The following is a 56,825-nucleotide window of genomic DNA, read 5'->3' on the forward strand; positions in this document are numbered from 1 at the left end:
AATGGTCGTGCTTTGCGGAAAACTGTTAAAGATCTTTTTTGGTTTATCGAACCGCCAGGTTCACTTCAATGAGGACCGAATGAAACAGGACCTCCACTGTCTTCAACAGGCAGCGTAACCTATATTTCTTACCCATAAGATGACACGGAGAAGCTGGCGCAAAGTGAGACAACAGACTACGAGTCTATACGGGAGAATAAAGCCGGCCTCTGCCTTATGATGAGACCAAACGAAGGAATGTAGGCGCACGACGCCAAGAGACATGGGAGGGTATGTCCTCATAAGAAAGCAGGGATCCAAGGTGCATCGATTTATACAAAAAGGATGACCTAATAAAGTTAGGAAACGCAACGCGTCTCCTTGTTTTCCTTAAAATTGAAGAAAAGGAATAAACCGATAGATAATTGTAGGCAAAAATTTTTTTGAAAGATAAAAGACAAGTTACAACCCTTGATGTATCAACATTTCCGGAGGGAGTCTCACCGTTCCCCCGCCACCTTATCGTTATTTTGACGAACGAACCCTACGTAGTGAGAAGATATCTTCCACATTTACTACATGAAAAGGCCCAATGATTCAGGGAATAAGCTCTCTTTGTAGCTGTTACGATGGTTGAATGATTATGCCTATCAATGTTTCCGTTTTTCTTATAAACGCAAGGAGGTCCGGGAAATTGCGAGACTCCAATGGGAGGATAGTACAGGGTGAGATCCCGCAAGGCGAAGCCTGAGGAAGCTCACCGTACGCCCATGGAAAGCGAGTGATTTCCCGGACCTCCAAACGCTCATCATTTTAACGGAAACAGTTTCTCTCGAAACTGAGTCTTCAAGTATTGGGAGCTTAAATGTAAAACCAACACGGAGATTTAACAGAGTTTATCAAAAATATCGCGGTTTACCCAGGAGGTTATAGATATGGAAGCAACTACGGAGTTTTGGTTATTAATAAAATACATATTTTTAGGTCTGTTCCAAGGATTCACAGAGCCCATTCCCATTTCATCCAGCGGCCACTTATCTCTATTGCAATCCGTTTTCGGAATGAACTTAGAAGGGCTTCAGCTCGAAGTGCTGCTCAATTTCGGATCATTGATCGCTGTATTGATCGTTTACCGGAAAGACATCATCCGCCTGGCGCAAAATGGGATAAGCTATGCCGTCCATAAAGATGAAAAAAATAAATCGGAATTCATGTTTATTGTCTACTTGATTATCGGAACGATTCCTGCCGGGGTCCTTGGACTGCTATTCGAGGACTGGATAGGAGAAACCTTCAAAGCGCCTCAATTAGTCGGGGTTACTTTGATCATTACAGGTATCGCGCTATGGATCATCCGCAATATCCGTGGAACAAAAGGGGAAGGCGGCCTTAATTGGAAAGATGCTTTAATTGTCGGACTTGCACAGTCCGTGGCATTGATACCAGGGATCAGCCGCTCCGGAGCGACCATAGTGGCAGCGATGCTGCTCGGCATGAAGCAGGAAACTGCCCTGCGCTTTTCTTTCTTATTATATGTACCGATCAGTCTCGGAACGATGGTCATGTCTGTTGGTGATTTGCTCGAAGAAAACATATCACAGATGTGGGTTCTCTGGACACTCGCTGTCATTGCCTCAGTCATTGCCACTTATTTTGCCCTGTTATGGTTCATGAACATCATGGCAAAAGGAAATTTAAAATATTTCGCCTTTTATTGCTTCGTCGTGGGTGCGATAGCAATTATGATTTTATAATGGTGTGATAAAAGTCACAACGTCATATAAGAAAACCCTATAAGCTAAAAGAGGATGGTGAAAACCATCCTCTTTCTTTCTATCATATCTTGACGTACCTGAGGATATGATTTTAAATGAGTAGTAACAACTTGCTAAATATAACCAGCATGCCAGACATGAATAGATAAAGGTGGGATTGTGCGTATGGTAAAGCAATTGAGCAAACATTCCATATCGGAAGACTTGAAAGAATTGCTTTCGTCCGTGGATCATGTACAAAAAATCGAAAAGAACCGGTTCTTATTCCAGGAAGGCGAGGATGCCGACCAGATGTTCATTATCCAATCTGGAAGAATCCAAATCAGTAAAATTTCTCCCGATGGTAGGGAACTCTCCCTCCGTATCTGCCAAAAAGGCGACATCATCGGGGAACTCACGCTGTTTACTGATGACGCGACTTACCTTTTGAACGCGAAAGTGATGGAGGATGCCGAAGTTGCCGTTATAAAAAAAGATTACTTAGAGCGGGAATTACTGACGAATACGGAACTCGCTTTTGAATTCATGAAGTGGATGAGTGAGCGTTTCCGTAAGACACAAACGAAGTTCCGCGACCTCGTTTTGCATGGCAAAAAAGGCGCATTGTATTCTACGCTGATCCGTCTCACCAACAGCTATGGCGTTAAACGTCCCGATAATATTCTTATTGATATCGTATTGACCAATCAGGAATTGGCCAATTTCTGCGGAACCTCAAGAGAGAGCGTCAATCGGATGCTCAGTGATTTGAAACGAAAAGAAGTCCTTGAGATGGAAAAAAACAAAATCGTTGTCAAGGACCTCCAGTATTTAAAAGATGAAATCAATTGTGAAAATTGTCCGATTGTCTTATGCAGTATTGATTAAAAGAAACCGACGGATAAAATAACAAAGAAAAACAAGGAATTTCCGATTTCCAGGATACCGATCTGCATCGGCTTCAATTGCCTTCCGTATAAATAGATGGCCCGGGCAAGGCTTGGAATGAAAGCGAGCGTTACCATCCATGCTCCTGTAGCAACAAACAATCCGACCACAATCACATGATAGCCCCACGATATCCAGCGGAATGCTGGATTTTTCTTTTCCCTGATCATCGTTTTGACAAAAAAAGCACTGCCATAGAAAAACAAAATCGCCAACACGAACACCGACCAGGCAAGTTCGTCAATAAACCCTGCTCCCAAATAATAAGAAGCTAGGCCGCTGATACCAAAAGCAGTAATCGCTGCAAAATCATTCATGAGCGAACGGTCTTTGTTTCTCTTCCCAAACCACAAATTGATGATGAAAAATGGTACCATCATCAATGCAATCAACAGTAAGAAAGGTTCGACAATCAAAACTGGTAAAGCAAAAATCACTGCGACGATAAAATAGCGGAAAAACCAAATCATGTGAAATCGGATTTTCTTTTTTTTCACCGCCAATATTAATGGATATGTCGCTAAATATAAAGCCACCCATCCAATCAGCAAGGGCAGCTGCAGCCAGTCGAACCCGCCCGCTACCATTCCTAAAAGAAACGGCACTGTCAACATCGCCCAAGCCCCATGCTGTTTAGGGAGAAATAATTTCATACCCGTCACCTCGTTCTAATTGGTATAAACTTTATCTGACATCAAACTGTGCCAGCTTTCTTTTTCCCGCGCAGTGCTTTCGGAATATAGACGCAATATGGTTCACTTTCCATGTAGTCCCCTGTCATCGCATAAGCACGTGACCTTGACCCGCCACATACATGACGGAATTCACATACTCCGCATTTCCCTTTATAAGCATCCGGATTACGGAGATTTTTGAATACTTCAGACTCCCGATAAATCGTTGCGAGTGGTGTTTCTTTCACATTCCCCGCTTTGATTGGAAGCAGCCCGCTTGGATAGACATCACCGATATGAGAAATGAAAACAAAGCCATTGCCATCATTCACCCCTTTTGGCGCCCGTCCAAGTCCATCAATCTGCCCTGTCGTTCCATTCATCAACGCATCCTGATAGTTGATTTCCTTACTGGCTGTCGTTTTACTGCTTTCCCTCATCTTGTTCTGGATGACAACTCTCCGGTAATGCTGTGCCGCTGTCGTTTTAATATCGAATGGAACACGCTTAGAAAGTTCATATAACCACTTGAATGTTTTTTCGTGCTCAACCGGTGTGATCATATCTATTTCCTGGCCTCGTCCTGTCGGTACCAGGAAAAACACACTCCACAATACACAGTCCAATTCCTCGATCAATGCGGCCATTTCATCCAGGTGGTCGTAGTTATAACGGGAAATTACGGTATTGATCTGGATTGGCATTTGAAGTTCATGAAGATATTTGATTGCATTCATTGTCAGATCAAACGATCCTGAAGTTCCCCGGAAATGATCATGAACTGCGGCATTCGGTCCATCCAGGCTGAATGCCCAGCGAGACAATCCAACCTCCTTGGCTTTTTCCATCGCTTCTTTCGTAACATTCGGTGTAGCAGAAGGCGTCATAGAAACACGGACTCCCTTTTTGACTGCGTATTCGGCAATATCGAAAACATCCGGACGCATCAATGGGTCTCCTCCTGTGAAAACCAGCATCGGGTTTTCCATTTCATATATATCATCAATCAGCTTTTTACCATCCTCAAACGATAACTCACGAGGATCCCGCCTATACTGAGCTTCTGCCCGACAGTGGAGACATTTCAATTCACACGCTCTTGTTAGTTCCCAAATCACAATAAAAGGATTTTCATTATAGTCACGGTTGAACATGACGTTCCCTCCTTCGTGCTACCATAGCTTTGGTTAACACTATTTTCATGGTTTAATTGTAGCGAAGAATGTGACGGTAAGTTGTGATATACATCACAAGAATTAAATACTTCTCTTCTTAGTCAAAAAGTTTTCATAAAATAGGCAGATAACAGAGCAAAGGAAGAACATCTTTTTATTAGGGAGGATTCAGGCGTGTCAGGCAAGAAGATCGTGGCCTTAGGGCAGAGACTTCACCTTATGTCGGATCATCCAGCAGGAAGGACCGAGCCTTTCTTTAAAAAAAGCTGCGACATGAAAGGTTCATGCCGCAGTCTCTGTTATTATTTTTTAGAAATTGCTACTCGCCATTGCTCTGGACCTTCTTCGAGATACTCCCATTCAAACTGATTTTCCCGCTCCACCATGAACTGGTATCGCAATGGACGAGGATCGTGGTCGTTGGTCAACTCCATTACTTGCCCACTATCCATTTCATCAAATGTTTCCAGTATCCTTGGATGACGTATCTTTGGTTCAATCTCCGGAGCATAAATTTTAGCAGCGAATTCTTGGTTTTTCATAAAAATCTCCTCCTAATAAATGATGATTAATCTTCTTCTACCTCGTCGATTGGCAATGGTTCTCCTTCTTTATGTGTAGCGGGACGCAGATGGAACATGGATTTCACTGCGAAGACCGCTAAAATCACAACACCGATGATGAAAATCACATCTGGAATTACACGGATCGTCAATAGATCCTGGATGATATCCTGCTGCAGGAAGGATGAATCCCGGGATGCCCAGTAACCACTGTTGAACGCTTCCTTCAATTGCAGGAACCCGACTGGTAATAAGGAAATCAGAATCATTCCCGCAAGCCCGATGTTCAATGTCCAACAAGAAATTTTCAGCCACTTGTCATTCCATTTATCCGGTCGGACGATATTACGCAGGGAGTACAGCAACACGGCAATCGCGAACATTCCGTAAACCCCCATCATCGCTCCGTGCCCATGAGCTGGTGTCAAGAATTGACCATGCTCGAAGTAGCTGACGGCTGGCAGATTGATCAGGAATCCTAACACACCAGCTCCGACCAGGTTCCAAATCGCTGTTGAAATAAGGAACCAGAATGTGGCTTTGTAAGGGAAATCGACTCCCCCATCACGCATCATTTTGTATTGGTCATATGCTTCCAGTACCAGCAATGTCAATGGAATAACTTCCAATGCACTGAAGACGGATCCAAGTGCGATCCAGGCTTCAGCTGAACCATTATAGTAATAGTGGTGACCGATACCGATAACGCCGCTTCCGAGCAATATAATCAACTGGAAGTATAGTGCTTTGACTGTTGAGCTCTTGGTAACCAATTTCATCCGTACTAACAAGAAACCGATAACAACAACCGCGAATACTTCAAAAATACCTTCTACCCATAGATGGATGATCCACCAGCGCCAGTAGTCAGACATCGTGAAGTTGGCACCTGGGTTGATAAAGAATGCAAAGATATAAAAAGCTGGAACCGCAATCGATGCGTAGAACAATAAGTGGACGAGTCCACCTTTATCCCGTTCTTTTTTCAAGCCATTGCGAATACCCCGGTAGACGATGAACAACCAGATCAGCATTCCGACCACGAGAATCACTTGCCAAATCCGTCCGAGCTCTAAGTATTCCCAGCCCTGGTGGCCAAGCAGGAACCACAGGTTGCCAAGATAGCCGTTGACTCCGAGCCATTGACCGATCATTGAGCCACCTACTAAGACTACTAATGCCCAGAATAAAATATCGACAAGCAGCCCCTGACGTTTCGGCTCATGGCCACCGACAATCGGTGCGACAAAGATCCCCATCCCCAGCCATGCGGTTGCTATCCAGAAGATTGCAAGCTGCAGATGATAGCCTTTGGCGATGCCAAATGGTAATAGTTCAAAGATCCAATCCATTCCGAAGAACGAATCCGGTTCGACGTAATAATGGGCCATCAAGGCGCCGAACATGACCTGTACCAGGAATAATAAGGCTACAACCAGGAAGTACTTGGCTGATTTCACCTGGGAGGAAGTGAGACTCTGCCTGGCAAGATTGAAGGTTGGATAGTTATCCTTCGTGTATGCCTCCTGCATGCCAAGGTGATAACGGTAGAATACGAACAAAATCAGACCAACGAACAGGATCAAGACGGTGACACTGGCACCACTCCACCAGACCGCCGAGAAAGCCATCGTATTTCCGGCATCCTCAAAGTAAGGCCAGTTGTTTGTATAGGTAATATCATCATCTGGCCGTTCTGTACTGGAAAGCCATGCAGTCCAGAAGAAGAAATGGGAAATCTGCGTGATCTGGTCGCTGTCTGCAACGTATAAACGCTCCCCTTCCCCCGGCACGTGGGATTCCTGGATCAAGCCGGCTTTTAATCCCCAGCCATCTCCATTTTTAAATACATCTTCGTAATATGCTTCGACCCGCTCCAGTCCGAATACCTGGGCATCGGTCAGCGGAAGTTCATTGGTTTCTTCATTAAACCGGTTGACCCGCATTTCTGTAATGACTTTTTCTTTGATCAACGTCTGCTGCTCTTGAGACAAGTCAGCATAGGCTTGATCGTGTTCTTGCATAGCATAATAATCCTGCATCCCGACGGTGTAGACCTTGAGGGCTTCCGCCGTATAGTCAGGACCCATATAGGATCCGTGTCCTAGGACTGTTCCATAATCCATCAATCCATATTTTTGGAACACAGCCTGACCGCCTATGATGGAATCCTGTGTCATGACGACTTCACCGTCTGAGCTGGTCGCTTCCATCGGACGAGGGGCCATATTTTCGAATATCCAAAATCCCCCTACGATTAAAACTGTGAAGCTTGCTAATAAAGTAACAATTAAAATAGATTTAAGTAGACCGTTTTTGGTGGTTGGTTTGGCTTCTTTCTGCTGCCATTCCTCTAGCTTTTTAACCCCCATCACGTTCACATCCTTTCGTTGGTATGCCTTCATGTTACTCCTGCTTTTTCAAAAGGGGTGTGAGTAGAAGCAACAGGCACCTATGATTTTCATCACAGCCAACGTATAAAGATAGTTATAAATTGTTCAAAAAGTAGTATCAAAAATACCGCTTTTAAATGCTACACTATATAGTAGAAATTGGATATGAAAGGATGTTTGATGTGAAATTCCATTCCACCCAGCAATTGTTACAGAATGTTCCTATATTCAAAGATTTGACAGATATAGAGATGGAACCAGTTCTTGAACTGGCTAAATCCCGCCGATACCGGCCCGGTACTCATGTATTCATGCAAGGGGATCCCTTGCAGAATGTCTACTTCATCAATAAAGGGAGGGTGAAGATTTATAAAACTGACTTTCATGGTAAAGAACAGATTGTCAACGTGCTTCAGCCTGGCGACATGTTCCCTCACCAGGGGTTCTTCCGGAAAGATGAATGCCCCGCGCATGCGGAAATATTAGATGAAGCAATGCTCGTCCATATTCCGATCCCTTCCTTTGAGCAGACGTTGATTAATCATCCGGAGATTTCCGTCAAGCTGTTCAAAGTACTCGGAGATAAAATCGTCGATCTGCAAAACCGGCTGGAAGAACAGATTCTTCATAACACCTATGAGCAGATTATCATGCTGTTGATCCGGCTCGGCAAGTTGTACGGCAAAGAAGAAAAAGAAGGCTGGGTAAAACTCCAGTCCCATTTCACCAACCGGGAACTCGCCAATATGATCGGATCAAGCCGGGAAACCGTCAGCCGGACACTGACACAGCTGAAGAAAAATAATCTCGTCTACACGGACTTTGATGGCTATTTCAAATTACACCCAGAATCATTAGAGGAAGAACTCTTCTGACCCTGTGACGTGCATCACTTCCTGTTTAATTGAAAATGATTATCATAGGGGTATAAACCGATGATGAGGTGATGAAAATGGCAAAACAAGCCGCTATCGTAGAGTTGGATGTCAGGGAAGATTTGAAACTGAAGAATGATCCTTTCCATAAAATCATGGATGCCGTAAAAAGTTTGAAGGATGGCGAAGCACTCCTGCTGCACGCACCGTTCAAACCGATACCTCTGTTGAAGGTGTTGGACAAAAAAGGGTTTGACCACCATTTAGAGCATGTGGAGCCAAAACACTGGCAGGTCACTTTTTATAAACGGGACGGGGGATTGCAATGATACTTGATAACCGTGGGTTAGAACCGCCACAGCCGATGATGCGGACCCTGACGGAACTTGAGGAGTTGACCGATAAGGAAGCTCTTGTCATCATCAATGACCGGCGCCCGATGTTTTTGTTCGCTGAACTTGATGAGCTTGGCCATCATTATGAAACGGAGGAACAAGAAGACGGGAGCTTCCGGATAACGATAACGAAATCTGGTGATTAAAATGATACCGCAAATGCAGACCAAAACAGAAACCAATATCAAACTGCCACTCGCCTTCATCCTATTTGGCCTGGTATCGTTTGTCGCTGCCCAGTCGCTGTTATGGATGAACACTTCTGCTTTAAGCAACGGGATCTTCCGAATGCCGGACTTATGGATGGCCGCCCATTTCCTCTTATTGGGCTGGGCGGTGATGGTCGTCATGGGAGCCATGTACCAGCTTGTTCCTGTCGCTTTTTTGACACCGATTTGGAATGAAAGGTTCGGCTTCATTCAATTTTTTATAACAGCTGTCGGGATCGCAGGTTTATCGATTGCGCTGTCCTTGAAACCTGATGCCGCGATCATTGCCGGGAGCCTGACAGTCCTCGGTATTTTAATGTTCTTGTTCCAAATCGGTATGACTTTGCTGAAGCAGGAAAAAGCAAATATCATGAGCTGGTTTGTCGGTGGGGCACTGGTATTCTTCTTGCTGACAATTCTTGCCGGACTTTTTTTGACTTGGAACCTGGCATTCGGAACGATTAGCCATTATGATTCCTTGTTCAAATCTCATTTGATTTTCGGACTAACCGGCTGGTTTACACTTTTGATTTTCGGATTTTCCTATAAAATGGTACCGATGTTCAGCCTCTCGCATGGCTTTTCAATGAGATGGGCAAAACCTGCTTTTATCAGTTATATCGTGGGACTCTTTTTATTAATTACTGCTGTGTGGAGTAATACTTCCTGGCTGCTGACACTCGGATGGTGCTTCCTTTGGATAGGATTTACCGGCTATGGTGTCGACATGAGAGAAATAGTCACGAAGCGAATCAAGAAAAAGCTCGATCAGCCGTTCGTTTTCTCGTTAGTCGCCATTGTCTTCGGTTGGTTAATCCATACTTCCGCCCTGGTAATGAGTTTGTTTAACGTCAAGGATGTTACCATCTGGAGCTGGATGATCTATCTTTACATCATGATGTGGATCATTTTCAGCATCATGGGTTACCTTTACAAAATTGTTCCATTTTTATGGTGGACCCATAAGTATTCCGGCAGTGTCGGTAAAAAGAATGTACCGACCTTGAAGGAAATGATCCAGGAAAAATGGGGTACCTTCCTTTTCGCGGCTATGAGTGCCGGTGTGGTGATGCTGGCTGTTACCGCCATGCTGGAAATGACGTGGTTAGTTTTTGCAGCCCAGGGACTTTTAACGATTGCTTCCCTGTTGTACGTAAGCTCAATCGTCCGTGTTTTAACCAGATAACCAAGGAGTGATTTATCATGGATTTGACTAAACAAGTCGAAGAAGCACTATACCAAGTGATTGATCCGGAACTCGGCATCAATATCGTAGATCTCGGCCTCGTCTATAAAATAGATGTCAACGACACGAATGATGTCCATGTGCAAATGACGTTGACCACCCCCGGCTGCCCACTCCATGACAGCATCGTCAGTGGCGCAGAAGCGATGATCTATGGGGTCGATGAAGTTAATGATGTCCATGTCGAGCTCGTCTGGCACCCTGCCTGGTCGCCGGAAAAAATGAGCAGCCGCGCCAAAGAAATGTTGATGTAGTGAAAATGCTCAGCACCCTCCTATGGGTGCTGAGCATTTTTGTACGTCGGTAGCCTCTAATACGACTACACCTGTCCCTCTTATTCGCAGTTGTCTCTCATCCGTATCAGCTACCAGAATGTCTCGATTCAATCAACCAATCAGCCACCGCTTACCGGCGGGATAAAGGCAATCGTATCTCCTTCTTTCACGACAAAGTCACCATTGGCATACTCTTCGTTAACCGCTGCCATTGACGTATCGATTTCCTCCATCTCATAGTTTTCTTTCAGCATGGATTTTATTTCTGCAATGCTTTTATTGACGGCATTGAGCTCTACTTCCGCCTGACCTGCCTTCTCCTGCAGTCCAGCAAATAACAGAATTTTATTCATGTCAGGTCCTCCTTATCAGGTTGTCCTTGCGGGTAAGCTTTCTGTTCTTTTTGGTCACCAATCCACTCTTCACCATTTTCCCAGTGTTCCTTTTTCCAAATAGGAACGATTTCTTTAATACGCTCGATGGCATATCGGCTAGCATCATAGGAATCGGCCCGGTGTGGCGTGGATACAGCGATGACAACCGCTATATCGGTAATATCCAAGTGTCCGATCCGGTGGGCGATCGCCGTGTCGGCGTCTGGCCATTTTTCGTTAATTTCTTCGCCGATTTGGGCAAGCTTTTTTTCAGCCATCGGTACATAAGATTGATATTCTAAATAAAGTGTCCGTTTTCCCTTCGTGAACTCACGAACTGTTCCAATAAACGTATTGATGGCTCCTGCTTCTCTTCTGGTCACGAGATCGACGACTTCCTGTATATTCAATGGCTGTTCAGAAATCCAAAATTTTTCGCTCATAGCTTACACCTCTTTACACAAATATATCAATTCCGCTAAATGGTCATCAATATGTTCCAGCTCAAATACCGGAATATCTTCGGATGGATTCTCCAGTTGAGCGTCCCATCGGATGATCGCTTTAATATTAGAGACAGTGGTAATCAAATCGAGATCCGCTTCTTTCCGAATCATGACAATTTTGGGATGTACCTCTTGTTTATACCCTTCCACCACCAGCAATCCTGGAGAAAAGCTTTCATAAATTTTAATCAGCTGATCGAGGGAAACGTCGATATCCTCACCGAATTCCAGCTGCAATGCCCCGCCGCCTTCTACTCCCGTCAGAAAAGCACCTGACTCTTTATGTGTATAACTGTCTGTACCCGCGTGGATCGGTGTCAAACTATCCTGGTGGCCATGGTGCTTCAGCGAAGCGGTTTTAATGTTATGTTCCGAAGCGTAGCGAATCAGACGGTTCACCATCGTTGTTTTCCCACTGTTTTTATACCCGATCACTTGAATAATCGGAAAAGAACTGGCTTTCGGCATTCGCACTCCCCCTTTTAGTCTCTATGTACAGTTTAAAGCTATCCTTCAAAAAATGCTGTGACAATACCCGCAACTATTCCAGATAATCAAAAGGCTCTGCCGCTGCCGGCAGAGCCTCTCTTTGAAATCAATCTGGAATCCCTAGCGCGATTTTCGCATAGCGACTCATCTTGTCCTTTGTCCAAGGTGGGTTCCATACAATATTCACGACTACTTCGTCTACTTCTGGAATGTCAGCAAGCGCACGTTTCACATCCTGCTCAATCACACCCGCTAGCGGGCACCCCATTGCAGTCAAGGTCATTGTCACCGTGCATGTGTTGTTTTCATCCACATCTACACCATAAACAAGTCCCAAGTTTACGATATCTATCCCAAGTTCAGGGTCAATGACGTTTTCAAGTGCGCCCATAAGATTTTCTTCCAATGCTTTATCTTCCACGAATCGTTCCCCCTTCCTGAATGTTCATCCTTATTATAAACAAAATTCTTCCGTGATTAAAATGATTCCTATCACTTAATCGGTATTAAATTGATTATCCATCCATTCGACCATCTCCAGAATTGCGAATCGAGTCACTTTATGGTCTTTTCCGATTTCCCGCAGGAACCGGATATTTTCAGGATTTTTATAATGGTGGATCGCTTCATTATAAAAGTCATAGGAATGCTCGAACGGTACGACAGGATCCGCATCCCCATGCCAGAAGAAGATAGGACGGCCATGGAGCTTTTCCACCTGGCGGGACAGGTCGATTTCAGACAAAGCTTTCATCAATGCGTCCATTTTCTCTTCGGTTATCGGCATTTCCACACCCATATTTTGCACATCAGCAATCATCTTTTGCGCAAATTCCACTGGTTTAGGGGAGCCCATCATGACTGCGGCACCATCAATCCACGGATATTGCGTAAGAGCCGCGGATGTGGTGACTCCTCCCATACTGGTTCCGGCCACTATAAACCGCTGTCCTTTGGTCCAGCCCTTATCATCAATTGCCGTCTTAATTTTTTTCAGCTCTTCTAAATTGGCCAGGACAATGTCCCAGAACTTGAACTGCAGTTCTTCCTGTGTCTGGTCCACTTCCCTTTCCCCGTGATCCATGCTGTCCGGCAGTAATACCCGGAAGCCTTTACGGGCTAAAAGGTAGGCCTGTGCCAGATTATGTTCCTTTGCTGAGGTGAACCCATGAAAATATGTAACGACAGGGAGCGGCTGATCATATTTTTCTGCTTCTACGATTACTAATACCGGGATTCCTTCGATAAATTCGCGATTGACCGTTACCATAATTGCTATTTCCCTTCTTTGCAAAAACTTTACTTGCTGTTTAATTCATCCTAATATTGACAGTATATAATCAAATCGTAACATGGGTATATAGATAATTAAAACAGAATTACTTTGCAAATAGCTATAAAACCGCTACACTATAGAGCAACGAGGTGAAAAATATGAGCAGACAACAACATTTGATCGCATTGGACTTAGATGGCACATTATTGACAGATGAAAAGACCATCAGCGAACGCACAAAACAAACGGTATTGAAAGCGAAAGAGGAAGGACACATAGTCGTCATTGCTACCGGCCGTCCTCACCGGGCCAGCATTGATTTTTACCATGAACTCGGACTTGATACTCCTATGGTGAATTTCAACGGTGCCTTGATTCATCACCCGACAGATCATAAATGGGATGCGCTTCATTCTCCGCTTCCGATCCGGACAGCTAAAAGTATCATTCATGACTGCTACGAGATGGAGGTAAAGAACCTGTTGGCCGAAATTAAGGATGATGTCTTCCTCGATCAGCATGACGAGGAAGTCATGGAACTTTTTCATGCAACCGGGGATACGAACCCAGTGACTGTAGGAAACTTGAAACATCAACTGAAAGAAGATCCTACTTCGTTACTTATTTATCCCCACGAGCATCAAATTCCATCCCTAAGACAAGGTTTGGAAGAGAATCATGCTGAACTCATTGAGCATCGCAAATGGGGAGCACCTTATCATGTTATTGAAATTGTCCGTAAAGGCTTGAATAAAGCCGTTGGATTAGATAAAATTTCCCGTTATTATCATATTCCTAAAGACCGGATCATCGCATTCGGTGATGAAGATAATGACTTGGAAATGATCGAATACGCAGGTGTCGGCGTCGCAATGAAAAACGGTATCGATGAACTGAAAGGGATCGCTAAGCATATCACGCAATCAAATATGGAGGATGGTATCGGAAGCTTCCTTGAGGACTACCTGAAATTGAATACAAAAGCCATTTAACCCATATTTTGATAACGAATAAGAAGACTCTCATGAGTAATAATAAGCTTGAGCGTTTTGAAAAAAACGTTCAGGCTTTTTTATTTCGGGAGGGTCTTGTTATGGCAAAGAACAACAAATCCAAACGTTTTGTACAACAGGGTTCAGACGCAGTCAAAAAGCATGATGAACGGTTCCCCTACCGGGAGCGCTTTTCAGACGTCGAACGGAAACGTGAAGAAGCTGACCGTCATACTGTAGGAGGTTTTTAGGATGGACAACCAACGAAACAGTAATAACAATAACGCTATGCAAAATGGCATGAATGCTGCCAATCAAGGTGGCAACAACCTAATGCAGACTGCCAGAAATGCCGTCAACCGTATCACCAACGCAGGTCGTGGGCAGTTCAACGAACAGGAAAAACAAGCGGCTCAACAGGCCATTCAGTCCGCTTATGCCAATAGCTCTCCTGAAGAAAAGCAGCAGCTACAGCAGCTTGAACAGCAATTAAAGCGCCATAACGAGCTGTAAATTATCACTCGCAAAAAAAGACTGGTTCAGATTAACCTGAACCAGTCTTTGTCTGTCTTAATTCCATTTATTACTCTAATGATTTCAATGCGTCTTCAATTTGCGTATCGCCTTCTACCATTTCGAATGTTTTTCGATAGGCATTTGGTTCTTCAAGTGCAGCAATCATTGTCTTTGCAACATCTGCACGGGATACAGAACCGCGATCCACCGATTTACCTACCTTGATTTTACTTGTACTTTCCTCGTGAGTCAGCGCTCCTGGACGTACAATGGTATAATCAAGCTCCGTCTTTCGAAGGTAATCATCAGCTTCGCCTTTCATTTCTAAATAGTATTTTAGTTTTTCCGGACCTTCTTCCGGGTTATCTGCTTTCATTGCACTCAACATGATAAATTTAGGCGCTCTTCCCAGCTTTTCTGTCTCTTTTATCAAATTGATGGCGCCGTCTCTGTCGACACTCTTTGTTTTTTCTGGTGGTGTTTTGGATCCGGAACCAGCTGCAAAAATGACTGCATCCATGCCTTTCACCGCATGACCGACGTCGCTTTCCAGATCAGCAAGTACCGGAATGCCTCCTAAGCCTTCCATGGCCTCTTTTTGCTCTTCTTTTCGCACCATGGCATAAGCTTCATGACCTGCGGCATCCAGATTTTGTACTAACAATCGACCTGTGTGACCGTTTGCTCCAGCTACTAGTACTTTCATTATATCCGCTCCTTAACAACAAGATTATATCCATAATTCTTGTAACCTGAACCGGGCTGGTTCAAACCTGTATTTTAACTCATGCGATAAGTGAGCTTCATCACCACTGCGTATAACCCATGCCCTGCGGACCAGATTGCGATGGCTGCAATATTATCGATGGCAGGTGTCTCCTTGATAGCCAAAGCGGTAAGTGGAAAGTAAGTCAGACCTGCAAGTGTTGCTAGTGTTAAAGCTAGCGACCATTGATGGATTGGTGCATCACTTACCGAATGGTGCAATAAAAAGACATAAATCACGCCTATTCCCCAGGAAATAATCATATGGAAGAACCACTCCATATAAACAGGCCAAACGATCTGTCCTACCCAGGGAATAAAATCTACATTCATTAATAGCGTATAAACTTTAATCCCAGTTATCGCTTCAGCGGCCCAAAGAACTATTCCCAGCGCCAGGCCGGCAATCGTACCTACCAATAAACCAGTCCGGTACATGTAACCTCTTCCTTTCCTACTCACTTAGATATGTAAATCATTTTACCATCGAAATAATACTGTAAACCTGCAGAAAAAGTAATCTTTTGTGAAACCGTGAATTTTTGATAGAATGAAAACAGATGTATGGAGGAGGTTTTAAAAAATGAGTGTAAAAGTAGAAGCGACACCAAACCCGAATGCAATGAAATTCACTACGGATTCCATGATTTTCAGCGGTGACGGAAGTGTTTCAGTCATGGCAGGTCAGACTAGTGAACATGAAATATTGAACGATTTGATGGCAGTGGATGGCGTGGATAATGTTTTCGGTTTCCAGAATTTCATCACCGTCAACAAAAAATTCGATGCTGAGTGGGACAGCCTGACACCTAAGATTGAAGAAGTATTCGAAAAGCACAACTATTAAAGTCATTCATGCCGTTAAGTTAAAACAATAATAGTATCCAGGTAAATTGATGACAAAACAAAAAATCGAGTATAAAATCGTTAAGGTTTTATACTCGATTTTTTTGCGAACATTGCCGGGCTGCTAACCTGTGACGTTTATCCCTGAAATTGTTCTAAAGGAATATAATTCACGTTGGCCGGGTTGCCGGTTTTCGGATCGATTTCGAACATGGTCAATGTCAATGAGCCAAACTGTGGAAGTTCCTTTTGACTGATTTCGATTTCAAGTTTGAACGATGACCAGGAAGGTGCACCCTCTTCTACTTGATGGGTGGTGTTTTCAACCAGAATATTATGTCCGTCCTCTACATTATAAACAAAGGAACCTTCAAATACTCTTGCTTCCCCTGTAACAACATAGGAACCGTTTTCTCCAGAAACCTCCAGGTTACGAAAAGCTTCTCCTTCCGCGACTGAATCGTCAGAACCGCCATGCTGTTCTTCAGTGGTTTGCTCCCCTTCCACTGTAAACGCTTTGGTCACTTTGAATGGCTTCGCTTCCAGGGATTGCTCATTAATTGAATTCACTTCAATGGAGATGGCCGCATCGTATTCGCCTGGCTTAACGCCTTCGGACCACACTTCTTCAAAGCTGATACTCTCTCCTGGTTCAAGGGTTTTTGTTTCTAACGCCTGCGTGAACATTTGTCCTTCTGAATATCGGTATACTTCCTCGCCCTCGTCATTCTTCACAACGATTTCATATTTTTGGCCGGAAGAAAACCCTAGATCATACGCCTTGTCCCCCTGATTCTCCATAGAGAAGCTGAATTTGACTTTATCACCTTCAGGCGTAATCGTAGCATCTACGGCCAACTGACTAACTGCCTCTTGCAAAGCATTTTGACCATCGTTACTGCTTGTCTCTTCGTCTTTCATTACATCTTCTGCCCCTTCATCTCCAGAGTCCCCTTGACTTTCCTCGGCTCCGCAGGCTGCGACAAGTAGTAGTACCATCAGCCCAATCAGGAGCATCCATCCCCTTTTCATTGTCCGTCACTTCCTTCTTTTTATGTGGGTTCATTAATATAGACGTATGAAATTACCAAAGGTTACATTATTTGTCGTCTTTTCGGAAAAATCCGAAAATCCCTGTCGTTTGTACGATATTTGTGAACGCCTGTGGATCCACTTCATTGATGATTCCCTGCAGATCATAAAGTTCATACCGGGTAATGACCATGACGAGCATATTTTTATCCTGCTGGGTAAAAGCACCTCGTGCGGGTAAGGTAGTGATACCGCGTACCATTTTGGAATGGATGGCCTTTTCCAGCTCTGCTGCCTTGGTGGTGATGATCATAGCAGTCAGTTTCTCGTGACGGGTATGGATAGCGTCAATGACACGCGTGGTCACATATAACGTCAATAATGTGTATAATGCGTTTTCCGGTTCATACAAAATACCAGCCAAGGCGATGATAATGCTGTTTAAGATAAGAAAATAAATCCCGATCGGACGGTCTTTCATCCGGGATAATACCATCGCTACGATATCAAGACCCCCGGTGGAAGCACCCCATTTCAGTGTTAACCCGACACCGGCTCCACCGAGCACCCCGCCGAATACAGCATTCAGGATAATATCCTCGGAAAGCTGTTTGACAGGTACAATTCCAAGAGCAACGGTAGTGAATGCAACAGACAAAGCGCTGTAGATGGTAAATCCTTTTCCTACTTTATACCAGCCTAGAATAGCGACGGGTATATTCAATACGAATAGCAAAATACCGGTATTGATTCCAGGTATGCCTAAGAAATCTCTTAACACACTGGCTGTCAACTGGGCGACACCTGTGAATCCGCTTGCGTATACATTCGCTTCGATTAAGAACAGGTTCAGGGCAAACGCATTTAAAATAGCGCCGAATATGACAACGACAATTCGTTTGGCTTCAAATGAAAACATAGCTGCCTCCTTTAAAAAAACTTATAATAGCGAAAAACACTATTCTTTTTTATCACCCCAGTGAACGAAAATCAAGCATCAATTCCCCATTCCCCTCCCTAGGAAAAAATAATCACCCATTCCCTTCGTTAAGCGTGAAATGTTTTGACAGTTTCCTTATATAGGCATAAACTTGAATAAAACAAGTATGATTAATTTCTTACTAATAAGAAGGTGAACGTGATGGAAATTAAAATCATTTGTGACTCGGCAAGCGATTTATCCCAAGAACATTTCGATCGCCATAACATCGAAATGGTGCCCTTGAAAGTCACACTGAATGAAGAAGAGTATCTGGACGGCAAGACTATCACACCGAAAAAGGTTTACGATGCGATGCGCGAGGGAGCTGCTCCAAAAACCTCCCAAGTATCTCCGCAGGCGTTCAAAGAAGCCTTTACCCGTTATGCAGAAGCCGGACAACCCTGCATTTATTTTGCCCTCTCTTCCGAATTATCCGGTACATATCAGACAGCAAAAATGATGGAAGATGAAGTGAAAACAGAGCATCCTGATTTTGACCTGCATGTAGTCGATACCAAGTGCGCATCGTTAGGCTATGGACTTGTCGTCCTGCGGGCAGCAGAATTGGCTGCTGACGGCGCATCAGTCCAGGAAATACTTGATATCGGTACCTATCATGCAGAGCATATGGAACACATTTTCACTGTCGATGACCTGGAATACTTATACCGCGGTGGCCGTGTCAGTAAAACAGCGGCATTCGTTGGTACCTTATTAAAGATCAAGCCACTCTTACATGTCGAAGATGGCAAGCTGATTCCGTTGGAAAAAGTCCGCGGCGCCAAAAAAGTTTTGAAACGCATGCTGGATATAATGAAGGAACGGGGCGAAGACCTTTCCAATCAGCCAATTGCCATCAGCCATGCGGACGACTTAGAAAACGCGGAACAGCTTGCGAGTATGATCAAGGAAGAATTCGGCACCGAGCAGATCCATATTGAAATGGTCGGCTCCGCTATCGGGGCACATGCCGGCCCGGGTACCATTGCACTTTTCTTCCTGAATCAGCCATATAAATAATGTCCATGGTGTCAGGTTGTGAGCGAAATTCCTGTTTTTTAAGACCAAAAATTATGATTTGTGATTAATAGGCTGCCTTTTCTCCTAAGAGAGGCGGCTTTTTTCATCTTTTCTTAGTCATGCCCAAGTTCTTCAATATTACCGAAAACCTTCCAATGTTCACCCATTCACAAATTTGTAACATAAACTGCTTGTTTACCTGTTGTAATTACCCCCTCCCCGTTATATCATACGGTTAGGGGTATTAATACAATGGTTAGGGAGGAAAACAAAATGTCTAAAAAGATTGTGATTGTTGGAGGAGTTGCTGGTGGTGCTACAGCCGCTGCCAGGTTGAGAAGGTTAGATGAAGAAAGCCAAATCATTTTGATTGAACGAGGAGAATATATTTCATTCGCAAACTGCGGATTGCCATACTATATCGGAGGTACTATTGAAGAACGCAGCAAGCTGCTTGTTCAGACCGTCGATCGTATGGAAGCCCGCTTCAATATGGATATCCGTACTTCTGCGGAAGTCATGAAGATCAACCGGGATGACAAACAAATCGAAATCAAAGATTTGAAGACCGGGGAAGTTTACCACCAAAGCTATGATCATTTGATTTTATCTCCAGGAGCAAAACCTATCGTACCTCCGCTTCCTGGATTGAAAGAAAGCACATATTTTACTTTAAGAAATATTCCTGATACAGACAGGATCAAAGCTTATGTTGATGAAAAGCAACCGAAGCACATAACAGTCATCGGCGGAGGATTCATCGGTCTGGAAATGGCTGAGAACCTAGCTGATCGCGGTGCTAAAGTAACTGTCGTGGAAAAAGGACCACAAGTCATGGCGCCGATTGACCCTGAAATGGCAGCGATCGTCCACGAACATCTTCGGGAAAAAGGCGTCGAACTGATTCTTGGCGATGGCATCGCTTCCGTAAACGAAGGTGACATCGTAGCTCTGGAAAGCGGTAAAATGCTGGATACTGATATGATCGTCCTTTCCATCGGAGTACAGCCTGAAAGCACACTGGCACATGAAGCAGGATTAGAACTTGGTGCCCGCAGGGGTATTGTCGTCAATGAATACATGCAAACAAATGATCCATCTATCTACGCAATTGGTGATGCCATTGAGGTCCAGGACTATATTACAAAAGAACCTGTCATGGTACCGCTCGCTTGGCCTGCCAACCGTCAAGGCCGGATCGTTGCGAACAACATCTATGGAAAGAACGAAGCTTACCCTGGAACATTGGGTACTTCCATTGTAAAGGTATTCGATTATACCGTTGCTGCTACAGGCGTCAACGAGAAACGCATGAAGAATCTTGGCTGGAAGTATGAAGCGATTCACATCCATCCTGCTTCCCATGCCGGCTACTATCCTGGAGCTGAATCATTAGCAATGAAAATGCTGTTCAATCCGGAAAACGGAAAAATCTACGGCGCTCAAATCGTAGGAAAAGATGGCGTGGACAAACGGATTGACGTACTTGCCACAGCTATCAAAGGCGGTCTGACTGTCCATGACCTGCCAGATTTGGAACTTGCTTATGCTCCACCGTTCTCTTCTGCAAAAGACCCGGTTAACATGCTTGGCTATGTCGCAGAAAACATAATCGATGGTGCCATTGAAATCACCCACTGGGATGAAATCGACGAAAAAGTAAGCCAGGGCGATCTCATAGTTGACGTACGTGATGCAAAAGAATTAGAACAGGGCTATATCCCTGGAGCAATCAACATTCCGCTTCATGACCTGCGTCATCGCATGGAAGAACTCCCGAAAGATAAACCGATCCACGTGAATTGCCAGGTAGGACTGCGCGGCTATCTTGCAACTAAGCTGCTCCGTCTCAATGGCTATGATGCGCGTAATCTGGATGGCGGCTGGAAAACTTATTCCGTTGCCAACGGTGTTAAAAAACCTCAAATGGTTTAACAAAAGCGCAAACGCCCTGAAGCATAAGCAAAACGGGCAGGTTATGTCGCGAGTGGCTAAGCGTTGAAGCTAGCCAATACTCAACAGGTACTACCAAAATTTTATACTTTCTTATTTATTAAGAATAATGCCGCAGGCTTTCTGAAAAGAGAGGCTGCGGTTTTTTGTAACATTTTTGTTACATAGAACGACTAACTTATTAGAAGGGGGTCGTAAAGATGAAAAAGATGATTGGTTTAACCCTGCTGCTTTCTCTTCTTTTGTTAGGAGCCTGCAGCAGTAATGATGAAGCTGGCGAATCCAGCGAAAGTATGGACATGGCGACTGAACAGGAAATGTCTGAACCCAACATGGCACAGGATGGTGACAGTCTTTCTGAAGAAAAGGCGAGTCCGAATTCGGGGAATATGATTGACAACGTTCAAAATCAAATGATGATTTACAATGCGGATATTTCCCTGCGCACAAAAGATTATGATACCTTTTACCAGCAGCTGGAGCAGCATATGGATAAACAAAAAGCCTACATCGTCGAGGCAAACGTCAACCGACAGGAACATGGACAGCGAAACGCCCATATCCGCCTTCGGGTGCCGCAGGAAAATTTCCAGCCCTTCATCGATGAGCTTGGCAGTTACAGCGATAACATTGATTCAAGGAACATTTCAGGGCGAGACGTGACCGAGGAATACGTCGATTTAGAATCTCGCCTGGCCGCTAAAGAAAAAATCGAAGAACGGCTGCTGGCATTCATGGATGACGCAGAAAAGACAGAGGATTTGATTAAGATTTCTCAAGACCTTGAACGGGTTCAGGAAGAAATCGAAGTGATTCAAGGGAAAATGAAATACTTAGAAAATCAAAGTGACTTTTCTACGATAACCTTGAATATTACTGAGACTAAGGTAAACGTACCTGGCTTGAATGAAGAAGAACTGAATACATGGGAAAAAACGAAGCAGGCATTTGTGCAATCGTTGAACGGGTTGACTCAGTTTGCCTCGTGGATTATGGTTGTTCTGCTCGGTTACTCTCCAGTTATTCTTTTGATTGCTATTCCTGTGGTTTGGTTACTGATCCGCCAGAGAAGCAAACGTAAACGCGAAAACAACTAAACCAAACAGGTGCAGCCTCCTAAGGACTGTGCCTGTTTCTATGTTGCCAGGCTAAGTTAAACGTTCTTGTTAATCTTTTATAATACTCCACTATACCAGCTAATAGAAGGTCAATAGGTAAGGCTAAAAAAGATTAAAAAGACGTGATACAATAAAAACGAACATGCTAAATAAACTTCAAGCTTACCATCTTGAAGTATTTTCCATAAAAGTTTTTTAATGGTTTCGCTTAAACTACAAAGGCCTTTCTACTCTTTAATATTGCATAGATCCAGTGGATAAGCTTGTTTGCGCAAGCAATCTTCGCCACTTTATGCGGTTTGCCTTCTCCAAGCTTTTTGTCGTAATACGCTCTTAATTTTGGATTGCGGTTCTTAGTTATCCCGCATTGTACAGCCGTATAAATTGTCTGTCGAAGGCTGGACGATCCTCTTTTCGTAATTTTGTTTATTGTTGCTTTAAATTGACCGGATTCATGAACACGTGGATCTATTCCAGCGTAGGCAACCAATTTCTTTGGATGATTGAACTGATCAATTTTCCCAATCTCGGAAATGATTGTTGCCGCAATCTTTCCACCAATACCGGGGATTGATCGGATAATTTCATATTCTTCAAATTCTTCAGCCAAGGCATCTATCTCTTCAAGTAGCTTCGATAGGTGCCTTTGGTATTGAAGAAGAAGTTGAATGAACATCGTTAAATTCACCACATGACTCGTATATAAATTACGTTTGAAGGGATCTCGATCAGCTGCTTCTTTTAATTGATGAGCTTTCTTTAATGCCCATGCATAAGAACGTTTGGCTCCTTGCTTAAGAATTACATCAGCTATCTGCTCCGGCTTTTCATCTTTAACACCTTGAGGTGTTTGGAAGTGGAGTAACGTTCGTAAAGAGGTCGGGGAATAGAGTGTTCCAAAGACAGTCTTATATTCCGGAAAGACCTGATCCAATACGGTTTGGAATTGGAGTTTAATTTGTACATAAGTTCCTGTTAGGGCATCGTGTTGACGCGTTAGATTCCTCAAGTTCATGAATTTGACAGTTTTCTTTTTGAAAGGTTGAAGATCATCATATTGGTAATAAAGCTCCCCTAAACGAAACGCATCAATGGCATCGGTCTTTACTTTCCTTAAGCTCATCTTCTTGGCTTCATGGGAAAGAACAGGATTTATCAAATAATAGACGATTTGATGGTCCTCTAAGAACTGTAAAACTGGTTCATGGTAATGACCAGTAGATTCAAAGACGACGACCGGAGCTCGTCCTGTGATTTCTTCCACCTCTAACCAAAATCGGTGAAAATCATGTAGACCTAAAGTGTTATGCTCAAATACAAAGCTCTTCTTGTAAGGATCTTTTTTCTGTAAAAAGGCTTGTACTTGGCTTTTTCCCTTCGCAATATCCAGGCCAATGACTGGATCCATTCATTGTCACGTCTCCTTTTGTTTATTTGCCGGCAGCCCCTAACCTATCTTGCAGTGTCATAGCTTCGCTTGTTATACGGGATCGAGGTCCCAACCAGCCTCAAACACGTTTCTACAAGTAGGGGGAGGACAGTATAGTGGACGGGATCAAGTCCCAATGGCCGAAACGTCCTTCCCCGGCTACCTAAATAATAACCTATAAAAAATAGGTCAACCAGAAATGACTGGCTGACCTTATAATACGATAGGGCCGAATTATGGAAGACTCAGTTTCAAAATAGAAGAGGTTCTTTACCAAAAAAGTGCCAGGGGTGGCTTGGAAACTACTCGCTTTCCTGCGGGGAAACTGGCAAGCCTCCTCAGTCGTTACACGACCTGTGGGGTCTTGCCTAGCTCCTTCTCCCGCGGGAGTCTCGCAGTTTCCCAACCACCCCATCCTCCGAAGGATGAGAGAAACGAACCCCTGCCCTAGATGAAGATGTCTTCCACAAGTAACATGGAAATATGGTGTACGTTATAAGCACGTTTTTATGTTTTTATGAGTAGCTCTTCCTATGTTTGAGGACTGCATAACGATGTTTTCGTTTGCCTCACCAACGCAAGGAGGTCCGGGAAATTGCGAGACTCCTCGAAAATGCTACGCATTTCCTTCGTGCGGTGTCTATTCAAGAAGCTTTTTCAAAGTCCTATGGGAGAATAGTACATGGTGAGATCCCGCAGGGCATTAGCCCGAGGAAGCTCACCGTACACCCATGGAAAGCGAGTGATTTCCCGGACCTCCAGAGGCTTTCAACCTTAACGGAAACAGTTTCTCTCGAAGCTGAGTCTTCATGTATAGGGAGGTTATCTGTAAAATCATCCAATGAGATTTTACAGAGACTATTGCTGAAGGGATTTTTGATAATAACCGGTCGATTTCGTTGCTATAAACCCAAGCTTCCGGTACAACTGATAAGCCCGCTCGTTTTTACTATCCACTTCAAGCGTAACTTTTTGATTGGACTGGCGTTTTGCTTCCTTAATCAGATGCAGCATCATTTCTTTACCATAGCCAAAACCCTGATGTTCCGGTAACATGCATACGCCATAAATAGAGGACGCCTCTTCATCAACGGCAATCGCTCCCATGCCAACTGGGCTTCCCTGGTAAAAGGAAAGATACATATGATGATGGGATTTTTTTAAAGCAGCGGAAATGAAGGTACGTGCATCTTCTCCTGGAAGGCCGAATGCCCGCTCCTGAATGTTTGCCAAAGTGTCCACCTGATCTTCTTTTGCCTTCACAATTTCTAATTTGCCTATGTCTTCCCGATCGTTTTGTCCGCGGAGCTCCATCTGGTATTCGGTATATTGATAGGATGCTCCCCTTCTATGTGCTACTGCCTTGCCAGTCTCAGAATCTTCATTAAGTACGTAAAGCAAAGACGGGATTTTGTGTTTCTCCCACGCTTCACATAACCGATTTTCCAACATAGAAAAATATCCTTTTCGCCGGTAGTCCGGATGGGTGACGGCCATCAATTCTACTTCTTTTTTTGAAGGTATGAAGGCCACAACAGCAGCAATCAACTCATTATCCTTATGCATTGTGAACACCCACGGTAAATTGGTATCAAAATTCAAATTGTCGGCGATGTACATCTCACTGTCGATGCCGTCATGGGCTTTCAGTTTACTCTCTAACGCACGTATTTCCTTTGCTAATTGTGGTTCTACTTGGGTATGGGACGTAATTTTCAACGGGCACTCCTCCACCTTATATGATTCTTTCTTATTATAACTGATAGAAGTACTGGAAGGCCGCCCGGAGAAAAATTATTTTTCCTGGTTGATTGCTTTTTCCATATTCTGTTCCCGCCTACCGAATTGGGTAGTCAGTATGACGCCGGCTATTACAGCCAGAGCACCTGAAATTTGCATGACGGTTATTGATTCTCCCAACCAAAAATAGGCCCCGATCATCGTCACGACCGGAAGGAAATTCAAGAACACCGAAGCTTTAGACGCACTGGTCAGTTCGACTGCCCGATTGTACATGCTCAATGCGATGAAAGAAGGAAAAACTCCTAAATAGAGTAACCCACTCATGTTGGATAGATTCAAAGATGGCACCCCAACGATGATCCATTCTGTTGCTACGATCGGAAGCAGTACGACAACGGAAATGCCAGTCATGACTAGCAGCGTGCCATATGTAGGGAATAGATGCATGTACTGCTTTACCATGATCGAGTAGACTGCCCAGGTCAGGATCGCCCCGATCATGATCGCATCTCCGATATTCCATTCCATAGCAGCCAATTGCAGTATTTTTCCATCCATGACTACCCAAAGTGCTCCAATAAGGGAAAGCACGATTCCTGTCCATTGAATACTGGCCAGCCTTTCTTTTAAAACAAACGCACTCATGATCACAGTCGCCACTGGAATCACTGTCTCAAACACGGAGACGTTGGTGGATGTTGTGAATTGCAGTGCGCCATAAATGAATGTATTAAAGAATGTGATACCGGTCAGCGTGATGATCAAAAATGGTTTTTTATGCTGTAAGTAACTGTTGCGATACTGCCAGGCTCCTCGTAAGCCGACCGGAAGGATTACAAAGAATGCGATTACCAGTCGGAAAAAAGCAATGGTGAATGGCGGCAGCTCATTGATTGCCTTACCAACGAGGATATTTCCTGAAAAGAATAAGATAACGAATACTAGTAAGATATAAGGATAAATAAGTATCCCCCCTTGCTCCAACAATCCTATCACAATAGGAAAACAGGTTTCTATTATGAGATACAAAAAAGCCATTCCATCTGTGGAACAGCCTTTTTGCTTTTACCGTTTATATAGTGATATTCCCTTCAGCTGGCAGCTGTTTTTCTTCACCATTGATAAAAATTGCGAAGTCACCACCTTCTTCCTGTGTGATCACGACTCGCTGATGGTCAACGCTTACTTTGATCAAGTGGCCGCGGAAGTTAATTTTAAAGGAATAATCTTCCCAGGCTTTTGGAATGAATGGTTTGAAGTGTAATTCCCCTTTTTCTACCCGCATTCCAGCGAAGCCATGAACGATAGACAGCCAGGATCCAGCCATACTTGTGATATGGAGTCCGTCTTCCGTATCGTTATTATAATTGTCGAGATCGAGTCTTGCTGTCCGCAGGTACATTTCATATGCTTTTTCTTCGTAACCGATTTCTGCTGCAATGATCGAGTGCACACAAGGTGATAACGATGATTCATGAACAGTCATTGGCTCATAAAAGTCAAAGTTGTTCTTTTTCTCCTCTAACGTGAAACGGTGGTTCAAGAAATACATGCTTTGCAAAACATCCGCCTGTTTGATGAAGCAGGAACGCAGGATTCGGTCCCACGACCAGTTCTGGTTGAGCGGCAAATGTTTTTCATCAAGATCTGCGACACGGATCAAATCCTTATCGAGCAAACCGTCCTGCTGCAAATAGACACCAAGCTGTTCATCAACTGGGTAGTACATGTGTTCAATGATGTCTTTCCAGTGGTCGAAGTCGTCCTCATTCAAGCCCAATTGGCTTTTTAATTCTACGAATCTTTTCTGATGGTTACGTTCCAGGTACAAAGCGACAGACAAGGTGTACTCCAATGTCCAGGCGGCCATCCGGTTGGTGTGCCAGTTGTTGTTGACATTGTTTTCGTATTCATTTGGTCCCGTGACACCAAGGATCATATATTTTCCTTTACGGGGATTGTAATTAACCCGGCTTGCCCAGTACCTGCTGATTTCTGCCAGCACTTCAAAGCCATATTCCGGCAGGTAAGATGTATCACCGGTATAGTTGACGTAATTCCAAATCGCATGTGCAATGGCACCGTTCCGGTGAATTTCTTCAAATGTAATTTCCCATTCGTTATGCGATTCCTCCCCATTCATCGTCACCATTGGATAGAGCGCACCATCCATGCCTAGCTTCGCTGCATTTTCTTTTGCTTTTGCTAAATGTCGATAACGGTAGATTAATAGATTGCGGGCGATCGATGAATCAGCTGTACCAAGGTAAAAAGGCAGGCAGTAAGCTTCCGTATCCCAGTAAGTGCTTCCCCCATACTTCTCTCCAGTAAAGCCTTTCGGACCGATATTCAAAAGCGCGTCCTCACCTGTATACGTGTTATACAGCTGGAAAATATTATAGCGGATCCCCTGCTGGGCGGACGTATCTCCCCCGATAGTCACATCAGCATGGTTCCAGCGGCGCTCCCAAGCTTCCATATGCTGCTTGAACAAGGAAGTGAATCCACTGTCAGCTGCTTTTCTCACCTGCTTTTTAGCTTCGTCCGCAAGCTCGTTTTTATGGAAATGCCTGCTTGTCGTAACAGCTACATATTTATAAAAACTTACCTTTCCACCAGGTATGATGCTGGCTGTATGCTTTTGATCCACATATTCTTCTTCGTTCGCAACATCTTCTACTTTCGTCTCCTGACCGATAAGCTGATTTTTCATCGCGGCAGAAACATCGAATTCCGTCTTGCGGGTGCGCATCGTCAAAACGGCCTGTTCCTTGTCAGCTTCATGATGGACAGGCATCCAGAAGTCTTCATCATAATTGGCATCTTCATTCCTGACGTCGCCATCCATATAGGGCTGGAAGGTGATCTTTCCTTCAAAGTCTTCGGACGTAACCTCATACTTGATAGCAATAATCGAAGCATCGACAATGGAAAAGAAACGGGTGACCTTTCCCTTGATATGTTTGCCTTCTGGGCTTGTTACATCAAATTCACGGTAGAGGTATCCGTGTTTCATATTCAATTCCCGCTTGAATTCGTGTACTTTCCATGTATGAAGGTCAAGTTCTTCGTCACCCGCAACCACCCGGACGCCGGTTACATTCGGAGCATTCAAAACTTTAGCGAAGTATTCCGGGTAACCGTTTTTCCACCAGCCGACCCTGGTCTTATCTGGATAATAGATGCCCCCTACATAGGTGCCTTGATGGGTATCTCCGGAATAGGTCTCTTCAAAGTTGCCACGCATCCCCATCTGGCCGTTGCCGATACTCATTAAGCTTTCTGCAAGGCGGTTATCTTCTGGATGCAGCTTGTCTTCGATGACTTTCCATTCATCCATTCTGCAAATCTGTTTCATCTTTATCACCTCTCATTTAGATTAGGCAAACGTTTGCATTTCTGTGGGAAAAAGAGAGAACCGAATCAGGCTCTCTTACTTGTTTCCCTTTTCCACTGTTGTGTAGACATGCGGTGTTTAATTTCAAACGGCACGATGATCCGCTTGGCTGGTTCATTTTTATTCTGTATTTTTTCAACCAGACACTTGCATGCCTGGGCGCCAAGATCATAAATATTGATGTCGACGGTTGTCAGCGGGGGTCGGGTGACCTCCGCCATATAAACATTGTTGAAGCTGACGATCGACACGTCTTCTGGTACGTACAGACCGAACTCCTCCAGCATATTGATGACCCCGATGCTCATCAGATCATCAGAAATTACCAGGCCGGTCGGCGGTTCCTCTAAAGAAAATAATTCATGGACGGCTTTTCTTCCACCGGATTTCAAAAATTCGGTGTGGACCTTGTATTCTTTTTTGACTGGCAGTCCTGCCTGATTAAGGGCCTGTTCGTAGCCAGTAATACGGTCGACGGTGACAGCCAGATCTTTGGAACCCCCGATAAAACCGATGCAGCGATGCCCCAGCTCGATCAGGTGCTCTGTGATCTCTTTGGATGCCCGGATGTTGTCGTTATCGACATGACTGATTGTATCGATGTTTTCATTGGGCTTCCCTACAATGACAAACGGAAAGTTCTGTTCATGAAGAAATTCCATGACTTTGTCCTTTAACCGGGAATACAACAGAATGACTCCATCCACACGATTGCCATGGACCATCCGCTGGACTCCTTCTAATATTTCCTCTTCCGTTTCTCCCGTCGAAAGCAGCAAAGAATATTCGAGGTCATGGGCTACCGCACTGATTCCACGCAGTACCTCAGGGAAAAATGGATTTTGCAAGGCCTTATCTGCACTTGAAGGCATGACGACTCCAATCGCTTGTGTCGAACTTCTTACCAGGCTTCTCGCATTTACATTCGGGTGGTAGCCAAGTTCTTTCATCGCTTTCCTTACCCGTTTCTTCGTGGCGGGACTGATCCTCGGATTATCCGCTATGACGCGGGATACCGTGGAAGGCGCCACCCCTGCCGCTTTGGCAACTTCTTTAATGGTAACTCCCATGACACTCACCTTCTATTCCTTCTGATTTCATTGGCAGTTCTTTACTAATGAAAGGTTGCTGCTAACTCTTTCTCTCTATTATTGTAACTCATTTCAGATGGCTGGATGTCTAGTTTTTCCTGCTTTTTCTACTTAAAATGATGACCGCAACGACAAAAGCAGCAAAGATACCTCCGACAAATAACAGGAAGGACCAGTTCAGACCAGTGTTCTCTTCGACCAAGTATACTTCTGACTGTTCTCGTTCCATGGCGATTTTGTAGGTACCTTCCTCCACTTCCCTGGCGATATCATCGGTCAGCATCCCGCGCAGCTGATTGTCTGGGGGAAGGTTTTCCAACTCCATGGTTCGTGTTTCCACATCATTGTTGAGCACAACTACTAACGTCTGGTCTTCATACGTACGTTTATACGCTGCAAGCCCGCCTTCGTTGTAAAGTTCTTCATAATCCCCTTTTGTAAGCGCCGGAAATTCTTTTCGCATCGATGTCAGCTGTTCAATCCTTTGTTTCAACTCTTCATCAGCGGCTTTGAAGTTCATCATCCGGCGATTATCCGGATCTTCTCCGCCATCAAGCGGCACCTCTGTCCCATAATATGTAATCGGGATTTCAGGCATCGTGAATTGATAGGTCAACGCCAGTTTCCACCGGGTCACCGGGTTTTGTTTATTCTCGATCGCTTTTCTGGTAAACCGGACATTATCATGATTATCAATGAAGGAGCTTAACATACCAGGCTCTTCATATAATTGTTCATTCGCTTTCCAAACACTCATTGGACCATTCAAAGAATTGCCCGCCTTCTGAAACGACTCATTGATCGCATTGAATAATGGATAATCGACGAATGAATCGATACCTGTTTCTTCATATGCAGCTATCTCACGCGGGCTATCGTGCCACACTTCCCCAAGCAGGAAGAAATCTGGATCAATGCTTTTCACATGATCATTGAAGTCTTTCCAGAAGTCTTTCGGCACATGCTTGACGGTATCCAAACGAAAACCATCCACTCCCGTTTCCTCAATCCAAAATTCGGCTGCATCAAATAAGTACTGTTTCACTTCCGGATTTTCGGTATTCAAATCTGGCAGTCCTGCGAGCCAGGCATTTTCTAATACGGATTGGCTTTCACCCATCATTCGTTTTTCTTCATGGAACCAGTCTTCTTTATTCGGATCCTCCAGCCATGCATGTTGGTAACCAGTATGATTGACGACAAAATCGAACAACACTTTCATGTCACGTTTATGAGCCTCTTCTACAAGGCGCTTGGCATCTTCCATGGTACCAAAATGTTCTTCCACTTCCATGAAATCTTCAATCCAGTAGCCGTGATAGCCTTTCGGTTCGTTTTTCATAATTGGTGTCATCCAGATCGCTGTGTAGCCAAGGCTCTTAATATAATCCAGTTGCTGGATGATCCCTTCTATGTCTCCTCCGTGGTACGCCTTCGGATCATCTGTATCCACTTCATAGTCGTTGTCGTAATTCCCATTAAAAAAACGATCGACCATGATGAAATAAATCATTTCATCGTTCCAGTCATTTTCTTCTTTTTCATCAGCTCCTAAAGCAGTCATAGGAAAAGAACAAAAAAGAAGAAACGGAATGATGCACAAAGATAACCGTGCTTTTGTTCTCATTTCCGCTCCCCCTTGTCATTAAAATTAAGTTTCCATTTCCTATTATCCTTTGGTAGCTCCAGATGTCAATCCTGAAATCAAATAACGCTGCAGTAATAAGAATACAAGTGCAATCGGCACAGCGATCAAAATGGCTCCCGCAGAGAAACGTGTAAAGTTATTAGAAAATTGGTCATTGATGAAATTGAATAATCCTAGAGCCAGTGTATATTTCTCCGGACTGGTCAACACGATTCGCGGCAGCAGGAAGTCCATGAACGGAGCCATGAAGTTGAAAAGCGCTACTACTGCAAGAATCGGCTTAGCCAAAGGCAGCATGATCGTCCAGAAAATTTTCAAGTGTCCGGCTCCATCCATTTTGGCGGCTTCGTCCAATTCTTTCGGGATGGTATCAAAGTAACCTTTTACCAGCCAGGCGTTAAATGGAATCTGACCGCCAAGGTAAATCAATGTCAAACCGACTAAGGAATCGATCAATCCGATTGTACTTAGCAGGATGTATAATGCAACCATCCCCATCAAAGCCGGGAACATTTGCAGTAACAGAAACATATACAGACCATACTTTTTCCCAATAAACTTGTAACGGGAAAACGCATAAGCGACTAATGAAGTCAAAATAACGGAACCAATCGCATTGGCGAATGCGACCAACAGACTGTTCTTATACCAGATGACATAGTCACTTCTTGGATCAGTGAATAACCATTTATAATGCTCCAATGTCGGGTTTTCCGGCAGCATCTTCGTCACCAGCATATTCGTACCAGGGTTGATACTCATCATCACCGTCCATAGTAACGGATAAGCAATCAACACGAACATCACTGCTAAAAATAAATAAATGAACGTTACTTCAATTTTGGACTTTGTTTTTCTATTCATCGCCATCAGTAACGTCCCTCCTCTTTAAATGCAGCCGTTTTGCGGAATTGATAGAATGCGAAGATCGATATTACCAATCCCATGATGATCGTAATAGCTGCAGCCATATTATAGTTATTGGTTTCGAAAGTCAGTTTGTATACCCAGGAAATCAGGATATCTGTCCCGCCGGCAGACTGGCCTCGGACAGCAGGATTCCCTTCGTTGAATAGATAGATAATATTGAAGTTATTGAAATTCTGGGCATATTGCATGATCAGAAGCGGTGCCGTGGCAAACAGGATGTGTGGCAGGGTGATAAAACGGAACTTCTGGAATCGTGTTCCTCCATCAACATCGGCAGCTTCGTACATATCCGCCGGCACACTTTGCAAAACACCTGTGAATAATGCAAATACGAATGGAAAGCCCAGCCATGTCTGAATCATGATTAGAGCGATCTTAGCCCAAAACGGGTCTGACAGCCAGGGAATCATCATCCCGAATTGGCTGAGGATATCACGGTTGATCGCACCGAACGTCGGGTTGAATAATGCTGAGAAAATCAAAATTGATACAAAAGCCGGTACCGCCCATGGCAAAATAAGTACGGTACGGATCGTCCGCTTGAACTTGATACGCTTGTCATTGACGAGCAATGCTAGGAACAGACCGAGAACAATCTGCAACGTTGTCGCCACTACTGTCCAAACAATCGTCCAAGTGAATACATTCAAGAATGTATCCTGCCAAATATCCACATTCACCAGGTTGACGAAATTCTCAAAACCGACCCAGTCCAACAGTTTTCGTGGTGGTGAATTATACTGGTTGTAGTTGGTGAAGGCCAGCGAGACCATGAACGCAAGCGGCAGTACTACTACAAAAATCAACATGATAAAGCCAGGCAGGATCATGAAATATGGAAATCCGCGATCGTAGAAATCCTGCATTGCTTTGAAAAATGTCGGGTTCGGTCTTCCGGCTTCTCTAGCAATTGCATCATTACGAGCATCTTTAACATTGTAAATATAAATAGCGATTCCAAAGAAAAGTACCACTACCGATATAAAGCCTTGAATCAATAACTGGATGGAATGATGTTCCCGGGGAATCGTACCTAACGTAAATAGCCCCCAGACGCCAATATCGATATAATCCCAAAATGCTATTAAAAAAGAAACAGCAATTATAAATAAAAGTATGCCTTTAAAAAATCGGCGGTTATACAGTTGTCCCAGACCTGGAACGAAAACAGATAATAAAGTAGCAATATTGCGGGGTTGTTTGATGTCGAATGCTGCTTTTTTATCATCCTTTGCCATAATAATGTCCTCCCCGGTGGTGATAGAAAAACTTGGCTTGTCGCCAAGTACTTATGGCGAAAGCCTTAGTTTTTTATACTTTAATCATTTAACAAAGTTAAACTTTCTAAAGTATAAAATGGCAGATGGAAGGCTGTCCGCCTTCCATCCTCCAACTCGCTCTTAATTACCAGAGCTTTTTCCTTTATTTATTGTCCAGCACCTGAAGCCGCAATATTGTCTTTGATGATTTGAACTGCTTCATCAAGTACTTCGTCTACAGGCTCACCTTTTGAAATAAACGAAAGTGCATTGTTGATTGGCTCCCAAACTTGTTGCATTGCCGGGATACCAGGCATTGGCTCACCATAAGTAGCCTGTTCAGCGAAAGCAGACATGATTTCATCATCCGCGATTGCCGGATCTTCGATGGAATCTTTGCGTGCAGGCATTTCGCCAGCCATGTCATAGTAAGTCATTGCATTTTCACTGTTTGTGATGAATGCCATCAATTCTTCTGCCCACTCTTTGTTTTCAGAGTAATAGGAAAGCATGTAGGATTTTACACCTACGAAAGATTTAGGGTTTTCACCATTTTCAAGCAATGGAAGTGGAGCAGCTGCCAGGTCGTCACCAAGAGCATCCTGGTATTCACGTACCATCCAAGGTCCATTGATAACCGTAGATACTTTTCCTTCTTTGACCAGTCCGTTCATAATGTCCGGAGTCAAGTCCTGCGGAATATATCCGTTTTCAAACCAGGACTGGATCAACTTGCCGCCTTTGACAGCGCCTTCGTTGTTCAACCCGATGTCATCAATGTTATAAGAACCATTTTCGTTAGCGAAAACATAAGCACCATTCCCGGAGAAGAACGGGTATGTGAAGTAGAAGTTAGCACCTTCCATCAGGAAACCATACTTATCTTCACCTTTTTTGGTATCTCTTTCAGCAATCGCCATCAAATCTTCCATAGTTTCAGGAGCTTCTTCTACTAATGACTTGTTGTAGAATAAAGCATAGGTTTCTGTAACTGCCGGGTAGCCCCATACGTCGCCTTCATAAGTGACAGCATCGACAGCAGTTTCTGTGTATTCGTCCTTTTTCTCTCCAAGATTTACAGGGTCTACAAGACCTTTAAGTACGAGGTCACCGATCCGGTCATGCGGTTGGAAAATGATGTCTGGACCATTTCCAGCAGGTCCTTCTACGTCCAGCTTTTCAATTTGATCCAACATAGAGATAGGAATGATTTCAACCTCGATGTCATTTTCTTCTGTGAATTTATCAGTGATAGTCTTCAACGCTTCTTCTTGTTTCTCTTCTGCGTTCATCCAGACAGTAAGTTTTTCAGGCTTTTCAGGCATTTCACCTTCTGTATTGCCCTCTGTTTCTGTTGATTCTCCGCCTTCTGTGTTTCCTTCCGATTCTTGTCCACTTTCATCAGGACCACAGGCAGCAAGTGCGCCGATCATTAATAGTGCGGCAAACAACATACCTAACCATTTCTTCATTGTATTGACCTCCCAAAGGTATATTAATTACAAGATGTATGTAACCGATTTCAAATATTTTCGTGAAAACGATTGCACATATCTTGATTTCTATTATACAAAAGCTAAAATAATTTGCAAGACAAATTTACTACTTTTAACAAATCACCCCTATTTCTTTTATTCAGGCAAAGGTAACGCTTACATAAACAGCGTATTAATCCTGTAGGTTTCCATTGACTTTCTGATTACTTTTGTCTACTTTTAGTCTATAATAAATATTTATAGCGCACTTTTTGTGCAAACGATTGTGCTGAAAGGATGAGATACTTGCTAAAAGAAGCGATTTACCATCGTCCCAAAAACAATTTCGCTTACGCTTATGATGACGAAACACTGCATATCATGCTTCAAACCAAGAAAGATGATCTCACATCCGTTTCCCTCATTCACGGAGACCCTTATCATTGGGAAAAGGAACAATGGATAACCGAAACACTTCCAATGGAGAAAACAGGTTCTTCTGAACTTCACGATTACTGGAAAGCTGCTATCAAGCCTCCTTACCGACGTCTGCGTTACGGATTTGAAGTTTCGGATGGGTCAGAAACAAGTATTTATACAGAGCGGGGATTCTATGATAAAGCGCCTGGGGACACAGCCGATTATTTCGCTTTTCCATTCCTTAATCCCGCAGATGTGTTTACTGCGCCTGATTGGGTCCGGCAGACAACCTGGTATCAGATTTTTCCAGAGCGGTACGGGAACGGCGACCCATCCTTGAACCCGGAAGGCACTTTAGCATGGGGAAGTGCCGACCCGACGCCGACCAACTTTTTCGGAGGCGATTTCCAGGGGGTGATCGATCACCTGGATTATCTTGTTGAACTCGGCATCAACGGCATTTACTTTACGCCGATTTTCAAGGCGTATTCGAATCATAAATATGACACCATCGACTACATGGAAATCGATCCGCAATTCGGAGATAAAGAGACATTTCGCAAGTTAGTAGAGGAATGCCATGAGCGGGGTATTAAAGTGATGCTCGATGCTGTCTTCAATCACAGCGGTTACTACTTCCCTCCCTTCCAGGATGTCTTAGCAAAAGAACAAGCGTCCAAGTATCGCGATTGGTTCCATTTACGTGAGTTACCGATAAAAACAGAGCCAGTGCCGAATTATGATACATTCGCATTCGTCCATACGATGCCGAAGCTGAATACGGAGCACCCGGAAGTGAAACGATATCTTCTCGATGTCGCCCGTTACTGGATAGAAGAGTTCGATATTGACGGATGGCGCCTCGACGTAGCCAACGAAATCGACCATGCCTTCTGGAGGGAGTTCCGCCGTGTGGTAAAATCCGCAAAACCCGACGCTTATATTCTTGGTGAAATATGGCACGATTCCATGCCGTGGCTGCAAGGCGATCAGTTTGATGCTGTCATGAACTACCCCTTCACCAACGGAGCCGTGGAATTTTTCGCAAAAGATTCCATGAAGGCCGGAGAATTTGCTGATACGATCACGAAGGTGCTTCATATGTATCCTGACAATGTGAATGAAGTGGCGTTTAACCTCCTCGACAGCCATGATACACCAAGAATCCTGACGCTCGCGGGCGAGGAAAAAGCGCGTGTCAAGCTATTATATTTATTCCAATTATCGTTTATCGGAACGCCGTGCATTTATTATGGCGATGAAATCGGAATGAGTGGCGGCCAGGATCCAGGCTGCCGGGAATGTATGATATGGGAGGAAGAAGAACAGGACCATGATCTATTTTCCTTTGTCCAGCAACTGCTCAAATACAGAGGTGCTATACCTGCCTTCGGCAACGATGGTTCCTTCCGTTTTCTTGAAACGAACAATGACACAGGTGTCATTGTCTATGAAAAATTCAATGAAGAAAACAGGCTGATTTTTGTCGTTAATAATGGTGATCAAAAACAATCGTTCACCGTGGATGCTTTAGCAGACAAACAAGCGACAGCATTATTTACCGAAGAAAGCATAAACTTTAATCATGAAGCAAAAGTGACACTTCCTGCTTTCGGCTTTCAAATTTTCCAACTGAATCATTAGAATCGTGCTAGATAGTCAAGTCGCTCTTTAGAAATGGGCGGCTTGATTTATTTGAATTTGCTTGAAGGAGTCTGGGTGCCGTGGCCTTAAAATCTACTAAAAATATGTCGTTACTCGCATTGACTTGGCCTATTTTCATAGAAATATTTCTACATATGCTAATGGGAAATGCCGATACACTGATGCTCAGTCAATATTCCGATAATGCGGTTGCTGCTGTCGGTGTTTCCAATCAAATTCTTGCTGTTGTGATTGTCATGTTCGGCTTTGTCGCTACCGGTTCTGCCATCCTTGTCGCCCAGAACCTTGGTGCCGAGCAGGAAAAAGAAGCAGGAGCAATTGCTGTAACTTCACTCAGTATCAATCTTTGGTTTTCAATAGTATTAAGTTTTCTATTATTCTTGTTCAGTGAGAATATTCTCGCGCTTATGGACTTGCCGGCAGAATTGATGGGAGAAGCTCAGTTATATATGAATGTGGTCGGCGGCCTGATTTTCATCCAGGCTCTGATCATGACGACCGGAGCGATTCTTCGCAGCTATGGCTTCACAAAAGATACGATGTACGTGACGATCGGAATGAATATAATAAATGTAATTGCGAACTATTTCGTCATTTTCGGACCGTTCGGATTCCCTGTCTTTGGCGTCGAGGGCGTTGCTTTTGCTACGGCGGGCAGCCGATTGATCGGGTTTATCGTGCTGCTTGGACTTTTATTCAAACGTAGCGAGGGATTGCTTCCGAAAGCTTCCTTTTTCAAATATCGTAAAATCCATGTCAAAAATCTGCTCAGCATAGGCATTCCCTCTGCGGGCGAGCATCTTTCCTACAATACGAGTCAGATGGCTATTACCTATTTCATTGCGCAGATGGGAACGGTTGCGATTACAACGAAAGTGTATACACAAAATATCATGATGTTCATATTCTTGTTCTCGATTGCAATCGGACAGGGAACCCAGATCCTTATCGGTCATTACATAGGAGCAAAAGAAACCGAACGAGCTTACCACCGTTGCCTGAAAAGCTTGAAACTGGCGATTGCCATTTCACTTGCTGTTGCCGTTGTCGTATATAGCTCCAGCAACGTTCTGCTCGGCATATTTACCGATAATGCCACCATTATAGCTCAAGGCTCGATGTTATTACTGCTGACGGTAGTGCTCGAGCCAGGCCGTGCTTTCAACCTTGTCGTCATCAATTCGCTGCGGGCCGCTGGAGATGTCAGGTTCCCCGTGTACATCGGTATTTTGTCCATGTGGGGAATTGCCGTTACGTTAGCCTGGTTTCTCGGACTCTATCTGGGGCTTGGTCTTGTCGGTGTCTGGATCGCCTTCACGGTCGATGAGTGGCTGCGTGGAATCTTAATGCTGTACCGATGGCGTTCGCGCGTGTGGGTATCGAAGGCCTTTGTAAAAGACCCCAGTTAGCAGCGTGCGATTTTCCTTTTTTATGGAGGGCTCAGGGGTGTGATAATCAGGATCGGAAAGTTCTCTACGTATTCCCATACCAAAAGGACCGTTTCCCCGGTCCTTTCCTGGTTAGCTATATAAAAGAGTCTCATAGACTTCAGGTTGTTCATTTTATCGAAACTTGATAGTGTTCGAGCCAATAGTTGATCTGGCAAAGATGGGCAAGTAACTGCGGCCCTGTCATCAGCTGGCCAAACCAAGGAGCATCAATTGCCTGCCCTTTCGTATCAGAGAGCTTACGCAGCTCGTTCCGGTCAAACAAATCGAAAATCGGCGCCTGCTTATCAGCGAGAATTTCATTCATCCAGGCTACTACCGCATTGGTATAAACCGGGTTATGGGTTTTCGGATAAGGATTTTTCTTCCGGTACAACACCTCATCTGGCAGAATCCCTTCCAATGCCTTCCGAAGCAATCCTTTTTCTTTCCCGTCCAAGTGCTTCATCTCCCATGGAACATTCCAGACATACTCGACAAGATGATGATCACTGAATGGCACACGCACCTCAAGACTCGCTCCCATAGTCATTCGGTCTTTACGATCAAGCAGCGTCTGCATAAACCAGTGCATATTCAAGTAAAACATCTGCCTACGCTTTTCCTCTACCGCCGACTCGCCGGCGAGCTTCGGCATTTCATTGACTGTGTCCTGATAGCGGGCCAGCATATACCCTTTCACATCCAGCTTTTGCTGCCACTCCTGAGTCAGCAACCCATTTCTCAGATTCAGTGAACGAATCCATGGAAAGCCTTCCCTTTGCAACTCCTCTTGTCTGTAAAACCACGGATATCCACCGAAAATTTCATCGGCGCATTCTCCAGATAAACCAACGGTCACTTTTTTCTTCACTTCTTCGCTGAACCAAAGCAGTGACGAATCAACATCCGCCATTCCGGGCAGGTCCCGTAATTCCGTCGCTTTTTTCAGCAGGCGTACTAATTCTTCATTATCGGCGATACAGCTTTGATGATTCGTGCCATGCTCTTTTTGAATTAAGGCAATAAAGGCTTTATCGCTTGTCGGTTGAAAGGCATTTGCTTTGAAATGTTTATCGTTACCTTCAAAATCGATCGAAAATGTATCAAGCGATCCTTTTCCCTGTTTGCGATATTGCTCTGCTGCAATTGCGGTGATAGCGCTGGAATCGACCCCGCCGGATAAAAATGTTCCAAGCGGTACATCAGAAACCAATTGACGATCGACCGCATCAAGAAAAAGCGCTCGAACCTTTTCCACTGTCACATCGAGGCTGTCTTCATGAGGTTTACTTTCCACATTCCAGTACCGTTTTATTTTCAGCCCTTGTTCCCTGGTAAAAGTAGCGGAATGACCTGCCCGTAAATCATGAACGCCCCGGAATACACCGCATCCGGGTGTCCGGGACGGTCCTAATGCCAACAGTTCATGGAGTCCAGTGGTATCCACTTCCGCAGTTACATTCGGATGGGCGAGCAGCGCTTTGATTTCGGAGGCGAATAGCAATCCGCCATCTGATTCCATATAGAACAACGGTTTGACCCCAAGCCGGTCCCGTGCCAGAAATAACTTTTGTTCCGCATCATCCCAAACAGCAAATGCGAATATTCCATTCAAATGATTGACGCATTTCTCGCCCCATTCCATATAGCTGGTCAATAAAACTTCCGTGTCGGAATGTGAGCGGAACGTCCATCCTTTTTGATGCAATTCCATTCTCAAATCTTCTGTATTATATAATTCTCCGTTATAGCATAACGTAAAGCACTTCTCCCCGACTTTTCGCGTCATAGGCTGACGCCCTCCGGCAGGGTCAATGACAATCAGCCGTTGATGCCCGAACGCTGTGTGCCGGCCCAGCCATTGGGTCCCTTCATCAGGACCACGGTGCTCCAATGTCGCTGCCATGGCCGCAATCGTATCATAAGCACAACTCAAGTCTTTCCGGAAATCCGTCCATCCGACAATTCCGCACATATATCGAGCCACTCCTTTTTTGTAGCTGAAAAAGATAACCTAATATATGTGGGGTGGATTGTCCCTATGCGGATTTTTTAATGGTAAGCCTCTTCCTCTAAACACAAAAATCATGACATAAAAAAAAGCCCGGCAAATTTCGCCAGGCAACTTTCTCACTTATGCTGGAAGAATTCCTAATGGTAAAAACCCAAACCCTAGAATCAATGCCAAGGCGAATGCAATCAGCAGCTGTGTCCACCAGCTGGAAGCAGGCTGGGCCTTGGAAACCTTGATTGCCACCATTTCAATCGCTGCAATCGCCCAAAGACCGACCAGCATTTTAACAATGACTAATATACCGATGTCAGCATAGGAAGCGAACAGACTGCCACCAGAGTATAAAATAAGTAAATAGAGCAACCGCATAATCATTTGTGTGATTTTAGCAGCTTTCGCATTCCCTGCGCGGGAGAAGGTCAATACTAGAATCAATAATGCTAACGTGATCACCCATGAGGTGATATGTAAGTGTTCCACCAAACTTCCTCCTTTTGCTATTAATCTACCGTTATAGTACCATGTTTACACAAATTTATCCTAATAAAACCTTTCATGAGGAATTTTTAGACTAGAGAGAAAATTAGCCTGAAACCTGTTATAATGGATGAAGATTTTCGAATTGATATGGAGGGATAGAATGACAAGAACTAGTCAAGAAATCATTGACCAAACGCAGGAATTCGGCGCAAAAAACTATCACCCGCTTCCGATTGTAGTGGAAAAAGCAGAGGGTGTTTGGGTAGAAGATCCTGAAGGTAACCGCTACATGGATATGCTCAGCGCTTACTCTGCCGTCAACCAGGGCCATCGCCATCCACGAATCATTGAAGCATTAAAAAACCAAGCAGACCGTGTGACCCTGACGTCACGCGCCTTCCACAATGATCAACTCGGACCATGGTATGAAAAGATTTGTAAACTCACCAATAAAGAAATGGCCCTTCCGATGAATACCGGTGCTGAAGCAGTCGAAACAGCCATCAAAGCAGCACGACGCTGGGCTTATGATGTCAAAGGAGTGGCCGATAACCAGGCAGAAATCATCGCCTGCACCGGAAACTTTCATGGACGTACAATGACTGCCGTTTCCCTTTCTTCCGAAGAAGAATATCAGCGTGGCTTTGGTCCAATGCTGCCAGGAATCAAGTTAGTTCCATACGGTGATATCGATGCGCTCAAAGAGGCGATAACTGAGAATACAGCCGGATTTTTAATTGAACCGATCCAGGGAGAGGCTGGAATTGTCATCCCTCCAGAAGGTTTCCTGAAAGAAGCATCCGAAGTTTGTAAAGAAAACAATGTGCTGTTCATCGCTGATGAAATCCAGGCAGGCCTTGCCCGGACCGGGAAAATGTTCGCCTGCGACTGGGAAGACGTAACACCTGACATGTTGATTTTAGGTAAAGCCCTTGGCGGCGGTGTGTTCCCGATTTCCACTGTAGTAGCCAACCGTGAAATCCTGGGTGTCTTCAACCCTGGGTCCCATGGCTCCACATTCGGAGGAAACCCACTGGCTTGCGCAGTATCTCTCGCTTCCCTGGAAGTACTGGAAGATGAAAAACTGGCAGACCGCTCTCTGGAGTTAGGCAACTTGATGATGGGCGAATTGAAAAAAATCAATAATCCGATCATCAAGGAAGTACGCGGAAAAGGGTTATTCATCGGAGTCGAACTTACTGAGCCTGCACGTAGCTATTGTGAACAACTGAAGGAGAAAGGCCTCCTTTGTAAGGAAACCCATGAAAACGTCATCCGCTTCGCCCCTCCACTGATTATTAATCGTAACGATTTAGAATGGGCGATCGACCAAATCAAAGAAGTATTATCTTAATTAAAATGAGCCTGGCGATATTCGCCAGGCTCATTTTCGCTTATAAGTAACTTATTCAATAATATGGCCGAAAAGTCGAAGACTTGATTTCGAGATATTGTAAGAGGGGGAAGGGGCGTAGGGGAACGAGTCGCTTTCCACGGGAGTTCGCTGAGCCTCCTCGAGCTGACGCTCTGTGGGGTCTCACCTGGAACTCTTTTCCCGTAGGAGTCTCCCCGTTCCCCTACGCCCCTTGCCACAAAAGATTATCGAAATCGCCCTTGCATGTCCTTATCTAATTATCGAGTGAAAGCCTATCACAATCACGGATTGACCGTACTTTTCTGGTTCAAAAGCACACTATTCTTGATAGGAGTTTCGAGATTCTTACAATCGCATGGTGGTTGGGAAAACGGTGAGACTCCTGTGGGATGAACATGATCGGTGAGATCCCACAAGGCGCAGCCTGAGGAAGCTCACCACATGCCCACGGAAAGCGATCCGTTTCCCCAGCCACCATAACCTCAACCTAAAGTCTCGAAACTGAGTCTTCATGTAAAGGGAGCTTTAACTGCAAAATCAATCCTGAGATTTAATGAGAGTGCATTAAAAAAGGAGTGTATCTTAGACAGATAAACTCCCTTCGACTCGACTTATTAAAATGTCAAAGGCCCTCGCAAAATGAATTTATTCCCGAAACATAGCAAAAAGTTTCCCAAAAATCCCTTGAGGTTTCTGCTGTACGGTTTGTTCTAACCGTTTATTAAAATCATTTTGCATCTGCCATTCTTTCTTCTGCTCTTCACGCATGTTTTGCAATTCCTGCTGCAACATTTCACTTCTTTGTCTCTCTTGCTCCAGCAAGGTTTCATAATGGTTCTCTTGCTGTTCCTTCAATTTTTCCAGTTTAGCTTGTGTCTTCTGTGCGGAATTTCCAACTCCTGAACTTATCACGTGGTGATCTTGCTGGAGGCGGGAAACCGTGGTTTTAAGCTGAGCCATATCATTAGATAGCTGGACGTTCATTTCTCTGGCAGCTGCGAGTTCACTGGCTAAAGCTCTCATAAAATCCTTCAACTGATTAGGATCCTGGAGTGAATTGTCATATGTACCGGGTGCTGCCACCTCTGTTTCAGGAGGGGCTTCTAACCGTTCTTTCTGCAACTGTACCAGTTCTTTTGTTATTTCGTTCAGAGGTTTGTCCGTATCGCGTATCGCTATAAGTGCATCAACATCCGTCTTCACGAAAATACGCCGATCGCCATCCTTGAAAAACTCATATCCGTACCGTTCTAACATTTGACCATACTTTCGGACAGTCGGGGTAGCAATTCCTACTTCTTCGGCTACTTCTTTAGTTGTATAAGCTCGCTCGTTCGGTTGTATATCGTGTCGCATATCGGCCCTCCTTATCTAATTAATAATATGAAGGTTTTTTGTCGAATTTGCAAGACAAATTATTAAACGATATGACTAGTAAGAAAATTGAGTCTATTAGATTATTATTTACTTGCAAAGCTTTCCAACTGTCCTCAACCTTTTACCTATCCACCACTTTCATATCGCTTAATCTAATAAACGATATACCAGCGTATCGCTCAATGTTTATATCGCCAGCCAATACGATGATATTGCATGTATCTGTTGATCCTGCAATGAAAATAAAATCAAACCATAAAAAACGAGTATAAAACCATTACGATTTCATACTCGTGTTTCTCCACGTTATTTGGACTACTTCTTTTGTGCGAAAATTCTTTTACGTGGAACGTTACTGTTCCCTGGAGGAGTTGCTTGCCTGGCCATCATACAAAAGATACTATATATTTTCTGCTAAATCTGTTATATAGCTATAAGCTATATAAATGATCATACAGACAGCAGTCAACAAAAATCCCCAACCGAGAGTAATCTGGTCGATCAGCAGGTAATTATTACACAATTGGTTCGGCGACCAAATGTACAGCCATCCCATCGCAATGAATAATAATGTAAATAAAATAATCAGTCCGTTCTTCATACTGGCACTAACTTTCTTCCAACTGTCCCTCAGTGGCACGCCAGCGAGAAACGGCAGGGAAATGAACTTGAACAGTTCGATATACCAAAGGTTGAGCGCTTCGTCCATCGATCGTGGCAGTGTCCAGTAAAAAATGACGATAACAAACAGCAGGATGCCGGGGATACCGTTCGGATTCCATTCTTCAAAAAAGCGAGGAAACTTTTTTTGCAGCACAGGCGCGAGTAGAAACCCGATGATGACAAACAGCGTCATTTGCATATGCATATGAATGATCATGACCGACTCCATCAGGTTGGCGACGGGAGGCAGCATAAGAAAGATGTAAAGCGCGATCACATAATAGATGCCCTTCATTTCTTTCCGCCTCCTTCTAAAATATCCATCACAGTTGCAGCTGCTTCCCCAGTCTCTTTATAATCCATCACTTCGACCAGCCTGCCTTCCGGGTTGACAAGATAAAACGCCGAGTTGTGTGCGAAGTTGCCGTATTCATCAGGAATGACAATCACCCCGAAACGATCGAGCAGCTCATCCAGTTCCTTCTGGTCCGGAATACGAGCCATCCGCCACGTCTCTCCATCACTTTCGAGCCACTCCCGGTACGTGTCAAGCACCTCCGGGGTGTCACGTTTCGGGTCGAAGCTGATACTTAAGAACTGAATGTCTTCTTCAACCACGTCCTCCGGCAGCATCTCATAGACTTCAGCCATATTTTTCTCAAGCTCCGGGCAAACAGTTCCACACATCGTATAAAAGAATGTAATGAATACATACTTTCCTTCAAACTCGGAAAAAGGATAAACCCGTTCGGCGTGGTCCTCCAAAGTTACCTCAGGAAACATGGGTGTTTCTTCCTTGAGCTGGTTGACCCGTGCTGCTTCTGATGTATAGGCGGTGAATCCATCGGTACCGAAGTAAAACAGGACAAGGCCGAAAGCAGCGACCAGAATATAGGATAGAAGTTTTTTGTTGACCATTAGGATCACTTCCTAGTTTTCTAGTTAGAAAAACTTGGCTTATCGCCAATTACTTATGGCGAAAGCCTTAGATTTTCTTATACTTTAATCCTTTAACAAAGTTAAACATTCTTAAAGTGTAAAAAGAAAGAGAGCTGCTTGCTAAAGCCGGCTCTCTTCTCTTGTCATTTACCAGGTTTTGAATGGCGGCGAACCTGGAGGCGCGTTGACGATGAAGTCGACTAACGGAATGACATACGCCATGCTCACTAATGCAAGCATCAGGACAATCCAGAGTCCCCAGCGTTCGGTCCACATCGGTGTAGGCGTTGCATCTTCTTCTACATCTGCCACCGGAAACTCGGTTTCTCCTTTTGGAGCAAAGAACATCATATTAAACACGGCATACACTTGCAGCAGCACACCGATCATCAAAAGTGTTCCGCCAATCGCAAGGAAGAAAAGGTACGGATCCCAGCTTAGTGCCGTTGCGTTGTCAAAATAAGTGGAATAAGACGTACGGCGCGGTGATCCCAATAAACCAACCCAGTGCATCGCACCGGACATGAGCACCATTCCGACTGTCCAGACGATCGTCTGAATGATACCAAGTTTATTCATTTCTTTCGTCAGTACTCTTCCTGAAATATATGGAACGAGCCAGTAGCTGACACCGAAGAACGTCATGACGACTGTCATACCAAGCGTCAAGTGGAAGTGGCCGACGACCCACATCGAGTTATGGACAACCTGGTTCAACTGGTTCGTGCTTTGGACAATTCCGCCCGCACCGGCTGGAATGAAAGCAGCCATTGCAATGAACGGTGCAAGGAAACGAACATCCCCCCAAGGCATTTTTTTATACCAGCCGACAAGCCCCCTGCCGCCCTTTTTCCGAGCAGTCTTTTCAAACACAGCGAACATCGCATAAGCGGTCATCAATGACGGGAATCCGATGGCAAGACTCATGAATACGTGCATGTATTTGACGGATTCAGAAATACCCGGGTCAATGATCTGATGGTGGAACCCGCCGGTGATATTCATGACAACAAGGGCGATGACGACTACCCGAGTCAACAAGTCGCTCCAGCGTCTGCCGTCAATAATCTTTGGAACGAATACATACCATGCAGAAATAGCAGTCATATACCAGATATTAACGAGCGTGTGTCCGAAAGCCCAGAACAGCGTACGGGACACCATGACATTGATTGTTTCTATCCATCCAAACGCCCATGGAATGATGTAGAAAACCTCAATAGCGACCGGAAGACTTCCAAAGAACAAGAGAACGAAAACACCTGTGGCAAAAAAGGAGATGATTGGGATGTGCTGTCCCTTATGATTTTTTCTCCAATTCGCTACATTGATGAACGCACCGAAGGCAAGCATCCAGACACCTAAGACGATGAAAACGAGGCCGATGTAAAACATCGGGGCAGCGGCCATCGGTGGATAGAAGGTATACATGACAGAGGCGTCGCCCTGCAAAATAGGGATAACGGCGAGTACGAAGCCGAAGATTTTCATCCAGAAACCGATCCAGGCCATCTTCCTAACTTTCGGAAGCAGCCCGCCTAACGAGTGAGATAAACCAGCATAAAAGTAACCAATCGTGAAAAAGGCCGATAACACAACGACTAACAATAAACCATGAGCAGTCAATACTTTATAATAGTTCGCCCACACCGGCAGCTCGAGGATGCCGGCTCTGTTCATTCCTTGTAATAGTCCGAGAAAACCACCAACTAAAATGGCGATGAATGCGACGGATAGATATGATTTCGTGATTCTGGCATCTTCCGGACTGATTCCGAGCGCTTTGTTCGCTTTATCTTTCCAATACTCTTTTTTTATCGCTTCCATGTTATTCCCCCCTTTATTTGACTGTAATGGTCGTACCCATCATCTGATGGCCTGCCCCGCAATATTCATTACAAAGGACAAGATACTCACCAGGCTTATCGAATGTCTGGGTAATCTTTGAGATGTAGCCGGGCATCACCATCGCGTTAATATTTGTATCTGCGACCTGGAAACCGTGCGTGACATCCTTCGAGGTCATCGTGAAGTGGACAGTCGATCCGGCCGGAACTTCAATTTCATCCGGAGTAAAGCTGAATACCTGCAGTGTCATGACAACTTCATACTCATTTTCTCCGATCTGGGTGATACCAGGGTTATCGAACGGAGCCGTTTCATCTACTTTTTGCGGATCAATCCGTTCCCCGTAGCTCGGCGGCCCCATATCTTTTGCGAACGCCTGGTAGCCTGTGATAAGCATGAACCCGATAATCATTCCAAAACTCAACGTCAGCCAAACTTTTTCTGCTTTATGCATGTTCTTCCCCTCCTATATTCTCGCCATATACAATCCGTAAATCAGCAGATACGTCAGAAAAATGACAACCCCCACCACTGTCACCGAAAAAATCGTACCCTTGATTGATGATTTCTCTTCCACCACTTCTTCAGTCTCTGTTACGTTTGACTCCGCCATTTAGAATCCCCCCTAACTTTTGTTAACTCTATAATAATTGAGAATGGTTATTAACTAAGTGAACTAAATCACACCAACTGGGATTATTTATTAAAAATGTTATTACTGTAACAAAGTTGTCAAACTTATCAAGCTGCCACCATCTTTTTGTACACGTAAAAAAAGCCTGGATTTTTATTAATCCAGACTGCAAAGATTATTGTGTACTTATGAATATCACTCAAAATATTCTTTGCTAACTAATACCTGAGTGATGGACAACGATCACCTATGTGTATATCAATCAATAAGGCGTTCCGGCAATTTATTTTCAAGGTCTACGGTTCCATGGTTCCAGCACACCTACAATATGTTCAACCTTTTCATGTTTAATTGCTTCAATGACCCCGCCGGCAATTTCATTATGTGTCAGCCATCTTGAATCATTATTTTCAATTACAAAACCCAATTGGATGATATGTAATGTACAATGCTCCGGTACGGCGATGTTTTGTCTAAATACTTCCCGATTGGTGCTGCTTCCTAGAATTATGTATAAATCGAATGGCAGGAAGGTCTTTGAAACTTCCTGGATGATTATATCTCTGGTCTTTTCAGCATCGGAATGAATCCATGCCACTACAATACTGGGAGTACCATATTGCTCAAAATTTTCCCTTAACCTTTGCTTCAATGTTTCAAGATTATGGTAATCGACAAGTATCGGAGTCAAGTGTTCCCTATGACGGGATTGCTCCAATAGCTTATCTGTCTTCCGTCGATTACGTGCAAGTACCGATGCATGATAGCCATTGCCCGCCAGCCAAATCGTTGTTTCAGCTAACATTCCCGTACCACCAATTACCAGCGCATGCTTCATCAAAAACACTCCCTCACTCAATAAAATTATATTTACTCTGGGTTTCAGATATTTTCCTATACAATTACACTATTAATCTCTTCTGGAGAATCGTATGTTACGTAGGTTCCAGCAATAAAATCATGAATGGCTCGCTTATCCTCTCTCATTCCCACCATGAAGGCACTTACAATGAGTCCAATTCCTAACGTAAGCGCGTATACAAATGTGGCTACGATTTCCCTTAGCAGCATATTCCCCACGCCCACATGGTTACCATCCATTCGTATGATTCTATTCCCTGCGACTTTTCTCCCCACAGTATATCCGAACCACATTACAGGCAATAGGATGCCGTAAACAAAGCCCAAAAGATCAACTGGAGTATAACCTTCATAAAAGAAGCTGCCGTAGCTAACAAGTGATATCAGGCCCATGACGGCAGTCATCAGGATACTATCAACAATTCTGGCACCTAGCCTATTTAGAAACCCAGCTGGATTTTGTATCTCCATCGTGCACCTCCTAACATGGACTGGCTTCTGTTAATAATCTTCTACTCAAGACTTACAATCTTTTTCTGCCCCCAGGGTGCAACAACAACTTCAACTACCATATCGTCTCGTTGCTGCTCATATTGCTCACCTGTATTCTCTTCGACATAATAACGGTTGATGCCGTAGGTCACCTGATGGACAGACTGGCCTTGGTTATGCCATTGGTACTTCCCTTTCAAGCGGACTTGATCCGCGTTTTTTTCCATTTTATCGCTGGAAGCCTCCACTACTTGAAAGAAACCACTCTCTGATTCTTCCAAAAGCACATAGACGGTTTCCCCATATTCCGGGATTTCATCTGACCATTTCTCTTCTTCTATCATTTCGATTTCATAGTTCAGAATGACATAGTCACCATAAAAAATATCCCTTGGATCAACAGGAGCTGTTTCCAGCTTGATTGTCTGTCCAAATGCATCCATAGCGTAATAAGATACTGACATGCCTGCCAAAAACAGAACCTGAAGCAGCACGACTCCATAAAAGGCGAAACGCTTCATACTGTCCGCCCCCTTTTCGATAGATTACGGCGTTTCCTTTCGAGGAAGAAGCTTAACAGGAACAACAAAATGCCTCCGGTGAAGAAAAATAATGATTTATCCATGAAATCCCAGGCAAGCTGTGTATAAGCAACAATAGTACTGATAACAAACGCTACCGTGCCTTTGGTGACTATATCCGGTTTCTCGGTCTGATAACCGCGAAGCAGCCATCCAAGTGAATAAATGAACAGGAAGATTAATGCCAGCATGGATCCTGCTTCTACGTAAAACACTGGCAGGAATAAAACCAGGTTAAGCAGTAAAATTAAATGATCTTTTTTCCATAACAGAAACAGCGTACTCAACGATAACCCCAGCCAGATAATCAGGAAGACAAACTCCGCACCAAGCGATTCCGTAAAGAACTCAACCTCTAAAAAGAATACTTGCCAGACAACCAATACAAACATGGCGGCCACACTTAACTTTGTAAAAGGAGTCCTGAGTGCTTGTTTAGGTACGACGAGGCCGAGAAGATATAAGATCAGGAAGTACACAAGCAGCCAGTGGTAGGATTGATGTTCTACGAAGGCCAGTATGACGGTCTGCAGTAAATAACTGAGTGAAAACAGTGTCGCATACAGCCAGTCAGCACGGTGGTAGACATAATGGCTGAAACCGAGCACAAATAATAAACCAAGCAACAGGTTGAACTCCGAAAAATTACCGGCACTATAGACTTGACCGATGGTGGTAATTACAATCGCTATTACGAATAAAGAACGCTCATCATAAATTGCAAAAACCAGCAAAGCAGCCAGCGCCCATACAAAAAACGGAAATGCGCTGAATGAGGTGTAATTATACATCTGCCCTGTCAGGAAAATGCCAGAGCCGAAAATCAACACGGCGATGATTAATAGACTAAGCCCGACCGTTTCTGAACGTGTACGGTACACCTTATCCCCTGCAACGTAAAAGCCGATCATAGCCAAAATGATGATAGCCATGCGGGCGATATCCGGAATCGCTCCCCAATTGGAAGCGATGAAGCTTAAAAACCCAAGTCCGATGAAAATTGCTGCCAAAGTCAACAAAATCGGTTTTTGGCTTCGCTTCGGATACAAATCCATGATTTCATCTAATTGATGAGGTTCAATAATCCCTCTTTCCACCCACTTGTTCCCTTCATTTTTAAGTTGGTGACGGTTCATCTTTATCCCTCCTGCCTTCTCCGTATTGGCTGCTTTTTACCATAGGTCAATGTCCGCCACAGCCATTCTAACGGACCGAACCGGTATGTTTTCAGCCACCATTTACTGATGACGATTTGTACACTGTAAAATAAAACCACAATGATTACGCTCCAAAGCGGGGGCACTTGCCCATACAGCCCGAAACCTACCGAATAAAATAGCAAGAATGAAAACAGCGATTGCAGAATGTAGTTGGAAAGGGACAATCTGCCGACATAACTCAGTCCATGCAGCGCCCGTTTACCTAAGGAACGTTGATAAAGCAGCGTCACACTAACGACATAGAAGATAGCTGAAGCGCTTCCCCCGATATTGTCCTGCATCATTTGGAACCAGGCCGGGTTGTTAAAGAAATACGGTCCCGCCTTGAACCCTAAAAATAAGAGTAAGGTAACGACCCAAAGCAAAAATAAAGCAGTCTGGTGTGCCGCCGGTTGATGGAGCCACTTTTTCCGGGCGACATACATGCCGAACAAAAACATAGGCAATAGGCTCATGATCAGAAATGGCCAATTCATCGGCGCATTGGTGTAATACCAGTCATTCCAGTTCTGTGACCAAATATCCAAAAGCGTCCCACTGCCATAGTTTGCTTTCGCCTGTTCGATCGCAGGCTCATTAATCCAGCCACCGTAGTCAGGTCCCAGACTATATAAGCTGAAAGAAAAAAAGCTGGTGAAGAATAAAAGCAAGGTAACCCCCCAGGCCAGCAATGCTTTACTACTTCTATTTAAGAAGAATAATAACAATAACCCAATCAGCCCATATGATAGTAATATATCACCGTGCCAAATAAGGAAAGCATGAATGAGACCGAAGCCGATCAATATCATCAGCCGGCGCCCGATCACTTGTTTTTCATTAAACCCTTTAGCTGTCAGACGCTCTCTCATCATTTCTATTCCAAATCCAAATAAAAATGAAAATAAGGTATAGAAGCTCGCCTGAAAAAATATATCAATGATCGCCTGGATGGTATAACTTGTAGTGGATGGCCAATAAACCTCTTCACCGCCGTATAGAAAATAAGGCGCATTGAAAGCGGGGACGTTGACCATGAAAATGCCTAAAATCGCTAATCCGCGCGCGGCATCTATCCATTCCAAGCGCTCAGCTTCCCGTAATGGTGTACCGGTATCCTTCATTTGTCCCCCTCCTTTATCTTTATTTTACTTGTTTGGATAAAAAGTTGATAGATGATAATGGAATAAATTATGTACATACAAAAAAAGGAGGAAAACCATGCCAGCTCAAGTTGGAGCCGTAAAAGTAATTTCCATCTCGTCATCCAGCATTTTCAATATTGGTGATGTATTCACCATCGCTCCCACCAGCTCGGCAAAAACGTTTGCCGGTGGAGGGTCATTCAATTCAGGCGACGGCATCCGTATCGATTTAGGCCGTTCGGTCACTTACGTCAATGACAGAGATGTCACAGACCAGTCCAAGTAACAACTAGGAGGAAATAGTTATGAGCATTACTATTCATCAATCCATTTGTATCAACATGCTTAAAATTGAAGCTGTCACCAACTCTTCCGTCGTTCAAATCGGAAGTGCCGGATCGATTCAGTCTCGCTCTGAATTATACAATACCGGGGGATTTACGGAGCCTGCCCCACTTGCTGAACCCTTCGAAGGGGAGATAACCACTATCGGCAAAGGCGGGGGACCGCTGGTGCCATTGTCTGCGCCTGGCTGATCGAATTATCTGATCATTAAGCACGCCTATGGGCTTTTTGCATAAAGTAGTGATATAGCCTAATTTCAACGGGGGTGAGAGGGATGAATTATTATGGTTCCTGGCAGCAATACATGGAGCAGATGATGAAGCAGCTACAGGCACAACAACAGGAGATCAAAGCTCTTCATCAAAAACTGGAAACACTGGAACAAAACCATTCCGATCAACCCAGGACAGTGATTGAAAAAATAGAATATAATTTCGACCAATTGAAAATAGAGACCTTGGAAGGCACGCTTCACATCGGCTTGACGCCGCAGGAATTAAGTCAAATCGATGATGCTTCTCTGTGGGGACAGCAGCAGCCTGTGCCTCCATCCGCTCCAAAGCCTGCCAACCAACAGATTTTAGAGGAGCTCGATCACTATTTGATGGATCAGGGCGGAGCTATTATCCGAAGTCTGGCAGCTAATAATCAGATAGCAATGGATCAACAAAAAGAACAGAGCATCATCCAGGATATCCGAAATCAATTGCCTTCCCGTATTGCCCATCATGAAAAGCAGGATCCAAAGCCGGACCCGGAAAAGATTGTGCACCAAATTAAGGCAGAAGTCGAACATTCCATCGCCCAATTCCTTAACCAATCTAAAGGAGAAGATGCCTGATGGCCTTTATCGTTCATAACTGGGGACTAAACGTCGGCAATGTAGAAATCGCCGGCATAACCTCCTCGTCTGTATTTTTAATCGGAGACAACGAACAAATTCGCTTGAACTCGTACTTTGACACTCCCGCTGAATCACTGATTATTGGTCCGTTCGTCCCTTTAGGTAGTGGCGTGTCAGGTGACACCACGTCGCCTACTGTGGAGACGGTCGAGGATGAATAAACGGCTCGTCACCTTGAATGACATCAAAGTTACCGATGTTGTTTATGGGTCGAGCTTTGTGATTGGAGACAGCTGGCGTGCCACGCCTTTCGCCCGGGTTTTAGCCGTTCAAAAAGAGGGGGCATGGTTCGAGGAAGGACGCTTCAATTATGAAGACTACCCGATCTTCACGAAACAATTCAAACGTCTTCCTCCTACTGATACTGTGGCGGATAGTCATTACCATCATAACCCGACGATCAACGTGGAAAGTGTCCGAATCAACGGGGTTTCCACTTCTTCTATGATTCAAATCGGCAGCCTTGGTATCCTGGAAGCAGAATCTCGGGTCAAGCATTTCCGTCTCCTCCAAGACGAACAAGATGAAGATTTCAGCATAGACTAAATGAAAGCCTATCGAAGGAGGGGTAAGATGCCATCCATTGTCGGCCCCATTAAAATAAACAGTGTTGGCGGTGGGGTCATTAATTTCGGTGATGCCTTTTACTTGGCTCCGAAAAGCTCAGCCAAAACGAATGCCGGTTCCGGTGCCCTTAATACCGGAGACTTCATCAATACGAACAACGGATTCAGTTCAACCAATCCGTTCGACCCTGACGTCAACGATCAGAACGTCGCTGGTAATGCATAAAGAAAGACGCTGCGAGTGCTAACTGCAGCGTCTTTTCCTATGTTTGGCTTTTTACACGGTATGGCTTAAGAGCGGGTGAAATTTACGATCATTGCAGGAAAGTACCCTATTCTTCTCACCTATTCCGCTTCCGGTTCGATTTCCTTGTTGCGATTTTCTTTTGCGGGTCCTGCCTTTTCACCCACCGGAGGTATCGTGCCATATCCGGATGGTCTGCCAACCGCTCCACTGTATGATAAAATCCAGCCAGCTCCTCATTAGTAAAAAGGGCATGAATCTGGCGGTGGCAGGCACTGCACAATTGTGCCGTCGGACCCTCGGCTCCTCCATATTCTTTTGGGATCAGATGGTGCACGGTTGTCAAAACCGGAGACCGCCAGCACAAATCACACGTCTCGGCATTAATTCGTTCCTTCATCCTTCATCCAACTCCGTGGTTAGCAGCAATGGACCATCAAAAAAGTAGAGGCATTTTTTTACGACTGGTTCTTTCCATATCTTTTCCAGCGCGGTCTGGTACAAGCGAAGCTGTACCTCATACCGGCTTGCAAGCTTCTGTTTCAGCTCTTCCGTAACTTCATCGTTAATGGTATCCGTTTTGTAATCGAGAATCAGCCACCCGTCCTCATAGGGTACAACACAGTCGATAACCCCTTGGACGAATACCTGTTCTTCGGTTTCGCCTTCCCAATTGCGGTACACCTGGTGGGCCGGAAGCGTTAAACTGAACGGTACTTCTTTTTCCAATTGATCGGCCTGAAGGACGAACTCGCCGATACTGGTCTCGAAAAAGGCCGCAACTGCTGCTGTATCGATGACCTCTGCTTCTTCCTCTCGCAGCACTTCCCTATCGACTAAAGCAAGCACAAATTCCCGGACTTCCGCTTCGGTATATTTTCGGGTAAACGGCAAATGCTGCATGACGGTATGCATTGCTGTTCCGCGCTCAGCAGCTGTCAGCCGCTGCTCTTCCTGCATGAAGCGGGGACGCTTGATGATCGGTGCTTTGAACGGAAGCACGATATCATTACTGCTGTATTCATCCAGCTCTTCCCGCTGCCGCTTCAGTTCGGTAACCGACTGCTTAGCCCGTGAATTTGCTGCCTGACGATAGGCATATTGAAAATTCAATCGCTTGTCGACCTTTTCAGCTTCTTCGTTGCCATCGACTTGTTTCCAGACATAAACCGCCTCTTGCAGCCGTTCATCACGATTTTTCTCCAATTCATCCAGCTGGTTATAGGCACTGCCATGCTTAATTTCCACCCGCCATTCCGAAGCATCCTGCCAGATTTCTTCTGACGTTTTGACTTCGACATCAGGGTTACGCAATGGTTCGGTTTTATGATGACGGATCAGGGCAGGACCGACCCAGTCTAAATAACTTTTCGATTCAAGCCGGTAATGCGGTGGAAGTACCCAGCTCGGATGCTCGAGGAACTCCAGCCACTTTTCCTGTTTCTTCTCAAATGACGCCACATTGCCGACCATGACAAGCTTCTCTTTCGCTCTTGTCAATGCTACATATAAGACGCGCATTTCTTCTGCCAGCAGCTCGCGCAATTTCTCCCGCTTCAACGCATGATAGGCAAGCGTCGGGTACATGATTCGCTTCTCGGGATTAATGTACCGCGTGCCAAAGCCATAGTCTTTATGCAGCAAATACTTTGAACGGAGATCCTGCTGATTGAATTGTTTATCCATACCGCCAAGAATGACGACAGGAAACTCGAGTCCTTTACTTTTGTGAATCGTCATGATCCGGACGACATCCTCCTGTTCCCCGAGGGCACGGGCCGCACCGAGATCATCGCCCCGTTCTTCGATCCGCTCAATGAACCGTAAGAAACGGAACAAACCTCGGAAAGAGGTAGCTTCATAGGAACGGGCCCGATCATACAACGCCCGCAAGTTGGCCTGCCTCTGTCGTCCACCCGGAATCCCGCCGACGAAGTCGTAGTAACCCGTTTCCCGGTAAATTTCCCAAATCAGTTCGGATAACGCACCCTGCCGCGCACGGACCCGCCAGGAATGCAGCTGTTCTAAGAAACTATCAATCTTCTCTTGTATATCCGGATCGCCGCTGAATACCTTCATCGCTTCATAATAGGTCGACCGCTGTTTTGCGAGCCTGATCTGTGCCAGCTGCTCTTCATTCAGCCCGACAATCGGCGAATGGAGAACGGAAGCAAGAGGAATGTCCTGCTGAGGATTGTCAATCACTTTTAATAGACTGAGCATGATTTTAATTTCAATCGCTTCAAAATAGCCGGAGGAAAGTTCGGCATATACCGGAATCCCCTGCTGCTTCAATTCATCGACAATGGTAGGTGC

The 56,825-nt window shown here is 44.5% G+C and carries 60 protein-coding genes (1 of these 60 running past the window's edge); 23 read left to right on the forward strand and 37 right to left on the reverse strand.

From position 1 onward, the window contains the following. Window positions 1–914: 914 nt before the first annotated feature. On the forward strand, window positions 915–1,733 hold the full coding sequence (locus tag ACGTN9_RS13365) for an undecaprenyl-diphosphate phosphatase (RefSeq protein ID WP_499593554.1): 819 nt from the start codon (window positions 915–917) through the stop codon (window positions 1,731–1,733). Window positions 1,734–1,919: 186 nt separating this feature from the next. Next, entirely contained in the window at window positions 1,920–2,621 is a 702-nt protein-coding gene (locus ACGTN9_RS13370; RefSeq protein ID WP_499593556.1) for a Crp/Fnr family transcriptional regulator, read from the forward strand. Here ACGTN9_RS13370 and ACGTN9_RS13375 read toward each other — a convergent pair. The 4 genes from ACGTN9_RS13375 to ACGTN9_RS13390 form a co-directional block, all read right to left on the reverse strand. Further along, window positions 2,618–3,334, reverse strand: coding sequence for a YwiC-like family protein (locus ACGTN9_RS13375; protein ID WP_499593558.1), 717 nt, complete (start codon window positions 3,332–3,334; stop codon window positions 2,618–2,620). The genes ACGTN9_RS13370 and ACGTN9_RS13375 overlap by 4 nt on opposite strands. 41 nt (window positions 3,335–3,375) lie before the next feature. After that, window positions 3,376–4,509 carry a TIGR04053 family radical SAM/SPASM domain-containing protein gene (locus ACGTN9_RS13380; RefSeq protein WP_499593560.1) on the reverse strand — a complete coding sequence of 378 codons (1,134 nt, stop codon included), beginning with the start codon at window positions 4,507–4,509 and terminating at the stop codon, window positions 3,376–3,378. 323 nt (window positions 4,510–4,832) lie between these two features. Beyond that, the gene (locus tag ACGTN9_RS13385) at window positions 4,833–5,072 is read right to left on the reverse strand and encodes a DUF2249 domain-containing protein (protein ID WP_499593562.1); all 240 of its coding nucleotides are present in this window, start codon (window positions 5,070–5,072) and stop codon (window positions 4,833–4,835) included. A 26-nt stretch (window positions 5,073–5,098) separates the two neighbouring features. After that, window positions 5,099–7,465 carry a nitric-oxide reductase large subunit gene (locus ACGTN9_RS13390; RefSeq protein ID WP_499593760.1) on the reverse strand — a complete coding sequence of 789 codons (2,367 nt, stop codon included), beginning with the start codon at window positions 7,463–7,465 and terminating at the stop codon, window positions 5,099–5,101. 203 nt (window positions 7,466–7,668) lie between these two features. On the opposite strand from ACGTN9_RS13390, the gene ACGTN9_RS13395 reads away from it, so the two are divergent. From ACGTN9_RS13395 to ACGTN9_RS13415, 5 genes are all read left to right on the forward strand, one after another. Next, window positions 7,669–8,361: a Crp/Fnr family transcriptional regulator gene (locus ACGTN9_RS13395; RefSeq protein ID WP_499593762.1), complete on the forward strand. Its 693-nt coding sequence runs from the start codon at window positions 7,669–7,671 to the stop codon at window positions 8,359–8,361. Between the two features lie 77 nt (window positions 8,362–8,438). Continuing rightward, the gene (locus ACGTN9_RS13400; RefSeq protein WP_499593564.1) at window positions 8,439–8,690 is read left to right on the forward strand and encodes a DUF2249 domain-containing protein; all 252 of its coding nucleotides are present in this window, start codon (window positions 8,439–8,441) and stop codon (window positions 8,688–8,690) included. Next, window positions 8,687–8,902, forward strand: coding sequence for a DUF2249 domain-containing protein (locus ACGTN9_RS13405; RefSeq protein ID WP_499593566.1), 216 nt, complete (start codon window positions 8,687–8,689; stop codon window positions 8,900–8,902). Before ACGTN9_RS13400 ends, ACGTN9_RS13405 begins: the two co-directional genes overlap by 4 nt. Before the next feature lies 1 nt (window position 8,903). Next, window positions 8,904–10,151 (forward strand): hypothetical protein, encoded by a 1,248-nt coding sequence (locus tag ACGTN9_RS13410; protein ID WP_499593764.1) that lies wholly within the window; start codon window positions 8,904–8,906, stop codon window positions 10,149–10,151. 17 nt (window positions 10,152–10,168) lie between these two features. Then, window positions 10,169–10,465 carry a metal-sulfur cluster assembly factor gene (locus tag ACGTN9_RS13415; protein ID WP_499593568.1) on the forward strand — a complete coding sequence of 99 codons (297 nt, stop codon included), beginning with the start codon at window positions 10,169–10,171 and terminating at the stop codon, window positions 10,463–10,465. 140 nt (window positions 10,466–10,605) lie between these two features. On the opposite strand, the gene moaD is transcribed toward ACGTN9_RS13415, so the two are convergent. The 5 genes from moaD to ACGTN9_RS13440 form a co-directional block, all read right to left on the reverse strand. After that, on the reverse strand, window positions 10,606–10,839 hold the full coding sequence (gene moaD / locus ACGTN9_RS13420) for a molybdopterin converting factor subunit 1 (RefSeq protein ID WP_499593570.1): 234 nt from the start codon (window positions 10,837–10,839) through the stop codon (window positions 10,606–10,608). After that, window positions 10,836–11,303: a molybdenum cofactor biosynthesis protein MoaE gene (locus ACGTN9_RS13425; protein ID WP_499593571.1), complete on the reverse strand. Its 468-nt coding sequence runs from the start codon at window positions 11,301–11,303 to the stop codon at window positions 10,836–10,838. The genes moaD and ACGTN9_RS13425 overlap by 4 nt, the downstream gene beginning before the upstream one ends. A gap of 3 nt (window positions 11,304–11,306) precedes the next feature. Next, window positions 11,307–11,834, reverse strand: coding sequence for a molybdopterin-guanine dinucleotide biosynthesis protein B (gene mobB / locus ACGTN9_RS13430; protein ID WP_499593573.1), 528 nt, complete (start codon window positions 11,832–11,834; stop codon window positions 11,307–11,309). 127 nt (window positions 11,835–11,961) lie between these two features. Then, on the reverse strand, window positions 11,962–12,246 hold the full coding sequence (locus ACGTN9_RS13435) for a metal-sulfur cluster assembly factor (protein WP_093041902.1): 285 nt from the start codon (window positions 12,244–12,246) through the stop codon (window positions 11,962–11,964). A gap of 105 nt (window positions 12,247–12,351) precedes the next feature. Continuing rightward, on the reverse strand, window positions 12,352–13,125 hold the full coding sequence (locus ACGTN9_RS13440; RefSeq protein ID WP_499593575.1) for a serine aminopeptidase domain-containing protein: 774 nt from the start codon (window positions 13,123–13,125) through the stop codon (window positions 12,352–12,354). A gap of 164 nt (window positions 13,126–13,289) precedes the next feature. Between ACGTN9_RS13440 and ACGTN9_RS13445 the strand changes: the two genes are divergently transcribed. The 3 genes from ACGTN9_RS13445 (at window position 13,290) to ACGTN9_RS13455 (ending at window position 14,636) form a co-directional block, all read left to right on the forward strand. Continuing rightward, window positions 13,290–14,123, forward strand: coding sequence for a Cof-type HAD-IIB family hydrolase (locus ACGTN9_RS13445; RefSeq protein WP_499593577.1), 834 nt, complete (start codon window positions 13,290–13,292; stop codon window positions 14,121–14,123). 101 nt (window positions 14,124–14,224) lie between these two features. After that, window positions 14,225–14,374 carry a hypothetical protein gene (locus tag ACGTN9_RS13450; RefSeq protein WP_166761337.1) on the forward strand — a complete coding sequence of 50 codons (150 nt, stop codon included), beginning with the start codon at window positions 14,225–14,227 and terminating at the stop codon, window positions 14,372–14,374. Between the two features lies 1 nt (window position 14,375). Continuing rightward, window positions 14,376–14,636, forward strand: coding sequence for a DUF3813 family protein (locus ACGTN9_RS13455; protein WP_499593579.1), 261 nt, complete (start codon window positions 14,376–14,378; stop codon window positions 14,634–14,636). Window positions 14,637–14,706: 70 nt separating this feature from the next. Here ACGTN9_RS13455 and ACGTN9_RS13460 read toward each other — a convergent pair whose 3' ends face one another. Further along, the gene (locus tag ACGTN9_RS13460; protein WP_499593581.1) at window positions 14,707–15,345 is read right to left on the reverse strand and encodes an SDR family oxidoreductase; all 639 of its coding nucleotides are present in this window, start codon (window positions 15,343–15,345) and stop codon (window positions 14,707–14,709) included. Between the two features lie 74 nt (window positions 15,346–15,419). Continuing rightward, a complete protein-coding gene (locus ACGTN9_RS13465; RefSeq protein WP_499593583.1) occupies window positions 15,420–15,842 on the reverse strand; it encodes a hypothetical protein in 423 nt (140 codons plus the stop codon). A 145-nt stretch (window positions 15,843–15,987) separates the two neighbouring features. Here ACGTN9_RS13465 and ACGTN9_RS13470 point away from each other — a divergent pair, with 145 nt between their 5' ends. Continuing rightward, on the forward strand, window positions 15,988–16,251 hold the full coding sequence (locus ACGTN9_RS13470; protein WP_499593585.1) for a NifU N-terminal domain-containing protein: 264 nt from the start codon (window positions 15,988–15,990) through the stop codon (window positions 16,249–16,251). Between the two features lie 137 nt (window positions 16,252–16,388). Here ACGTN9_RS13470 and ACGTN9_RS13475 read toward each other — a convergent pair whose 3' ends face one another. Both ACGTN9_RS13475 and ACGTN9_RS13480 read right to left on the reverse strand, forming a co-directional pair. After that, window positions 16,389–17,282 carry a BsuPI-related putative proteinase inhibitor gene (locus tag ACGTN9_RS13475; protein WP_499593587.1) on the reverse strand — a complete coding sequence of 298 codons (894 nt, stop codon included), beginning with the start codon at window positions 17,280–17,282 and terminating at the stop codon, window positions 16,389–16,391. Between the two features lie 67 nt (window positions 17,283–17,349). Next, complete coding sequence (locus ACGTN9_RS13480; protein ID WP_499593588.1) at window positions 17,350–18,201, reverse strand: YitT family protein; 852 nt, start codon at window positions 18,199–18,201, stop codon at window positions 17,350–17,352. Between the two features lie 222 nt (window positions 18,202–18,423). On the opposite strand from ACGTN9_RS13480, the gene ACGTN9_RS13485 reads away from it, so the two are divergent. The 3 genes from ACGTN9_RS13485 to ACGTN9_RS13495 all read left to right on the forward strand — a co-directional run bounded on the left by ACGTN9_RS13485 (window position 18,424) and on the right by ACGTN9_RS13495 (window position 22,334). Continuing rightward, window positions 18,424–19,284 (forward strand): DegV family protein, encoded by an 861-nt coding sequence (locus ACGTN9_RS13485; RefSeq protein ID WP_499593590.1) that lies wholly within the window; start codon window positions 18,424–18,426, stop codon window positions 19,282–19,284. 273 nt (window positions 19,285–19,557) lie between these two features. Further along, on the forward strand, window positions 19,558–21,219 hold the full coding sequence (locus ACGTN9_RS13490) for a CoA-disulfide reductase (protein WP_499593592.1): 1,662 nt from the start codon (window positions 19,558–19,560) through the stop codon (window positions 21,217–21,219). A 218-nt stretch (window positions 21,220–21,437) separates the two neighbouring features. Further along, entirely contained in the window at window positions 21,438–22,334 is an 897-nt protein-coding gene (locus ACGTN9_RS13495) for a DUF4349 domain-containing protein (RefSeq protein WP_499593594.1), read from the forward strand. A gap of 229 nt (window positions 22,335–22,563) precedes the next feature. On the opposite strand, the gene ACGTN9_RS13500 is transcribed toward ACGTN9_RS13495, so the two are convergent. The 9 genes from ACGTN9_RS13500 to ACGTN9_RS13540 form a co-directional block, all read right to left on the reverse strand. Continuing rightward, the gene (locus ACGTN9_RS13500; RefSeq protein WP_499593596.1) at window positions 22,564–23,763 is read right to left on the reverse strand and encodes an IS110 family RNA-guided transposase; all 1,200 of its coding nucleotides are present in this window, start codon (window positions 23,761–23,763) and stop codon (window positions 22,564–22,566) included. 879 nt (window positions 23,764–24,642) lie between these two features. Further along, complete coding sequence (locus tag ACGTN9_RS13505; protein WP_499593598.1) at window positions 24,643–25,503, reverse strand: GNAT family N-acetyltransferase; 861 nt, start codon at window positions 25,501–25,503, stop codon at window positions 24,643–24,645. 75 nt (window positions 25,504–25,578) lie between these two features. Continuing rightward, a complete protein-coding gene (locus ACGTN9_RS13510) occupies window positions 25,579–26,523 on the reverse strand; it encodes a DMT family transporter (RefSeq protein ID WP_499593600.1) in 945 nt (314 codons plus the stop codon). A gap of 76 nt (window positions 26,524–26,599) precedes the next feature. Further along, window positions 26,600–28,885, reverse strand: a complete 2,286-nt coding sequence (locus tag ACGTN9_RS13515) for a glycoside hydrolase family 65 protein (RefSeq protein WP_499593602.1) — start codon at window positions 28,883–28,885, stop codon at window positions 26,600–26,602. A 65-nt stretch (window positions 28,886–28,950) separates the two neighbouring features. Continuing rightward, window positions 28,951–29,994 carry a LacI family DNA-binding transcriptional regulator gene (locus tag ACGTN9_RS13520; protein ID WP_499593604.1) on the reverse strand — a complete coding sequence of 348 codons (1,044 nt, stop codon included), beginning with the start codon at window positions 29,992–29,994 and terminating at the stop codon, window positions 28,951–28,953. 109 nt (window positions 29,995–30,103) lie between these two features. Next, window positions 30,104–31,642, reverse strand: a complete 1,539-nt coding sequence (locus tag ACGTN9_RS13525; protein ID WP_499593605.1) for an alpha-amylase family glycosyl hydrolase — start codon at window positions 31,640–31,642, stop codon at window positions 30,104–30,106. A gap of 42 nt (window positions 31,643–31,684) precedes the next feature. Beyond that, window positions 31,685–32,527, reverse strand: a complete 843-nt coding sequence (locus ACGTN9_RS13530) for a sugar ABC transporter permease (protein WP_499593766.1) — start codon at window positions 32,525–32,527, stop codon at window positions 31,685–31,687. Between the two features lie 5 nt (window positions 32,528–32,532). Then, window positions 32,533–33,831 (reverse strand): carbohydrate ABC transporter permease, encoded by a 1,299-nt coding sequence (locus ACGTN9_RS13535; protein ID WP_499593607.1) that lies wholly within the window; start codon window positions 33,829–33,831, stop codon window positions 32,533–32,535. 188 nt (window positions 33,832–34,019) lie between these two features. Beyond that, complete coding sequence (locus tag ACGTN9_RS13540; protein WP_499593609.1) at window positions 34,020–35,324, reverse strand: sugar ABC transporter substrate-binding protein; 1,305 nt, start codon at window positions 35,322–35,324, stop codon at window positions 34,020–34,022. A gap of 309 nt (window positions 35,325–35,633) precedes the next feature. Here ACGTN9_RS13540 and ACGTN9_RS13545 point away from each other — a divergent pair, with 309 nt between their 5' ends. Next, on the forward strand, window positions 35,634–37,391 hold the full coding sequence (locus ACGTN9_RS13545) for an alpha-glycosidase (protein ID WP_499593768.1): 1,758 nt from the start codon (window positions 35,634–35,636) through the stop codon (window positions 37,389–37,391). Between the two features lie 104 nt (window positions 37,392–37,495). Beyond that, window positions 37,496–38,821 carry an MATE family efflux transporter gene (locus tag ACGTN9_RS13550; RefSeq protein ID WP_499593770.1) on the forward strand — a complete coding sequence of 442 codons (1,326 nt, stop codon included), beginning with the start codon at window positions 37,496–37,498 and terminating at the stop codon, window positions 38,819–38,821. A 148-nt stretch (window positions 38,822–38,969) separates the two neighbouring features. On the opposite strand, the gene asnB is transcribed toward ACGTN9_RS13550, so the two are convergent. Together asnB and ACGTN9_RS13560 are read right to left on the reverse strand one after the other, a co-directional pair. Further along, a complete protein-coding gene (gene asnB / locus ACGTN9_RS13555) occupies window positions 38,970–40,817 on the reverse strand; it encodes an asparagine synthase (glutamine-hydrolyzing) (RefSeq protein ID WP_499593611.1) in 1,848 nt (615 codons plus the stop codon). A gap of 159 nt (window positions 40,818–40,976) precedes the next feature. Then, window positions 40,977–41,336 (reverse strand): YisL family protein, encoded by a 360-nt coding sequence (locus ACGTN9_RS13560; protein ID WP_499593613.1) that lies wholly within the window; start codon window positions 41,334–41,336, stop codon window positions 40,977–40,979. A gap of 160 nt (window positions 41,337–41,496) precedes the next feature. Between ACGTN9_RS13560 and ACGTN9_RS13565 the strand changes: the two genes are divergently transcribed. Beyond that, window positions 41,497–42,690 carry an ornithine--oxo-acid transaminase gene (locus ACGTN9_RS13565; protein WP_499593615.1) on the forward strand — a complete coding sequence of 398 codons (1,194 nt, stop codon included), beginning with the start codon at window positions 41,497–41,499 and terminating at the stop codon, window positions 42,688–42,690. Window positions 42,691–43,356: 666 nt separating this feature from the next. On the opposite strand, the gene ACGTN9_RS13570 is transcribed toward ACGTN9_RS13565, so the two are convergent. The 11 genes from ACGTN9_RS13570 to ACGTN9_RS13620 form a co-directional block, all read right to left on the reverse strand. Further along, the gene (locus ACGTN9_RS13570) at window positions 43,357–44,067 is read right to left on the reverse strand and encodes a MerR family transcriptional regulator (RefSeq protein ID WP_499593617.1); all 711 of its coding nucleotides are present in this window, start codon (window positions 44,065–44,067) and stop codon (window positions 43,357–43,359) included. 421 nt (window positions 44,068–44,488) lie between these two features. Next, window positions 44,489–45,046: a hypothetical protein gene (locus tag ACGTN9_RS13575; RefSeq protein WP_499593619.1), complete on the reverse strand. Its 558-nt coding sequence runs from the start codon at window positions 45,044–45,046 to the stop codon at window positions 44,489–44,491. Then, window positions 45,043–45,669: an SCO family protein gene (locus ACGTN9_RS13580; protein ID WP_499593621.1), complete on the reverse strand. Its 627-nt coding sequence runs from the start codon at window positions 45,667–45,669 to the stop codon at window positions 45,043–45,045. Before ACGTN9_RS13580 ends, ACGTN9_RS13575 begins: the two co-directional genes overlap by 4 nt. 168 nt (window positions 45,670–45,837) lie before the next feature. Then, the gene (locus tag ACGTN9_RS13585) at window positions 45,838–47,517 is read right to left on the reverse strand and encodes a cbb3-type cytochrome c oxidase subunit I (protein WP_499593623.1); all 1,680 of its coding nucleotides are present in this window, start codon (window positions 47,515–47,517) and stop codon (window positions 45,838–45,840) included. Between the two features lie 13 nt (window positions 47,518–47,530). Then, window positions 47,531–47,992, reverse strand: coding sequence for a cytochrome c oxidase subunit II (locus tag ACGTN9_RS13590; RefSeq protein WP_499593625.1), 462 nt, complete (start codon window positions 47,990–47,992; stop codon window positions 47,531–47,533). A gap of 12 nt (window positions 47,993–48,004) precedes the next feature. Next, complete coding sequence (locus ACGTN9_RS13595) at window positions 48,005–48,151, reverse strand: hypothetical protein (RefSeq protein ID WP_499593627.1); 147 nt, start codon at window positions 48,149–48,151, stop codon at window positions 48,005–48,007. Window positions 48,152–48,461: 310 nt separating this feature from the next. Next, entirely contained in the window at window positions 48,462–49,010 is a 549-nt protein-coding gene (locus ACGTN9_RS13600) for a Rossmann-fold NAD(P)-binding domain-containing protein (RefSeq protein WP_499593629.1), read from the reverse strand. A 56-nt stretch (window positions 49,011–49,066) separates the two neighbouring features. Next, window positions 49,067–49,504, reverse strand: a complete 438-nt coding sequence (locus ACGTN9_RS13605; protein ID WP_499593631.1) for an RDD family protein — start codon at window positions 49,502–49,504, stop codon at window positions 49,067–49,069. A gap of 41 nt (window positions 49,505–49,545) precedes the next feature. Continuing rightward, entirely contained in the window at window positions 49,546–50,046 is a 501-nt protein-coding gene (locus tag ACGTN9_RS13610) for a GDYXXLXY domain-containing protein (protein WP_499593633.1), read from the reverse strand. Then, complete coding sequence (locus ACGTN9_RS13615; RefSeq protein ID WP_499593635.1) at window positions 50,043–51,242, reverse strand: DUF2157 domain-containing protein; 1,200 nt, start codon at window positions 51,240–51,242, stop codon at window positions 50,043–50,045. Before ACGTN9_RS13615 ends, ACGTN9_RS13610 begins: the two co-directional genes overlap by 4 nt. A 2-nt stretch (window positions 51,243–51,244) precedes the next feature. After that, window positions 51,245–52,429 (reverse strand): DUF418 domain-containing protein, encoded by a 1,185-nt coding sequence (locus tag ACGTN9_RS13620; RefSeq protein ID WP_499593637.1) that lies wholly within the window; start codon window positions 52,427–52,429, stop codon window positions 51,245–51,247. Between the two features lie 97 nt (window positions 52,430–52,526). Between ACGTN9_RS13620 and ACGTN9_RS13625 the strand changes: the two genes are divergently transcribed. The 6 genes from ACGTN9_RS13625 (at window position 52,527) to ACGTN9_RS13650 (ending at window position 54,491) form a co-directional block, all read left to right on the forward strand. Beyond that, entirely contained in the window at window positions 52,527–52,736 is a 210-nt protein-coding gene (locus ACGTN9_RS13625; protein ID WP_093046117.1) for a spore germination protein, read from the forward strand. A gap of 19 nt (window positions 52,737–52,755) precedes the next feature. After that, window positions 52,756–52,986, forward strand: a complete 231-nt coding sequence (locus tag ACGTN9_RS13630; RefSeq protein ID WP_499593640.1) for a spore germination protein GerPB — start codon at window positions 52,756–52,758, stop codon at window positions 52,984–52,986. 83 nt (window positions 52,987–53,069) lie between these two features. Then, window positions 53,070–53,636 (forward strand): spore germination protein GerPC, encoded by a 567-nt coding sequence (gerPC, locus tag ACGTN9_RS13635; protein WP_499593642.1) that lies wholly within the window; start codon window positions 53,070–53,072, stop codon window positions 53,634–53,636. Then, window positions 53,636–53,860: a spore germination protein GerPD gene (locus ACGTN9_RS13640; RefSeq protein WP_499593644.1), complete on the forward strand. Its 225-nt coding sequence runs from the start codon at window positions 53,636–53,638 to the stop codon at window positions 53,858–53,860. The genes gerPC and ACGTN9_RS13640 overlap by 1 nt, the downstream gene beginning before the upstream one ends. Further along, window positions 53,853–54,245, forward strand: a complete 393-nt coding sequence (locus tag ACGTN9_RS13645; RefSeq protein ID WP_499593645.1) for a spore germination protein GerPE — start codon at window positions 53,853–53,855, stop codon at window positions 54,243–54,245. Before ACGTN9_RS13640 ends, ACGTN9_RS13645 begins: the two co-directional genes overlap by 8 nt. 27 nt (window positions 54,246–54,272) lie before the next feature. Beyond that, window positions 54,273–54,491 (forward strand): spore germination protein, encoded by a 219-nt coding sequence (locus ACGTN9_RS13650; RefSeq protein ID WP_499593647.1) that lies wholly within the window; start codon window positions 54,273–54,275, stop codon window positions 54,489–54,491. A 115-nt stretch (window positions 54,492–54,606) separates the two neighbouring features. Here ACGTN9_RS13650 and ACGTN9_RS13655 read toward each other — a convergent pair whose 3' ends face one another. Together ACGTN9_RS13655 and addA are read right to left on the reverse strand one after the other, a co-directional pair. Further along, window positions 54,607–54,909, reverse strand: coding sequence for an HNH endonuclease (locus ACGTN9_RS13655; protein WP_499593649.1), 303 nt, complete (start codon window positions 54,907–54,909; stop codon window positions 54,607–54,609). Then, window positions 54,906–56,825: the 3' portion of a helicase-exonuclease AddAB subunit AddA gene (gene addA / locus ACGTN9_RS13660; protein WP_499593651.1), read on the reverse strand. The gene runs 1,800 nt beyond the window's last position; the window shows 1,920 of its 3,720 coding nt (coding positions 1,801–3,720); its start codon lies beyond the right edge, outside the window; it ends in the stop codon at window positions 54,906–54,908. The genes ACGTN9_RS13655 and addA overlap by 4 nt, the downstream gene beginning before the upstream one ends.

Origin of the sequence: Halobacillus sp. B23F22_5 (assembly GCF_043497085.1) — a bacterium.
Classification (GTDB): Bacteria; Bacillota; Bacilli; order Bacillales; family Halobacillaceae; genus Thalassobacillus.

What these genes read in the sequence shown, in the direction of transcription:
- ACGTN9_RS13365 (WP_499593554.1), top strand. Translation starts at nt 915, where the DNA reads ATGGAAGCAACTACGGAGTTTTGGTTATTAATAAAATACATATTTTTA.
- ACGTN9_RS13370 (WP_499593556.1), top strand. Translation starts at nt 1,920, where the DNA reads ATGGTAAAGCAATTGAGCAAACATTCCATATCGGAAGACTTGAAAGAA.
- ACGTN9_RS13375 (WP_499593558.1), bottom strand. Translation starts at nt 3,334, where the DNA reads ATGAAATTATTTCTCCCTAAACAGCATGGGGCTTGGGCGATGTTGACA.
- ACGTN9_RS13380 (WP_499593560.1), bottom strand. Translation starts at nt 4,509, where the DNA reads ATGTTCAACCGTGACTATAATGAAAATCCTTTTATTGTGATTTGGGAA.
- ACGTN9_RS13385 (WP_499593562.1), bottom strand. Translation starts at nt 5,072, where the DNA reads ATGAAAAACCAAGAATTCGCTGCTAAAATTTATGCTCCGGAGATTGAA.
- ACGTN9_RS13390 (WP_499593760.1), bottom strand. Translation starts at nt 7,465, where the DNA reads ATGGGGGTTAAAAAGCTAGAGGAATGGCAGCAGAAAGAAGCCAAACCA.
- ACGTN9_RS13400 (WP_499593564.1), top strand. Translation starts at nt 8,439, where the DNA reads ATGGCAAAACAAGCCGCTATCGTAGAGTTGGATGTCAGGGAAGATTTG.
- ACGTN9_RS13405 (WP_499593566.1), top strand. Translation starts at nt 8,687, where the DNA reads ATGATACTTGATAACCGTGGGTTAGAACCGCCACAGCCGATGATGCGG.
- ACGTN9_RS13410 (WP_499593764.1), top strand. Translation starts at nt 8,904, where the DNA reads ATGATACCGCAAATGCAGACCAAAACAGAAACCAATATCAAACTGCCA.
- ACGTN9_RS13415 (WP_499593568.1), top strand. Translation starts at nt 10,169, where the DNA reads ATGGATTTGACTAAACAAGTCGAAGAAGCACTATACCAAGTGATTGAT.
- moaD (WP_499593570.1), bottom strand. Translation starts at nt 10,839, where the DNA reads ATGAATAAAATTCTGTTATTTGCTGGACTGCAGGAGAAGGCAGGTCAG.
- ACGTN9_RS13425 (WP_499593571.1), bottom strand. Translation starts at nt 11,303, where the DNA reads ATGAGCGAAAAATTTTGGATTTCTGAACAGCCATTGAATATACAGGAA.
- mobB (WP_499593573.1), bottom strand. Translation starts at nt 11,834, where the DNA reads ATGCCGAAAGCCAGTTCTTTTCCGATTATTCAAGTGATCGGGTATAAA.
- ACGTN9_RS13435 (WP_093041902.1), bottom strand. Translation starts at nt 12,246, where the DNA reads ATGGGCGCACTTGAAAACGTCATTGACCCTGAACTTGGGATAGATATC.
- ACGTN9_RS13440 (WP_499593575.1), bottom strand. Translation starts at nt 13,125, where the DNA reads ATGGTAACGGTCAATCGCGAATTTATCGAAGGAATCCCGGTATTAGTA.
- ACGTN9_RS13445 (WP_499593577.1), top strand. Translation starts at nt 13,290, where the DNA reads ATGAGCAGACAACAACATTTGATCGCATTGGACTTAGATGGCACATTA.
- ACGTN9_RS13450 (WP_166761337.1), top strand. Translation starts at nt 14,225, where the DNA reads ATGGCAAAGAACAACAAATCCAAACGTTTTGTACAACAGGGTTCAGAC.
- ACGTN9_RS13455 (WP_499593579.1), top strand. Translation starts at nt 14,376, where the DNA reads ATGGACAACCAACGAAACAGTAATAACAATAACGCTATGCAAAATGGC.
- ACGTN9_RS13460 (WP_499593581.1), bottom strand. Translation starts at nt 15,345, where the DNA reads ATGAAAGTACTAGTAGCTGGAGCAAACGGTCACACAGGTCGATTGTTA.
- ACGTN9_RS13465 (WP_499593583.1), bottom strand. Translation starts at nt 15,842, where the DNA reads ATGTACCGGACTGGTTTATTGGTAGGTACGATTGCCGGCCTGGCGCTG.
- ACGTN9_RS13470 (WP_499593585.1), top strand. Translation starts at nt 15,988, where the DNA reads ATGAGTGTAAAAGTAGAAGCGACACCAAACCCGAATGCAATGAAATTC.
- ACGTN9_RS13475 (WP_499593587.1), bottom strand. Translation starts at nt 17,282, where the DNA reads ATGAAAAGGGGATGGATGCTCCTGATTGGGCTGATGGTACTACTACTT.
- ACGTN9_RS13480 (WP_499593588.1), bottom strand. Translation starts at nt 18,201, where the DNA reads ATGTTTTCATTTGAAGCCAAACGAATTGTCGTTGTCATATTCGGCGCT.
- ACGTN9_RS13485 (WP_499593590.1), top strand. Translation starts at nt 18,424, where the DNA reads ATGGAAATTAAAATCATTTGTGACTCGGCAAGCGATTTATCCCAAGAA.
- ACGTN9_RS13490 (WP_499593592.1), top strand. Translation starts at nt 19,558, where the DNA reads ATGTCTAAAAAGATTGTGATTGTTGGAGGAGTTGCTGGTGGTGCTACA.
- ACGTN9_RS13495 (WP_499593594.1), top strand. Translation starts at nt 21,438, where the DNA reads ATGAAAAAGATGATTGGTTTAACCCTGCTGCTTTCTCTTCTTTTGTTA.
- ACGTN9_RS13500 (WP_499593596.1), bottom strand. Translation starts at nt 23,763, where the DNA reads ATGGATCCAGTCATTGGCCTGGATATTGCGAAGGGAAAAAGCCAAGTA.
- ACGTN9_RS13515 (WP_499593602.1), bottom strand. Translation starts at nt 28,885, where the DNA reads ATGAAACAGATTTGCAGAATGGATGAATGGAAAGTCATCGAAGACAAG.
- ACGTN9_RS13520 (WP_499593604.1), bottom strand. Translation starts at nt 29,994, where the DNA reads ATGGGAGTTACCATTAAAGAAGTTGCCAAAGCGGCAGGGGTGGCGCCT.
- ACGTN9_RS13525 (WP_499593605.1), bottom strand. Translation starts at nt 31,642, where the DNA reads ATGAGAACAAAAGCACGGTTATCTTTGTGCATCATTCCGTTTCTTCTT.
- ACGTN9_RS13530 (WP_499593766.1), bottom strand. Translation starts at nt 32,527, where the DNA reads ATGAATAGAAAAACAAAGTCCAAAATTGAAGTAACGTTCATTTATTTA.
- ACGTN9_RS13535 (WP_499593607.1), bottom strand. Translation starts at nt 33,831, where the DNA reads ATGGCAAAGGATGATAAAAAAGCAGCATTCGACATCAAACAACCCCGC.
- ACGTN9_RS13540 (WP_499593609.1), bottom strand. Translation starts at nt 35,324, where the DNA reads ATGAAGAAATGGTTAGGTATGTTGTTTGCCGCACTATTAATGATCGGC.
- ACGTN9_RS13550 (WP_499593770.1), top strand. Translation starts at nt 37,496, where the DNA reads ATGTCGTTACTCGCATTGACTTGGCCTATTTTCATAGAAATATTTCTA.
- asnB (WP_499593611.1), bottom strand. Translation starts at nt 40,817, where the DNA reads ATGTGCGGAATTGTCGGATGGACGGATTTCCGGAAAGACTTGAGTTGT.
- ACGTN9_RS13565 (WP_499593615.1), top strand. Translation starts at nt 41,497, where the DNA reads ATGACAAGAACTAGTCAAGAAATCATTGACCAAACGCAGGAATTCGGC.
- ACGTN9_RS13570 (WP_499593617.1), bottom strand. Translation starts at nt 44,067, where the DNA reads ATGCGACACGATATACAACCGAACGAGCGAGCTTATACAACTAAAGAA.
- ACGTN9_RS13575 (WP_499593619.1), bottom strand. Translation starts at nt 45,046, where the DNA reads ATGAAGGGCATCTATTATGTGATCGCGCTTTACATCTTTCTTATGCTG.
- ACGTN9_RS13580 (WP_499593621.1), bottom strand. Translation starts at nt 45,669, where the DNA reads ATGGTCAACAAAAAACTTCTATCCTATATTCTGGTCGCTGCTTTCGGC.
- ACGTN9_RS13585 (WP_499593623.1), bottom strand. Translation starts at nt 47,517, where the DNA reads ATGGAAGCGATAAAAAAAGAGTATTGGAAAGATAAAGCGAACAAAGCG.
- ACGTN9_RS13590 (WP_499593625.1), bottom strand. Translation starts at nt 47,992, where the DNA reads ATGCATAAAGCAGAAAAAGTTTGGCTGACGTTGAGTTTTGGAATGATT.
- ACGTN9_RS13595 (WP_499593627.1), bottom strand. Translation starts at nt 48,151, where the DNA reads ATGGCGGAGTCAAACGTAACAGAGACTGAAGAAGTGGTGGAAGAGAAA.
- ACGTN9_RS13600 (WP_499593629.1), bottom strand. Translation starts at nt 49,010, where the DNA reads ATGAAGCATGCGCTGGTAATTGGTGGTACGGGAATGTTAGCTGAAACA.
- ACGTN9_RS13605 (WP_499593631.1), bottom strand. Translation starts at nt 49,504, where the DNA reads ATGGAGATACAAAATCCAGCTGGGTTTCTAAATAGGCTAGGTGCCAGA.
- ACGTN9_RS13610 (WP_499593633.1), bottom strand. Translation starts at nt 50,046, where the DNA reads ATGAAGCGTTTCGCCTTTTATGGAGTCGTGCTGCTTCAGGTTCTGTTT.
- ACGTN9_RS13615 (WP_499593635.1), bottom strand. Translation starts at nt 51,242, where the DNA reads ATGAACCGTCACCAACTTAAAAATGAAGGGAACAAGTGGGTGGAAAGA.
- ACGTN9_RS13620 (WP_499593637.1), bottom strand. Translation starts at nt 52,429, where the DNA reads ATGAAGGATACCGGTACACCATTACGGGAAGCTGAGCGCTTGGAATGG.
- ACGTN9_RS13625 (WP_093046117.1), top strand. Translation starts at nt 52,527, where the DNA reads ATGCCAGCTCAAGTTGGAGCCGTAAAAGTAATTTCCATCTCGTCATCC.
- ACGTN9_RS13630 (WP_499593640.1), top strand. Translation starts at nt 52,756, where the DNA reads ATGAGCATTACTATTCATCAATCCATTTGTATCAACATGCTTAAAATT.
- gerPC (WP_499593642.1), top strand. Translation starts at nt 53,070, where the DNA reads ATGAATTATTATGGTTCCTGGCAGCAATACATGGAGCAGATGATGAAG.
- ACGTN9_RS13640 (WP_499593644.1), top strand. Translation starts at nt 53,636, where the DNA reads ATGGCCTTTATCGTTCATAACTGGGGACTAAACGTCGGCAATGTAGAA.
- ACGTN9_RS13645 (WP_499593645.1), top strand. Translation starts at nt 53,853, where the DNA reads ATGAATAAACGGCTCGTCACCTTGAATGACATCAAAGTTACCGATGTT.
- ACGTN9_RS13650 (WP_499593647.1), top strand. Translation starts at nt 54,273, where the DNA reads ATGCCATCCATTGTCGGCCCCATTAAAATAAACAGTGTTGGCGGTGGG.
- ACGTN9_RS13655 (WP_499593649.1), bottom strand. Translation starts at nt 54,909, where the DNA reads ATGAAGGAACGAATTAATGCCGAGACGTGTGATTTGTGCTGGCGGTCT.